Raw genomic sequence first — 57,671 nt, 5'->3', positions numbered from 1 at the left:
AACCCCGGCCACGACACGGCCGACCCCCGCCGGAAACCCTGCTCAACCCAGCGGAGCACATGCGCTCACAGCGAACAGTTCCCTTCCCGGGATTCCCCGGAGGGACCCGCGCGTTAGGGTCCATGAGTACGAGGGCAGGGGAGTCCCCGGACAACGGCCGGACGGCCCCACGCCCCGGCAGAACACGTGAGACGGCCCGGCGCCGTCGTAATACGAGCAGGTGGATACGACGTGACGAATCTGATGCCTTCCGCCGCCGGCGAGCCTTCCATCGGCGGTGGCCTCGGCGACCAGGTCTACAACCGGCTGCTCAACGAGCGGATCATCTTCCTCGGCCAGCCGGTCGACGACGACATCGCGAACAAGATCACCGCGCAGCTGCTGCTCCTCGCCGCCGCTGACCCGGACAAGGACATCAACCTCTACATCAACAGCCCGGGCGGTTCGATCACGGCCGGCATGGCGATCTACGACACCATGCAGTTCATCAAGAACGACGTGATGACCATCGCCATGGGCCTCGCCGCTTCCATGGGCCAGTTCCTGCTCAGCGCGGGTACGCCCGGCAAGCGCTTCGCCCTGCCGAACGCCGAGATCCTGATCCACCAGCCCTCCGCGGGCCTCGCGGGTTCGGCGTCGGACATCAAGATCCACGCCGAGCGGCTGCTGCACACCAAGAAGCGTATGGCCGAGCTCACGGCGCAGCACACGGGCCAGACCATGGAGCAGATCACCCGGGACTCGGACCGCGACCGCTGGTTCGACCCCGAGGAGGCCAAGGCGTACGGCCTCATCGACGATGTCATCGCCACGGCCGCAGGCATCCCGGGCGGCGGCGGCACCGCGGCGTAAGCGCCCCGACGCCCTCCAGCCCCCGCCTAAGCCCCTTTCAGGAGACACCGTGAACGACTTCCCCGGCAGCGGCCTCTACGACCGTACGAGGGCCGCCCAGGCCGCCCAGGCGGAGTACACCGGCCCCACCGCCGAATCCCGCTACGTCATCCCGCGCTTCGTCGAGCGCACCTCGCAGGGCGTGCGTGAGTACGACCCGTACGCGAAGCTCTTCGAGGAGCGCGTGATCTTCCTCGGCGTACAGATCGACGACGCCTCCGCCAACGACGTCATGGCGCAGCTGCTGTGCCTGGAGTCGATGGACCCCGACCGGGACATCTCGGTCTACATCAACAGCCCCGGTGGCTCGTTCACGGCTCTCACGGCCATTTACGACACGATGCAGTTCGTGAAGCCGGACGTCCAGACGGTCTGCATGGGCCAGGCGGCCTCCGCCGCCGCGATCCTTCTCGCGGCCGGTACGCCGGGCAAGCGCATGGCGCTGCCCAACGCGCGCGTGCTGATCCACCAGCCGTACAGCGAGACCGGCCGCGGGCAGGTCTCCGACCTGGAGATCGCGGCCAACGAGATCCTCCGCATGCGTGCCCAGCTGGAGGACATGCTGGCCAGGCACTCCACCACGCCGATCGAGAAGATCCGCGAGGACATCGAGCGCGACAAGATCCTCACGGCCGAGGACGCGCTGTCGTACGGCCTGATCGACCAGATCATTTCCACCCGGAAAATGAACAACGCCAGCGTCCGCTGACGTACTGGTGGACGCAGAAGCTGTAGCGTCTGCCGCCCCTTGGCACGGCTTGACTCGGAGCACGTCAAAGTGAACCGCGCCAAGGGGGGCCCGAACGAGGGGCCCGGCAAGGTACCGTCGGACATAAGGCAGCACCAGGAGTCGCTGGACCTAGGCGTCTCCCAGGCGAAGGGGAAGCACACCGTGGCACGCATCGGTGACGGCGGCGATCTGCTCAAGTGCTCGTTCTGTGGCAAGAGCCAGAAGCAGGTCAAGAAGCTCATCGCAGGCCCCGGTGTGTACATCTGCGACGAGTGCATCGATCTCTGCAACGAGATCATCGAGGAAGAACTCGCGGAGACGAGCGAGGTCAGGTGGGAGGAACTCCCCAAGCCTCGCGAGATCTACGAGTTCCTCGAGGGGTACGTAGTCGGGCAGGAGTCGGCCAAGAAGGCCCTGTCCGTCGCGGTGTACAACCACTACAAGCGGGTCCAGGCCGGGGAGAACAGCACCGGTCAAGGCCGTGACGACGCCATCGAGTTGGCGAAGTCGAACATCCTCCTGCTGGGCCCCACGGGCTCCGGCAAGACCCTCCTCGCGCAGACACTGGCGCGCATGCTGAACGTCCCGTTCGCCATCGCCGACGCGACGGCGCTGACGGAGGCGGGGTATGTCGGCGAGGACGTCGAGAACATCCTGTTGAAGCTGATCCAGGCGGCGGACTACGACGTCAAGAAGGCCGAAACCGGAATCATCTACATCGACGAGATCGACAAGGTCGCGCGGAAGAGTGAGAACCCGTCGATCACGCGTGACGTGTCCGGCGAGGGTGTCCAGCAGGCCCTGCTGAAGATCCTCGAAGGCACGACGGCCTCCGTCCCGCCGCAGGGCGGACGCAAGCACCCGCACCAGGAGTTCATCCAGATCGACACGACGAACGTCCTGTTCATCGTGGGCGGTGCCTTCGCCGGTCTGGAGAAGCTGGTCGAGTCCCGCGCGGGCGCCAAGGGCATCGGCTTCGGCGCCACGATCCGTTCCAAGAAGGAGCTGGAGGCGAAGGACCGCTTCGAGGACGTCATGCCCGAGGACCTGGTGAAGTTCGGCATGATTCCCGAGTTCATCGGCCGCCTCCCGGTCATCACGTCGGTCCACAACCTCGACCGCGAGGCACTCCTCCAGATCCTGGTGGAGCCGCGCAACGCCCTCGTCAAGCAGTACCAGCGCCTCTTCGAACTCGACGGCGTGGAGCTGGACTTCGAGCGCGAGGCCCTGGAGGCCATCGCCGACCAGGCGATCCTGCGCCAGACCGGCGCCCGCGGCCTGCGCGCCATCATGGAGGAGGTCCTCCAGGCGGTGATGTACGAGGTCCCGTCCCGCAAGGACGTGGCCCGCGTCGTCATCACGGTGGACGTCGTCCTGAAGAACGTGAACCCGACCCTGATCCCGAGGGACGCGCGCGGACGCGGCCCGGGCGAGCAGAAGACGGCGTAACGGCGGGGCAGGACAAGGGAATTACGACAACTGCGGAGGGGCCCCGGTCAACAGACCGGGGCCCCTCCGCAGTTGAGGTTGCCGTTGAGGCGTTCAGGCCTTGACGCGCACGTCCTGGCGGAACTTGGCGGCGAGATCGGCCGCCTCCGCCACAGTGGAGGACTTGCCCGTGGCCATGGCGGCGAGGTCGTACGACAGGACGTAGCTGAGCGTGCTGTGGTCGCCCCAGATGCAGAACGGCATCTTCGTCGTCTTGCCGGACTGGGTGCTCTCGATCTCCTGGCACTTCATGATGCCGTTGTCGAAGCCGGCCGGCGTGACCTCCTGCGGGCTGCCGACGAGTTTGCCGTCGCCGGAGGACGTGCTCTTCGCCGACTCCGTCTTCATCTGGGCGAACATCGCGTCGACGACCTTCTCCGGGTCGTCGATGGTGCCGTACACGCCGGAGAACAACACGCTCTTGGCGGTGAGACTCTCGCCCGAGGTGTACATGGCGCTGACGTCCTTGGGGTTCTGCACCCCCCAGGACTCGGCGTCCTTGATCTCGTCGGCGCTCATCCCGCCGGTCTCGGAGTTCCCGCTCTTCTTGTACGCGCCGTCGAGCACGGTCGCCGGCGTCGTCAGTTTGTGCGCGCCGTCGTCGGCGATGTCGGAGCCACCGCCCGAATTGCCGCCGCTCAGCACGAAGTACGCCCCCACGGCGATCGCGGCCACGACCGCCACCGCACCGAGGACCATCCCCGTCTTCTTCTTGCCGCCGCCCGGCGCCGGCGGCTGCGGAACCCCGTACGGGGCCTGGCCGTACGGCGGCTGCTGGCCGTACGCGTCGGGCTGCTGCGGATAGCCGTAACCGGGCTGCTGCGGGGGAGCCTGCTGCGGATAGCCGTAGCCCGGCTGCGGAGGCGCCTGCTGGGGGTAGCCGTAGCCGGGCTGGGGAGCGGTCGGAGGGCCCTGGGGCGCCTGCGGCGGCTGACCGTAGGGGCCCGGCTGGGCCGGCTGCCCGTACGGTCCGGGCTGCTGCGGCGGTCCGCCGTACGGACCCGGCTGGTTGTGGCTCATTTCTGGGTTCCCCTCCAGATGCTTATGTGTTCCTGACATCCTCGCGCAGGCCGGACGCCCGAGTTGCGCCGGGTGTCCCACCGTTACGAAAGAAACGTGTTTCGGGACACGGTGGTGACGCCTCTAAACTGGCCGGGTGACCGAGAACGCTCAGCAGCAGCCAACAGCGCCCATCACCGAACTGCCGACCCAGTACGCGCCGGCCGAGGTAGAGGGGAAGCTGTACGAGCGCTGGGTGGAACGGGGTTACTTCGCCGCCGACGCGAAGAGCGAGAAGCCGCCGTACACCATCGTCATCCCGCCGCCGAACGTCACGGGCTCCCTCCACCTGGGCCACGCCTTCCAGCACACGCTCATGGACGCCCTCACCCGCCGCAAGCGCATGCAGGGCTACGAGTCGCTCTGGCTCCCCGGCATGGACCACGCCGGCATCGCCACGCAGAACAAGGTCGAGCAGCAGCTTGCCGAGGAGGGCAAGTCGCGGCACGACCTCGGGCGCGAGGAGTTCGTCGAGCGGGTGTGGCAGTGGAAGGAGGAGTACGGCGGCCGGATCCTGGGCCAGATGCGGCGCCTCGGCGACGGCGTCGACTGGTCGCGCGAGCGCTTCACGATGGACGAGGGGCTGTCCAAGGCCGTCCAGACGATCTTCAAGAAGCTCTTCGACGACGGCCTCATCTACCGTGCCGAGCGCATCATCAACTGGTGTCCGCGCTGTCTGACGGCGATCTCCGACATCGAGGTGGACTACCAGGAGGACGCGGGCGAGCTCGTTTCGATCAGGTACGGCGAGGGCGAGGACAGTCTGGTCGTCGCCACCACGCGCGCCGAGACGATGCTCGGTGACACCGCCGTCGCCGTCCACCCCGACGACGAGCGTTACCGGCACCTCGTCGGCAGGCAGATCAAGCTGCCGCTGACGGACCGTTCCATTCCGGTCGTCGCCGACGCGCATGTCGACCCGGAGTTCGGCACCGGTGCCGTCAAGGTGACCCCGGCCCACGACCCGAACGACTTCGCCATCGGGCAGCGCCACAACCTGCCCAACATGACGATCATGGACGAGCACGGGGTCATCACCGTCCACGGTCCCTTCCTCGGCCTGGACCGCTTCGAGGCCCGCTCCGCCGTCGTCGGCGCCCTGCGCGGACAGGGCCGGATCGTCGCCGAGAAGCGCCCGTACACGCACTCCGTCGGGCACTGCTCGCGCTGCTCCACCACCGTCGAGCCGCGCCTGTCCCTCCAGTGGTGGGTCAAGGTCGAGACGCTGGCCAAGGCCGCCGGTGACGCGGTCCGCGACGGCCGGGTCTCGATCCACCCCGAGGAGATGTCCAAGCGCTACTTCGACTGGGTCGACAACCTCAACGACTGGTGCATCTCGCGCCAGTTGTGGTGGGGCCACCGCATCCCGGTCTGGTACGGCCCGGACGGTGAGGTCGTCTGCGTCGGACCCGACGACGAGACGCCGGCCGGCGAGGGCTGGACCCAGGACACCGACGTCCTCGACACCTGGTTCTCCTCCGGCCTGTGGCCCTTCTCCACCCTCGGCTGGCCCGAACAGACCCCGGACCTGGAGAAGTTCTACTCGACGGACGTCCTGCTGACCGGCCACGACATCATCTTCTTCTGGGTCGCCCGGATGATGATGTTCGGCCTGTACGCCATGGACGGCGAGGCCCCGTTCAAGACCATCGCGCTGACCGGCCTGGTCCGCGACGAGCGCGGCAAGAAGATGTCGAAGTCCTTCGGCAACGTCGTCGACCCGCTGGACTGGATGGACAAGTACGGCTCCGACGCCGTCCGCTTCACCCTGGCCAAGGGCGCCAACCCCGGCACCGACGTCCCGATCGGCGAGGACTGGGTCCAGGCGTCCAGCAAGTTCGCCAACAAGATCTGGAACGCCACGCGCTTCGCGCTGATGAACGGCGCCACCATCGAGGGCGAGCTCCCGGCCGCCGAGCAGCTGACCGCGACCGACCGCTGGATCCTCTCCCGCCTGAACAAGACGGTCGCGCAGGTCGACGCGTACTACGACGACTTCCAGTTCGCGAAGCTCAGCGACGCGCTCTACCACTTCGCGTGGGACGAGGTCTTCGACTGGTACGTGGAGCTGTCGAAGACGACCTTCTTCGCGGGCGGCGACCAGGCGAAGGTCTCCGGCCGGGTCCTCGGCGAGGTCATCGACGTCATGCTGCGGCTGCTCCACCCGGTCGTCCCCTTCGTCACCGAGACGCTGTGGACCACGCTGACCGGCCGCGAGTCCCTCGTCATCGCCGAGTGGCCGAAGGACAGTGGCTTCCGTGACGAGGCGGCCGAGGCCGAGATCCGCACGGTCCAGGCCGTCGTCACCGAGGTCCGCCGCTTCCGTAAGGAGCAGGGCCTGCAGGACGGCCAGAAGGTCCCCGCCCGCCTCACCCTCGACGGCACCGCGCTGGCCGCGCACGAGGCGGCCATCCGCCAGCTGCTGCGCCTCCAGCCGGAGGAGGAGGGCTTCAGCGCCACCGCGACCCTCCCGGTCGCCGGCGCCACGGTCGCCCTCGACCTCTCCGGCACGATCGACGTCGCGGCGGAGCGCAAGCGCCTGGCCAAGGATCTCGCCGCAGCCGAGAAGGAGAAGGCCCAGGCGACGGCCAAGCTCGGCAACGAGGCGTTCCTGGCGAAGGCCCCGGACAACGTCGTGGACAAGATCCGGGGCCGCCTCACCAAGGCGGACGAGGACATCGCCCGTATCCAGGCCCAGCTGGACGGGATGCCGTCGGCGTAGCTGACGGTCGTACGGCGGTGAGGGCCCCCGGAGCTTGAAGGCGCCGGGGGGCCTCACCTACCTAGGGGCGCGGGGAACTGCGCGACCAGCCACATCGCACCCGCACCCGGCCCACAAACGCATCCACCCACTCCGCGGGCTGGGCACGACGCTGTCAGTGGCCGTCCGTAGACTGGCCCCCGTGAGCGACACCGACCCCTTCGACGAGATCATCGACGCCGAGACCGACCGCGACCCCGACCTCGCGGTCATCGAGGCCGGCAGCCGCACCCTCCGCGCCGCAGGCGGAGCCGCGGTCGCGGACGTGCCCGGCCGGCCCCGGGACCCCGAGGTCGACAAGGCGCTGCGCGCGGTGGAGGCGGACCTCGCCACGCGCTGGGGTGAGACCAAGCTGGAGCCGTCCGTCAGCCGTATCGCCGCGCTGATGGACGTGCTGGGGGAGCCGCAGCGCGCGTACCCCTCGATCCACATCACCGGCACCAACGGCAAGACCTCCACCGCCCGCATGATCGAGACCCTCCTCGGCGCCTTCGACCTGCGCACCGGGCGGTACACCTCGCCGCACGTCCAGTCGATCACCGAGCGGATCACTCTCGACGGTGCGCCGATCTCCGCCGAGCGGTTCGTGGAGACGTACGACGACATCAAGGCGTACGTCGAGATGGTCGACGCCCAGCAGGAGTTCCGGCTCTCCTTCTTCGAGGTGCTGACCGGCATGGCGTACGCCGCCTTCGCCGACGCCCCCGTCGATGTGGCCGTCGTCGAGGTCGGGATGGGGGGCAGCTGGGACGCCACCAACGTCATCGACGCCGATGTGGCCGTCGTGACGCCCATCGATCTCGATCACACCGACCGGCTGGGCGGGACGCCCGGTGAGATCGCCGTCGAGAAGGGCGGCGTCATCAAGCAGGACGCGACCGTCATCCTCGCCCAGCAGCCGGTCGACGCGGCCCAGGTGCTGCTGAAGAAGGCCGTCGAGGTGGATGCCACGGTGGCCAGGGAAGGGCTGGAGTTCGGGGTCGTCGGCCGACAGGTCGCCGTCGGCGGTCAGATGCTGACGCTGCGCGGGCTCGGCGGGGAGTACGAGGAGATCTTCCTCCCACTGCACGGCGCCTACCAGGCCCACAACGCGGCCGTCGCCCTCGCCGCCGTCGAGGCGTTCTTCGGCGTCGGCACCCAGCGGCCCGAGCCGCTCGACATCGACACCGTGCGCAAGGCGTTCGCCGCGGTGACGTCCCCGGGGCGGCTGGAGGTCGTCCGGCGCTCTCCCACCGTCGTGCTCGACGCCGCGCACAATCCGGCGGGCGCGCGGGCCACGGCCGAGGCCGTGGGCGAGGCCTTCGACTTCAGCCGGCTCATCGGCGTGGTCGGGGCGAGCGGGGACAAGAACGTGCGCGGGGTGCTCGAAGCGTTCGAGCCGATCTTCGCCGAGGTCGTGATCACGCAGAACTCCAGCCATCGCGCGATGGACGCCGACGAACTGGCCGCCATCGCCGTCGAGATCTTCGGCGACGACCGGGTCCAGGTCGAGCCGCGTCTCGACGACGCCCTGGAGGCCGCCATCACCCTCGCCGAGGAGGACGGGGAGTTCACGGGCGGCGGTGTCCTCGTCACCGGCTCCGTCATCACCGTCGGCGAGGCCCGACTGCTCCTGGGGAGGGGCTGACCTTCCATGCGTACGCTCTGTGCTTCGACCCTGATCGGCGAGGTGTTCCTGATCGGCTTCGCCGGTCTCGTCGCCATGAAGGATCCCGACCTGTCCATGTCGACCGTGTGGACGGTCAGCGGCATCGCCATGCTGCTGTGCGTGCTGCTCTGCGGTGTGATCACCCGGCCCGGCGGGGTGCAGCTCGGCTGGGCCCTGCAGATCGCGCTCATCGCGTCCGGCTTCATCGTGCCGACGATGTTCTTCATGGGCGCGATGTTCGCCGCGCTGTGGTGGGCGTCCGTGCACTACGGGCGGAAGATCGACGAGGCGAAGGCGCGTTTCGCCGCGCAGACCCAGTCGACCGGTACCAGTCCTGACGCTGCGTGACACGCGCTCGGACCGGCCCTGTAGCCTCTGACCACCGCACACACGTGACCCGAATGGAGCCACCCTCGTGACTCAGCGCACCCTCGTCCTCCTCAAGCCCGACGCCGTCCGTCGCGGCCTGACCGGCGAGATCATCGGCCGGATCGAGCGCAAGGCCGGCTGGCGGATCACCGCGCTGGAGCTGCGGACGCTGGACCAGGACACGCTGGAGCAGCACTACGGCGAGCACAAGGGCAAGGTCTTCTACGAGCCGCTCGTCGAGTTCATGGCTTCCGGCCCCGTCGTCGCGCTCGTCGTCGAGGGCGACCGGGTCATCGAGGGTGTGCGGGCGCTCGCCGGACCCACCGACCCCATCGCCGCGGCCCCCGGTTCCATCCGCGGTGACTACGGCGTGATCGTGCGCGAGAACCTCATCCACGCCTCCGACTCCGAGGAGTCGGCCGAACGCGAGCTGAAGATCTTCTTCCCCGGCCGCGGCTGACCCGTCCGGGGCATCGGCGTACGGCCGGTGAACTTCTTGGGCAGTTTCTGTTCGCGCGTTTCCTGAGGAACCGTCACCTCACTCGGATGCCTGACCTGGGACGGCCGTCGAAAACCGGCCGTCCTCCGGCATATGCGTGCCGATCGGGGGAACGCCTACCCCCGAACGCCCGTCTCCAGAAGCGAGGCGGCACATCGCGTGCTGACAATGGCGAAGACCCTCGCGTGGTGTTCGTGCAGGCGCGACTACGATGTAAGCCTGGCAAGCCTGTACGCCACCGCACCCACTTCGCCGCCCCGAAACAGAGCCATCACGCGCTTCACTTGGGAAGGCCAGACGAATCCTGATGGGGAACTCAATGTCGTTCATCGGCCGCGACATGGCAATCGACCTCGGGACGGCCAACACGCTGGTGTACGTCAGGGGTCGCGGGATCGTCCTCAACGAGCCGTCCGTCGTCGCGATCAACACCAACACCGGTGGCATTCTCGCGGTCGGATCGGAAGCGAAGAAGATGATCGGTCGGACGCCCGGCAACATCGTTGCCGTGCGCCCGCTCAAGGACGGTGTCATCGCCGACTTCGAGATCACCGAGCGGATGCTCCGCTACTTCATTCTGAAGATTCACAAGCGGCGGTATCTCGCCCGTCCCCGTGTCGTCGTCTGTGTGCCCTCGGGCATCACGGGTGTCGAGCGCCGCGCCGTCATCGAGGCCTCGTCCCAGGCCGGTGCGCGTCAGGTGCACATCATCGAGGAGCCCATGGCCGCGGCCATCGGCTCCGGCCTGCCGGTCCACGAGGCCACGGGCAACATGGTGGTGGACATCGGCGGCGGCACCACGGAGGTCGCGGTCATCTCCCTCGGCGGCATCGTCACCGCCCAGTCCATCCGCGTCGCGGGTGACGAACTGGACAGCTCGATCATCCAGCACATCAAGAAGGAGTACTCGCTCCTGCTGGGTGAGCGGACTGCCGAACAGATCAAGATCACGATCGGTTCGGCGTACGACCTCGACAACGACGAACACACCGAAATCCGTGGCCGGGACCTTGTCTCCGGGCTGCCCAAGACCGTCGTGATCTCCGCGGCCGAAGTGCGCAAGGCCATCGAAGAACCGGTCAACGCGATCGTCGACGCCGTGAAGACCACCCTCGACAAGTGCCCGCCCGAGCTGTCCGGCGACATCATGGACCGCGGAATCGTTCTGACCGGTGGCGGGGCCCTGCTCCGCGGACTCGACGAACGGCTGCGCCGTGAGACCGGTATGCCCATCCACATCGCCGAGGACCCGCTGGACAGCGTGGCGCTCGGCTCCGGGAAGTGCGTGGAGGAGTTCGAGGCGCTCCAGCAGGTGCTGGACGCGCAGCCGCGCAGATGACGTAACTCTTCGATTCCGCCGTACGAGATGATCTCCTCTCGTACGGCGGATCGTTGGTATAGAGGCATAAGCTCCCCCGAACAACTCTTCTGCCCAACTTTCTGCCCCAACCCCTTTGCCCCAAAAAAACTCTATTGAGGAAGGCACGCCGCCGCACGTGAGGGACACACGAGAGAGCCGGCTGCTCCTGGTGCTGCTGATCGCCATCGCGTTCGCGCTGATCACGGTGGACATCCGCGGCGGTGAGGACTCACCGGTCGACGGTGCCCGGCAGGCCGCGGCAGCCGTCTTCGGGCCGGTCGAGGACGGGGTGGCCACCGTGGTCGACCCCGTCGGCGACGCGGTCTCGGCCGTACGCGACTCCGGTGACCGGCACGACCGGCTCGCCACGCTGGAGAAGGAGAACGCGGCGCTCAAGGCCCGTCTCGGCAGCGACGACCGCAACCGCAGCCGCCTCGGCCAGCTCGACAAGATGCTCAAGTCGGCCGGCGCCGGGCAGTACGGCATCAAGGGCGCCGAGGTCATCGCCATAGGAGCGGCCCAGGGCTTCTCCTGGACGGTCACCATCGACATCGGCGCGGGCGACGGCGTCAAGCGCGACATGACCGTGCTGAACGGCGACGGACTCGTCGGCCGCGTCACCACCGTCGGCCCCGGCACCTCGACCGTGCTGCTCGCCAACGACCCGGACTTCACCGTCGGCACGCGGATGGAGGGCAGCGACGAACTCGGCTTCGCCTCCGGGCAGGGCGACCGGCCGCTGCGCGTCCAGCTCCTCAACGGCAAGGCCAAGGTGCAGAAGGGCGACCGGCTCGTCACCTTCGGCTCGCAGGCCGACAAGCCGTTCGTGCCCGGCGTGCCCGTCGGGTTCGTGTCCCGGGTCGACCCCTCGGGCGGCGACCTGACCCGCACGATCTACGTCACGCCGTTCGTCGGCTTCACCAAGCTCGACATCGTCGGTGTCGTCGTCGAGGCCCCGCGCACCGACCCGCGCGACACCGTCCTCCCGGCCAGGCCGAGGCCGATCCCCACGCCGACGGTCACCGTGACGGTGACACCGTCCGCGTCAGAGGCCGACGGCCAGTTCCAGCAAGAGCAGTAGGAGCTGAACTCTCCCATGCGTTTCAACCGGATGCTCCTCTCCGCCACCCTGGTGGTCGTCGCCATGGTGATCCAGGTGAGCGTCCTCGCCCGCCTCCATCTCCCGGGCGCCGTCCCCGACCTGCTGCTGCTGACCGTCCTCGGCCTCGCCCTGGTGTACGGCCATGTCGGCGGCGCCCTCGTCGGTTTCGGCGCCGGACTCCTCGCCGATCTCGCCCCGCCCGCCGACCACGCGGCCGGCCGCTACGCCCTGGTGCTGTGCCTCATCGGCTATCTGGCCGGTCTCGTCAAACCCGAGAACGGCCGGCTCAAGTCGGCCACCGGCCCGATGGTCGTCGTGGTCGCCGCCGCCGTCGGCACGACCCTGCTGTACGCCGGTGTCGGCGCCCTCGTCGGCGACACCGCCGCCCGCCATGTCGGCCTCGGCAGCCTGCTGTTCACGGCCGCGCTGTACGACCTGCTGCTCGCGCCGTTCGTGGTCCCCGGCATCATGTTCCTGGCCCGCAGAGCGGAGAACGACCCGCTCGCCGAGGCCAACTCCTCGGCCAAGAAGGCCGACATCGCCTCGGGCTGGCTCTCCTCCGGCACCGGCCTGCGTATCGGCAGCCAGCGTGGCGGCCTGAAGATGAAGGCGGTCCGCTCGAAGGCGGCTCGCGCCGGCCGCATCAAGGGGGTCAAGCGCCTGTGACCGCCCGCCGGCCGAACTCCGACACCGACGCCCCTGCCCACACTCACAGCTCGACCGTGTACTCGTATGCCTCGTACGTCCGTGTCCCGCACGCGAACTGAGAGGCGGAGGCAGCACCAGTGACCAACATTCCCGAGACCGGCCGGACGCCACGCGTCCAGATCCGCCTCGTCGTCATCCAGATCCTCGTCCTCTCCCTCCTCGGCACCCTCGGGGCCCGTCTGTGGTACCTCCAGATCCGGGAGGGGGACGCCTACGCCAAGGAGGCGTCCGGCAACCATGTGCAGCAGGTCGTGCAGCCCGCCGTACGCGGGTCGATCCTCGACGCGCGCGGGGTGCCGATCGCGGACAACGAGACGCGCCTCGTCGTCTCCGCCTCCCGCACCGAGCTGCTGAAGATGAGGGACGACGGTGACGCCGTCCTCACCAAGCTCGCCGGGGTCCTGGGCATGAAGCCCAAGGACGTCAAGGACAAGGTCCGGCTGTGCGACGCCAAGACGCCGCAGCCCTGCTGGAACGGCTCGCCGTACCAGCCGATCCCCATCACCGACGAGGCCACCGCCCGCCAGGCCCTCCAGATCCGCGAGCGCTCCGAGGACTTCCCCGGCATCACCGCCGAGCCCGAGGCCGTGCGCCGTTACGCGGGCCCCGGCGGGTCCAACACCGCCCAGGTCCTCGGCTACCTCTCCCCGGTCACCGACGAGGAGATCACCAAGGCGCAGGACACCGACTCGCCCTACCTCCGCTCCGACCAGGTCGGCCGCTCCGGTCTCGAACGGGAGTATGACAGGGAGCTGCGCGGCAAGGCCGGCGTCACCCGCTACGAGGTCGACAACCTCGGCCGCGTCATCGGCACCGCCGAGGCGGACCCCGCCCAGTCCGGCTCCAACCTCGTCACCAGCATCGACGCCCGGGTCCAGCGGGTCGCCGAGTACGAGCTGAACGACGCGATGAAGAAGGCCCGCGACGAGTACGACGACAACACCAGCGAGAACTACAAGGCCGACGCGGGCGCGGTCGTCGTCATGGAGTCCAGGACGGGCCGGGTCGTCGCCATGGCGTCGAACCCGACGTACGACCCGAACGCCTGGGTCGGCGGCATCTCCGCCAAGGACTACACCAAGCTGACCGGGAAGAACTCCAACTACCCGCTGCTCAACCGGGCGATCCAGGGCCAGGCGGCCCCCGGCTCGATCTTCAAGGTCATCTCCACCTCGGCCGCCGTCAACGCGGGCTACGACTTCGACGGGCGTTACGACTGCTCCAGCTCGTACTCGATCGGCGGCCAGGTCTTCCAGAACTACGAGTCCAAGGGGTACGGCCCGATCAACCTCGGCCGCGCCATCGAGGTCTCCTGCGACACCGTCTTCTACCGTCTCGCCCACCAGGAATGGGCCAAGGACGGCGGCCTGAAGTCGAACAAGAACGCGAAGAACTGGTTCTACACCACCGCCCACCAGTACGGCCTCGGCGCCGTGACCGGCATCGACCTGCCGAACGAGGTCGCCGGCCGCGTCCCGGACCGCAAGTGGAAGCAGGACTACTGGAAGGCCAACAAGGCCTCCTGGTGCAAGTACGGCAAGAAGGGAGGCTCGTACGCCCAGCAGATCGCGTACGAGAACTGCCTCGAAGGCAACCTGATGCGCGCCGGTGACTCCGTCAACTACTCGATCGGTCAGGGCGACATCCTCGTCACGCCGATACAGATGGCGACGATCTACTCCGCGATCTCCAACGGCGGCACCCTGTACGACCCGACCGTCGGCAAGGCGATCGTCAGCGCCGACGGCAAGTCCGTGCAGGCGATCGCGCCCAAGGCGCACGGCAAGCTGCCGATCAGCAAGGCGACCCTGAAGGACATAGACGGTGCCCTGGAAGGCGTCGTCACCCGCGGGTCGGCGGCCTGGCGGTTCGGCGGCTGGCCGCAGGACAAGATCCCGATGCACGCCAAGACGGGTACGGCCGAGGTCTACGGCAAGCAGACCACCTCGTGGTTCGCGACGTACACCAAGGACTACACGATCGTCATGACGATCTCCCAGGGTGGTACGGGTTCCGGAGCCTCCGGCCCGGCCGTCCGCAAGATATACGAGGCTCTGTACGGCGTCTCCCCGGACGGCACGATCGACAACAGGAAGGCGCTGCTGCCCACCCCGCAGAAGAGCCTGCCGAAGATCGAGTCGGACGGCTCGATCGACGCCCCGAAGATCAAGCCGTACGCGCCGCCGAAGGAGGCCACCGAGGAGACACTCGCCCTCGCGGGCGGCGGGCTCCCACCGGCCACGGTCGCCTCCGAACGGACGGGCGCCAACCGAGCCCGTCGCAGGCGCGGTAGCAGCCGGAGTACGGGCGGGCCGCAGAGCAGGCGGAGGGCGATCTCATGACCGGCGCGAACACCTTCTCCGTCTCCGGCTACGGCCCCGAACGCTCGTCCCTGTCCCGTCTGCTGGCCCGCGACTCGCTGGCCCGCAGGCTGGACTGGCCGATACTGCTGTCCGCGCTCGCGCTGTCCTTCATGGGCGCGATCCTGGTCTACTCGGCGACCCGCAACCGCACCGAGATCAACCAGGGCGACCAGTACTACTTCCTGATCCGGCACCTCATGAACACCGGCATCGGGTTCTGCCTGATGATCGGCACGGTCTGGCTCGGCCATCGCACCCTGCGCACCGCCGTGCCGATCCTGTACGGCCTCTCGGTCTTCCTGATCCTCATGGTGCTGACCCCGCTCGGCGCGACCGTCAACGGCGCCCACGCGTGGATCGTGCTCGGCGGCGGCTTCTCGCTCCAGCCCTCGGAGTTCGTGAAGATCACGATCATCCTGGGCATGGCGATGCTGCTGGCCGCCCGGGTCGACGCGGGCGACAAGGCCTACCCCGACCACCGCACGGTGCTCCAGGCGCTGGGCCTGGCCGCCGTACCGATGATGATCGTCATGCTGATGCCCGACCTCGGGTCGGTCATGGTCATGGTCATCATCGTGCTCGGGGTGCTGCTGGCCTCCGGCGCCTCCAACCGCTGGGTCTTCGGCCTGCTCGGCACGGGCGCCCTCGGCGCGGTCCTGATCTGGCAGCTCGGGGTCCTGGACGAGTACCAGATCAATCGCTTCGCCGCCTTCGCCAACCCCGAACTCGACCCGTCCGGCGTCGGCTACAACACCAACCAGGCGCGGATCGCGATCGGTTCCGGCGGCCTCACGGGCACCGGCCTGTTCCACGGTTCCCAGACCACGGGCCAGTTCGTACCTGAGCAGCAGACCGACTTCGTGTTCACGGTCGCGGGGGAGGAGCTCGGCTTCGTCGGCGCGGGTCTGATCATCCTGCTCCTGGGCGTGGTCCTGTGGCGCGCCTGCCGTATCGCCCGCGAGACGACCGAGCTGTACGGCACGATCGTCGCCGCCGGGATCATCGCGTGGTTCGCGTTCCAGTCGTTCGAGAACATCGGGATGACCCTGGGGATCATGCCGGTCGCCGGTCTGCCCCTGCCTTTCGTGTCGTACGGAGGATCGTCGATGTTCGCCGTGTGGGTGGCCGTGGGGCTGTTGCAGTCGATCAGGGTGCAACGGCCGATGTCGGCGTAGCTCTCCGCGGGAGGTGCGGTGTGTCGGCTGCGGGCCGGCCGCGCCCACGCGGCGGAGCCGCATTTCGACAGGTGCCTCGCTCCCCGGAAGTGACCGGCGGGTGTCGTGCAGGGGAACGGTGAAGGTGTCCTGGATGGCCAATAAACACCCTTTGGGTACTGCCATCGAGGCGGAATCGTGACTAGATTCGATTCATGGCGGACACAAAGCGGGAAATCGAGCGGAAGTACGAATCCGACGACAGCGGGCTGCCCGACCTGACCGGCGTCGCCGTCGTCGCGGACGTCCTCGACAAGGGCACCGCCGAACTGGACGCGACCTACTACGACACCTCGGACCTGCGGCTGGCCGCCGCGTCGATCACGCTGCGCCGCCGCACCGGCGGCCATGACGCCGGCTGGCACCTGAAACTCCCGGTCGCCCCAGGGGTGCGGGACGAGATCCAGGTACCGCTCTCCGACACCGTCCCCGACGAACTGGCGGGCCTGGTGCGCGCCCGGATCCGCGAGGGCCAGCTCGTGCCCGTGGTGCGGCTGCGCTCCACACGGGACCTGCGCGACCTCGTCGACTCAGACGGCCGGCAACTCGCCGAGGTCGGCGTGGACACCGTACGGGCGGAACGGCTGTTCGGCGGCGAGGGCACCGCCCAGTGGACCGAGATCGAGGTGGAGCTCGCCGACGGCGGAAATCCGGCCCTCCTGGACAAGGTGGAGAAGCGCCTGCGCAAGGCGGGCGTGCGGCCGTCGAAGTCCACGTCGAAGCTGGCCCGGGCGCTGGCGGAGACCAAGGGCGGACACCCGCGCCCGAAGGACGAACCCGCCGAGCCCGTCACCGCCGGCGACCACGTCCTGGCCTACGTCCGCGCCCAGCGGGACGCCATCGTCGACCTCGACCCGGCCGTACGCCAGGACACCGAGGAGTCCGTGCACGACATGCGGGTCGCCACCCGCCGTCTGCGCAGCACGTTCACGTCCTTCCGCACGGTCCTCGACCGGAAGGTCACCGACCCGATCGGCGACGAGCTGAAGTGGCTCGCAGGCGAGCTCGGCGTGGGCCGCGACCACGAGGTGCTGGCGGAACACCTGGGCACGGTCCTCGACGAACTGCCCCCCACCCTCCTCCACGGCCCCGTCCGGGACCGGCTGGGCGCCTGGTCCAAGGCCGAGTACGGAGGAGCCCGCCGCCGACTGCTCGGCGTGCTGGACTCCCCGCGCTATCTGACGCTCCTCGACACCCTGGACGCCGTGGTCGCCGAGCCTCCGGTGCTCAAGGCGGCGGCGAAGAAGCCGGACAAGGTACTCGCCGAGGCCGTACGCAAGGACTTCGCGAAGGTGTCCGCGCTGATCGAGGAGGCCATGGGGCAGCCGCCGGGCACCGACCGCGACCTCGGGCTGCACGAGGCACGCAAGAAGGCCAAGCGCACCCGCTACGCCGCCGAGGCGGCGACCCCGGCTCTCGGCGGCCCGGCCAGGACGCTCACCAAGTCCATGAAGTCCCTCCAGAGCCTGCTCGGCGACCACCAGGACAGCGTCATGGTCCGCACGACGCTGGGCGAGCTGTCCGCCGTGGCGCACGCGGCCGGGGAGGACACCTTCACGTACGGGCTGCTGTACGGGCGAGAGGAGCGCCGGGCCGCGCGGGTGGAGGAGACGCTGCCGGAGACGTGGAGGACGATTCGGGGTTCGACGGAGATCTAGCACCTGGCCGAGTACCTGGCTCGGCACCGGTTTTCACGCGGGCGGGGGAGCCCTCCGGGCGGGTTACGCTTGGTGGTCATCCCCGTCAGCTCACGAAGGTAACGCCGCGATGCCTGTCGAGTCGGTTTTCCCGCAGCTCGAAGCTCTGCTCCCGCACGTGCAGAAGCCGATCCAGTACGTCGGCGGTGAGCTGAACTCCACGGTCAAGCCCTGGGACAGCTGCGACGTCCGCTGGGCGCTCATGTACCCGGACGCGTACGAGGTCGGGCTGCCCAACCAGGGCGTCATGATCCTCTACGAGGTACTGAACGAGCGCGAGGGTGTCCTCGCCGAGCGTACGTACAGCGTCTGGCCGGACCTGGAGGCGCTGATGCGGGAGCACGGCGTCCCGCAGTTCACCGTGGACGGTCACCGGCCCGTGAAGGGCTTCGACGTGTTCGGGCTGTCCTTCTCCACCGAGCTGGGCTACACGAACATGCTGACGGCGCTGGACCTGGCGGGTATCCCGCTGGAGTCCAAGGACCGGACGCTCGACGACCCGATCGTGCTGGCCGGCGGCCACGCGGCCTTCAACCCCGAGCCGATCGCGGACTTCATCGACGCGGCGATTATCGGCGACGGCGAGCAGGCCGTCCTCGACATGACGGAGATCATCCGCGCCTGGAAGGCGGAGGGCCGGCCCGGCGGTCGCGAGGAGGTCCTGCTCCGCCTCGCGAAGACGGGCAGCGTCTACATCCCCGGCTTCTACGACGTGGAGTACCTGGCGGACGGCCGGATCGCCCGTGTCGTACCCAACAGGTCCGGTGTCCCGTGGCGGGTGTCCAAGCACACGGTCATGGACCTCGACGAGTGGCCCTACCCCAAGCAGCCGCTGGTCCCGCTCGCGGAGACGGTCCACGAGCGCATGTCGGTCGAGATCTTCCGCGGCTGCACGCGCGGCTGCCGCTTCTGCCAGGCCGGCATGATCACGCGCCCGGTGCGCGAGCGGTCGATCACGGGCATCGGCGAGATGGTGGAGAAGGGCCTGAAGGCGACGGGCTTCGAGGAGGTCGGCCTCCTGTCCCTGTCCTCGGCGGACCACTCGGAGATCGGCGACATCGCGAAGGGGCTCGCGGACCGCTACACGGAGGACAAGATCGGGCTGTCGCTCCCGTCGACCCGCGTGGACGCCTTCAACGTGGACCTCGCCAACGAGCTGACGCGCAACGGCCGTCGCTCGGGTCTGACCTTCGCCCCCGAGGGCGGCTCGGAACGCATGCGCAAGGTCATCAACAAGATGGTGTCCGAGGAGGACCTCATCCGGACCGTCTCCACCGCGTACGGCAACGGCTGGCGCCAGGTGAAGCTGTACTTCATGTGCGGTCTGCCGACGGAGACCGACGAGGACGTCCTCCAGATCGCCGACATGGCGATGAACGTGATCGCCGAGGGCCGCAGGGTCTCCGGCCAGAACGACATCCGCTGCACGGTCTCGATCGGCGGCTTCGTGCCCAAGCCGCACACCCCGTTCCAGTGGGCCCCGCAGCTCTCCGCCGAGGACACGGACGCCCGCCTGACGAAGCTCCGGGACAAGATCCGCGGCGACAAGAAGTACGGCCGCTCGATCGGCTTCCGCTACCACGACGGCAAGCCCGGCATCGTCGAGGGCCTGCTGTCACGCGGCGACCGGCGGATCGGCGCGGTGATCCGCGCGGTGTACGAGGACGGCGGTCGCTTCGACGGCTGGCGCGAGTACTTCTCGTACGACCGCTGGATGGCCTGCGCGGAGAAGACGCTGCCCGACTTCGGCGTCGACGTCGACTGGTACACGACGCGTGAACGCACCTACGAGGAGGTCCTCCCGTGGGACCACCTTGACTCGGGCCTCGACAAGGACTGGCTGTGGGAGGACTGGCAGGACTCCCTCGACGAGACAGAGGTCGAGGACTGCCGGTGGACGCCGTGCTTCGACTGTGGGGTGTGTCCGCAGATGGACACTTCTATCCAAATCGGGCCTACGGGGGCGAAGTTGCTGCCGCTGACCGTGAAGTAGTGAGGTGAACGCCGCAAAGGGGCGTCCGAAGGGTCGGTGACCCCTTGGGCGCCCCTTTGCGTGTGGTCGTCAGGGGACGATGGTTCCGCCGTTGGTCTGGCTCGGAGCCGGGCGTCTGTTCGTCTCGACCCAGGGGTTGCCGGCGTTGGTGCCGCAGTCCAGGATTCCCGGGTTGGGGCCGTTGGCGTCGAACTGGCAGGTGAGTTCGTAGACCCGGCCCGTGGTGGTGATCAGGTCGAACTGGATACCCCCTGACGCCTGGTGTTCGCCGACGGAGGCGCCGCAGGGTACGCCCGCCGCGCCGCCCGCGGGGTAGCCGGTGTGGGTGCTGAGGTCGGTCCACAGCATGGGGTTGGCGTCGCTGCCCGTGAGGTCGCGGATGCCCGCGTAGAAGCGTCCGTCGGTCGACAGTGCGGCGCGGTACTCGACGTTGCCCTGGGGGCGGTAGGCGTCGATATCGGAGCAGGGGCCCGGGGTGCCCGTCGCGCCCGTCGCGCCTGTGTTGCCCATGGGGCCTGTGTTGCCCATGGGGCCGGTGGGGCCCGTTGGTCCGGTCGCGCCCGTCGCGCCGGTTGCTCCGGTGGGGCCGGTCGAGCCCTTCGGGCCGGTCGGACCGGTCGGACCGGTCGGGCCCTGGCACTTGTCCTTGCCGCCCTGGGTGGTCGAGGCGGTGCGGTGCTTGGAAGACTGCTTCTTGCACTTGTCCTTGTCGCCGCCGCTGTAGTGGCTCGCTCGGGCGGTGTGGTCGCCCACACCGCGCGCCGCGGCCGTCGCCGGGCCGGCCACGCTCGCGGCCAGGACCAGTGCGAGTGAGGCCACCATTCCGGCCTTCTTGAACCTGTCCCGTGCCAGTGGCCCGAGAAGCGAACGCGTCCTGTGGTCAGGACTCATCGGTGTGCTCCTTGCGTCGACTTGCCTTCTTGCCTCGACCGGTTCGGGGTGTCCCGAACACGAGGGCGAGCTTTACCTGAGTGCGATGCGCGGAGCGGCAATACGGGCGGAGAGTCGTGCGTTTATCCACGTATAGGACTAATCGGTGCGTTCGGATGGGTTACCCGTGCGACGCGTTCCGCGTGCGCGAATCGGGATGTATCCGGCACATGTCACATTGGCGCCGTGAAAAAGCAGACTCTCTGCCTCTGCATGATCGTCAAGAACGAAGCGCAGGTGATCGAACGGTGCCTGAGCTCCGTACGGCACCTCATCGACCACTGGATCATCTGTGACACCGGCTCCACGGACGGCACACAGGACCTGATCCGCACAACGCTCGACGGCATCCCGGGTGAACTCCACGAGGAACCGTGGGTCGACTTCGGGCACAACCGGACCGGCAACATCCAGCGCGCCCGTGGCAAGGCCGACTATCTCCTCACCCTCGACGCCGACCACGTCATGCGCCAGGACGCGCCGCTGCCCCTCCTGACGGCGACGTCCTACATGCTGCGGTACGACACCCCCGGCACCCAGCACCCGCTTCAAGAACCTCATGCGGGGCGACCGCACGTGGCGCTACGAAGGTGTCACCCACGAGTACCCGTGCACGGACGAGTCGGACGGGCCCGACGTCCAGGAGAACCTGGACGCTCTCGTCATCGAGGACCATGCCGACGGCGGCTGCCGGAGCGACAGGTTCGAGCGCGACGCGCGGCTGCTGCGCGGCGCGACGACTGGCCGGGCGCGATGGACGCGTTCTCCCGGGCCTGGGACGCCCGGCCCTCGCGCCTCGAAGCGTGCTACGAGCTGGCCTCACGCCTGCGCGTGAAGGGCCGCTACCGCACCGCGCACGCCCTCCTCGGGGGCGTCGTCGGCACCCCGGAACCGGACGACCTGCTGTTCACCAGGTCGTGGGTGTACCGGTGGGGTCTGCTCTTCGAGTACTCCATCACCGCCTACTGGGTGGGCGACTACGCTGCCTCGATCGAGGCGTGCGACAGGTTGCTGGCCATGCCGGACCTGCCCGAGCCGATCCGCCGCCAGACCGTCCTCAACCGCGAGTTCGCGGTCGGTCAGACCGCCCCCGCGGTCCCCGGACCGTCCGGCGGCCGTCACGGGCGGGAGCAGACCACCGTGGCGAGTGCGAACGAGGTGTAGAAGCGCGTCGCCCTAGGCCGCGTAGGCGAGAGGGGCGTATGTGCCTCCCCGGGGAAAGCCACCCGTGTTCGGCGCCGGCCAACGGGACGGCAGGACATAAGTCATAGGTTTACGGCCGATGTCCCTCGTCCTGATCACTTTTCGGGTACACCGCATCCGGACAGGGGGTTGGTGCGTCTACGTCGGTATGGATCTGGAGAAACCGGCCGCCGAGGCACGGCAGCCCGAGCGGCCCGAGCGGCAGCCCGAGGGGTGTCTCGTCGTTGCGATTCGCCTCCCCGTGCGCATCGTCGTGCTCGTGCTGGTCGTGCCGGTACGGATGGTGTGGGACGCGCTCGTCGCCGGCGGGCGTCTCCTCAACGACGCCGTGCTGCGGCCCCTCGGGCGGGCACTGGCCTGGGTCGCGTGGGCCGTCCTCGTCTGGCCGTTCGTCGGGCTGTGGCGGTACGTCGTCGTGCCCCTCGCCAAGGCGCTCGGGTGGCTCGGGAACGTGCTCGTGGTCGTACCTCTGGTGTGGCTCTTCCGGTATGTGCTGACGCCCCTCGGCCACGGGGTCGCCTGGGTTTTCCGGGGGATCGGTGCCGGGCTCGGATGGCTTTACGCGCGTGTGCTGACGCCTCTCGGCCACGGGGTGCTGTGGGTGTACCTGGGGATCGGCGCCGGGCTCGGGTGGCTCTACGCGCGCGTGCTCACGCCTGGGGGGCACGGGGTCCTGTGGGTGCTCAGAGGGCTCGGGGCGGTGATCGCCGCCGTCGGGCTCGGTGTGTACGGCGCCGCCGCCTGGCTCGTGCGGTATCTGGTCGTCGTACCCGCGCGGTGGCTCTACGCGTGGGTTCTGACGCCGGTCGGGAGGGCGATCGCCTGGTGTGCCCGGGGGGTCGCGTGGCTGGTGAGCATGGGGGTCACCGGGATCGGGTTCGTTCTCTACTGGGTGCTGCGCCTGCTCCTCGTGCTGCCCGCGCTCGCGCTGTGGCGCTGGGTCCTGACGCCCGTGGGACGCGTTCTCGTGGTGATCGGGCGCGAGGTCGGTACCGCGCTCGGGCATGCCTGGCGGATCGCCGGGCACGTCTCGCTCGCCGTCGGACGGTTCCTGGGGACCCTCCTGCGGTGGATCTTCGTGGAGCCCGTGCGCTGGGTGTACCTGACCGTGCTGACGCCCGTCGGGCATGTCGTGCGGGACGCCGTTCTGCGGCCCGCCGCCGAGGCCGCGCGCAGTGTGGGCCGTTTCACCCGGCAGGCGCTGGCCGCCGCGCGCGACTCGGCACGGCAGGCGCGCGCCGACTTCCGCCGGATGCTCTTCGGGAAGTCGGGCGAGGAGCGTCAGCAGGCGGTCCCGGTGCCCCGGCGGGAACCAGGAAGCGCCGACGGACGTACTCTTGGTAGGAGTACGACCGCACTCACGAAGGACTAGGACACTGGGCAAGCGACAGCCCGAAGGCCCGCCGCCCGCACTCGCGGTGCAGCGCATCCGACTGCGCTACACCAAGCGTGGCCGCCTCCGGTTCACCAGCCACCGTGACTTCCAGCGCGCTTTCGAGCGTGCGCTGCGCCGAGCCGAGGTGCCGATGGCCTACTCGGCGGGGTTCACGCCGCATCCGAAGGTGTCGTACGCCAATGCCGCACCCACCGGCACGGGCAGTGAGGCGGAGTATCTGGAGATCGCGCTCACCGAAGCGCGCGATCCCGACAAGCTGCGTGAGCTGCTCGACGAGTCGTTGCCCGCCGGGCTCGACATCGTCGACGCGGTCGAGGCCCGGACCTCCGGGCTCGCCGACCGGCTCACGGCTTCCGTATGGGAGCTGCGACTGGAGGGTGTGGCGCCCGAGGACGCGCGCCGCGCCGTCGACATCTTCAACGCCGCCGAGACCGTCGAGGTCCAGCGCCTCGCCAAGAACGGCATGAGAACCTTCGACGCGCGAGGTGCGGTCGAGGGTCTCGAAGCATGTGAAGCAGGCGTTGGGGCGAGTGTCGAAACTCGTTTTGAGACGCACGGTCCACAGCCCGCCGCGAGCGTCGGCTCCACTGGAGCGGCTGGCCCCGCGCCCCTTGCTGGGCCTACGGACCAGCCCTGTGCGATACTGCGGCTGGTTGTTCGGCACGTGACGCCTGCTGTTCGACCCGACGACGTCCTGTCCGGTCTCCGCGCCGTGGCCGACCTGGCGCCGCCGGTCCCCGCTGCGGTGACCAGGCTGGCGCAGGGGCTGTTCGATGAAGAGACAGGCACGGTGACCGACCCGCTCGCGCCCGACCGCGAGGCAGCGGTGGCCCTCTCCATGGCCACTCCGACTGCCGCCGCGTCGCAGGCGCCGGCGTAAGGAAGGTCCCGCGAAGGGACGCACGTCGTAGCGTCGCCCTGGTACTCGGGAGCCACCTGGGTCGGGCAGCGCACCCACCACAAGACTTTCGCCAGGCCGTACGCAACATGGCGTACGGAACCGGCGAGACAGGACACAGAGAGCTCCCGTGCGGCGCCCGCGCCCCGGACGGCGGCACCGCGCACTGCGCGAGCCGCGGACGTCACCGGCACCCAAGCCGGACCAGGTGCGCGGCGCCCGGGAGCCTGACGGGAGAACCGCCCGCATGCTCGAACCGACCGAATCCGCTTCGGAGCCCACTGAGGGTTCCGCACACGACACCCCCAGCGACACCCTGCCGCCGCGCCGTCGGCGCCGCGCGGCGTCCCGCCCCGCGGGACCGCCTGTCGCCGGGGCCGAGGCCGCGTCCGTGGCCGAGACCACGACGCCGGCCCTGCCGGCCGCAGCGGCCGACAAGCCTGCTGGGGCCGACAAGGCCGCAGAGACCGACCAGCACGCCGGGAACGCCGAGGAAGAGGCCGCGCCCGCTCCTCGTACGCGCCGTCGGGCCACCCGGCGCGCGTCCGCGCCCGCCGGTGCGCCCGCCAAGGCTGCCGAGACCGCCGTATCCGCCCCGTCTGCCGAGGAGAGCGGCGAGCAGGGCGAGAAGAGCGACGAGGAGAGCGTGGCCGTCGAGGCCCCCGCCGTCGTGGAGGAGGCCGCGCCTGCTCCACGTGCCCGTCGCCGGGCCACCCGCCGGGTCTCCACGCCCGCCGCCGAGACCGAGACCGAGGCTGCGAACACGGAGGCTCCGGTCCCCGCCGCTGTCGCGGAGGTCGCCGAGGCCGAGGTGGAAGCCGAGCCCCCAATCGAGTCCGTCGAGGACGCCGCGCCGCGTCGCGGGCGTCGTCGGGTCGCCCGTAAGGCGGCTGTCGGGTTCTCCGCGCCCGCGCCCGCCGTCAAGAACGGTGAGAGCGAGGGTGGACGGCGTCCCGCGCGTCCGGCGGTCGCTGTGTTCCAGGCGCCCGTCTTCACCGAGCCGATGTTCCAGACGGCCGAGCGGGCCGCCGCCGCGGCTGCCGCAGAGGCGGCCGAGGACATCGAGGAACTCGAAGCTCCGGAGGACGAGGTCGAGGCCGCTCCGGTCGCCGAGACCGTCGTCGAGGAGCACGCGCCGCGCCGCCGGCGCCGTCGCCGGGGTGGCGACGAGGAGCCCGTGGCCGCCGCGCCCGTCGTGGTCGAGGAGCCGGAGGAGACGGAGGGCGTCGACGACGCCTACGAGTCCGCCGAGTCCACCGACGACGCCGACCCCGACGACGACGGCGAGGAGGGCCCCGGTTCGCGCCGCCGTCGCCGCCGCGGTGGCCGTCGAAGGCGCCGGGGCGAGTCCGCCGACTCCGACTCCGGTGACGACGACTACGCCGGCGAGGAGACCGCGCGGGCCGACGAGGACGCCGCGGACACCGTCGACCAGGTGGACGAGGACGCGGAGGAGGACGAGCGCGACGAGCAGGGCGGGTCCGGCTCCGCCAGCAGCCGTCGCCGTCGTCGTCGTCGGCGTCGCGCCGGTGACTCGTCCGGCGAGAGCGAGCCCGTGATCGTCGACGGCGACCCCGAGCGCACGATCGTCAAGGTCCGTGAGCCGCGTGCCAAGCGGGACGAGCACCCGAGTGACGAGGTGCAGTCCATCAAGGGCTCCACGCGCCTTGAGGCCAAGAAGCAGCGCCGCCGGGAAGGCCGTGAGCAGGGACGCCGACGCGTTCCGATCATCACCGAGGCCGAGTTCCTGGCCCGCCGCGAGGCCGTCGAACGCGTGATGGTCGTACGCCAGTACGGCGACCGCACCCAGATCGGCGTCCTTGAGGACAACGTGCTCGTCGAGCACTACGTCAACAAGGAGCAGTCGACCTCGTACGTCGGCAACGTGTACCTGGGCAAGGTGCAGAACGTGCTGCCTTCCATGGAGGCCGCGTTCATCGACATCGGCAAGGGGCGCAACGCCGTCCTGTACGCCGGTGAGGTCAACTTCGAGGCGCTGGGCATGGCCCACGGGCCGCGGCGCATCGAGAGCGCGCTGAAGTCCGGGCAGCCGGTGCTCGTGCAGGTCACGAAGGACCCGATCGGCCACAAGGGTGCCCGTCTGACGAGCCAGGTCTCGCTTCCCGGCCGCTACCTGGTCTACGTCCCCGAGGGGTCGATGACCGGCATCAGCCGCAAGCTGCCCGACACCGAGCGCGCGCGCCTGAAGACCATCCTCAAGAAGATCGTCCCCGAGGACGCGGGCGTCATCGTGCGCACCGCCGCCGAGGGCGCGAGCGAGGACGAGCTGCGTCGCGACGTCGAGCGGCTCCAGGCGCAGTGGGAGGACATCCAGAAGCTGTCGAAGAGCGGCAACGCGCCGACTCTGCTGTACGGCGAGCCGGACATGACCGTCCGCGTCGTGCGCGACATCTTCAACGAGGACTTCACCAAGGTCATCGTCAGCGGTGACGAGGCCTGGCAGACCATCCAGGGGTACGTGTCCCACGTGGCCCCGGACCTGACCGACCGGCTGTCGAAGTGGACCTCCGAGGTCGACGTCTTCGCGACGTACCGCATCGACGAGCAGCTCGCCAAGGCGCTCGACCGCAAGGTGTGGCTGCCCAGCGGCGGTTCGCTGGTGATCGACAAGACCGAGGCGATGATCGTCGTCGACGTCAACACCGGCAAGTTCACCGGCCAGGGCGGCAACCTGGAGGAGACGGTCACAAGGAACAACCTGGAGGCGGCCGAGGAGATCGTGCGCCAGCTGCGGCTGCGCGACCTGGGCGGCATCGTCGTCATCGACTTCATCGACATGGTCCTGGAGTCGAACCGGGATCTCGTGCTGCGGCGTCTGCTGGAGTGCCTGGGCCGCGACCGTACGAAGCACCAGGTGGCGGAGGTCACCTCGCTGGGCTTGGTCCAGATGACCCGGAAGCGGGTCGGACAGGGCCTCCTGGAGTCCTTCTCCGAGACCTGTGTCCACTGCAACGGCCGTGGTGTCATCGTGCACATGGAGCAGCCGACCTCCAGCGGAGGCGGCGGCAAGCGCAAGAAGCGCGGTCGTGGCGGTGCCGACCAGGAGCACACCCACGAGCACGACGTGCTGGTGGACGAGGCCGAGGACGAGGCCGAAGTCGAGGAGACGGAGACGGAGGCCGAGCTCGCCGCCGAGGTCGCGGCGCCCGTGGCGCTGTCGGCGACCGTCTTCGAGCCCGACGAGGAGCTCTACAACAGCGCCGCCGAGGCGGAGGCCGCGGCTGGCAGGGGTGGCCGTTCGAGGCGGCGCGCGAGCCGACGGGCCTCGGCTCCGGCGGGGGCGCCCAGGTCCGAGTCCCGCGGGACTCACGGGCGTGGTGCTGACACCCGTACGGCCGAGTCCGTCGTCGCCGAGGCCCCGGTAGTCGCGGAGGCGGCTCCGGTCGAGGTTCCGGAGGCCGTGGCTCACGCCGAGCCCATGGCTGTCGAGGATCCGGTCGTCGAGACGCCGGTCGCGGAGACGCCGGTCGCTGTGCAGGACGATGCGGCTCCCAAGGGGCGTACGCGTCGGCGGGCCACCCGCAAGGTGTCGGCTCCGGCCGGTTCGCCGAAGGCTGCCGACGAGGCTGTGGCCGAGACCGTGGTGACGGTCGTCGCCGAGCCGGTTGTGGAGCCGGTCGCGGAACCAGTCGTGGCTCCGGCTCCGGTCGAAGCTCCCGTGGCGACCGACAGCGCGGCTCCGGCCCGGCCGCGGCGACGTGCCGTGCGCAAGGCCACCGCGCCCACCTCGTCCGAGGAGGCGGCCGTCATGGTCGTCCCGACGGCCACCGAGCCTTCGGCGCCTGCCGAAGCGGCCGAGACCGAGGCCGAGGCAGAGGACGCGGTTCCCGCCAGGAAGACGGCGCGCAAGACCGCCGCCAAGAAGGCGACCACGGCCAAGAAGGCCGTCGCGAAGAAGACCGCCGCGGTCAAGAAGACGGCTGCCAAGAAGACGACGACGGCCGCGAAGAAGGTCACGTCGAAGAAGACGGCGTCGAAGAAGACGTCGGCTGCGGCCGAGCAGTCGGCGCAGACGTCCGTCTCGGCGGCCACGGAGGGCTGATCCCCTCCCCGGTTGTCCGAACCGGTAGTGCGGTGGTGCGGCGGTCCGTCCGGGTTTCTCCCGGCGGACCGCCGTCTTCGTCGTGAGCGTTTACGAGCTTCGTGAGCGGGGGACAGGGGCTCGGTTTGACCCGTTCAGGTCGGGCCCGTAATCTTGAGCGTCGGCATGTCCATAGTTTTTTTCCGTGACGTGCCACATCCCCGTAAACCTCATCCTCCTGAGCGCCGGTCATTCGGCGCGGCGGGAGAGGCCACTCGCTTCTGCCGGGCGGCTGGACTGCGGGGGTGTCGTTCCCGAGCGAGAGAGTGAGATCTGCGTGTACGCCATCGTGCGCAGCGGTGGTCGCCAGCACAAGGTTGCTGTCGGCGACATCGTTGAGGTTGACAAGATTTCCACTGCCAAGGTTGGCGACACGGTCGAGCTCTCGACCCTGCTCGTTGTCGACGGCGACGCCGTGACCAGCGACCCGTGGGTCCTGGCCGGCATCAAGGTCCAGGCCGAGATCGTGGATCACCACAAGGGCGTCAAGATCGACATCCTTCGCTACAAGAACAAGACCGGCTACCGCCGTCGTCAGGGCCACCGCCAGCAGTACACGGCGATCAAGGTCACTGAGATCCCCGCGGCTGCGAAGTAAGGGACTGAGGAGAGATGGCACACAAGAAGGGCGCATCGTCCACCCGGAACGGTCGCGACTCAAATGCTCAGCGGCTCGGCGTGAAGCGCTTCGGCGGTCAGGTCGTCAACGCCGGTGAGATCCTGGTCCGCCAGCGTGGCACCCACTTCCACCCCGGCGCGAGCGTCGGCCGTGGCAAGGACGACACGCTGTTCGCGCTGGCCGCCGGTGCGGTGGAGTTCGGTACCCACCGTGGGCGCAAGGTCGTGAACATCGTTCCGGTCGCCTGATCGGTTCTTTCGAGAGGCGGACCTCACTTCCCGAACGGGAAGCGGGTCCGCCTTTCGTGTGTTTTACCTAAACAGAGTTTTCGTACGTAACTGGAGGCACATCCCATGACCACCTTCGTGGACCGCGTCGAGCTGCATGTCGCCGCGGGTAGCGGAGGTCACGGCTGTGCCTCCGTCCACCGTGAGAAGTTCAAGCCGCTGGGCGGGCCCGACGGCGGCAACGGCGGGCGCGGCGGTGACGTGATCCTCACTGTCGACCAGTCCGTCACCACGCTGCTCGACTACCACCACTCCCCGCACCGCAAGGCCACCAGCGGCAAGCCCGGCGAGGGCGGCAACCGGTCCGGCAAGGACGGGCAGGACCTGGTTCTGCCGGTGCCGGACGGGACGGTCGTGCTCGACAAGGAGGGCAACGTGCTCGCCGACATGGTCGGGCACGGGACCTCGTACGTCGCCGCGGAGGGCGGGCGCGGTGGGCTCGGCAACGCCGCGCTGTCCTCGGCCCGGCGCAAGGCGCCCGGGTTCGCGCTGCTCGGGGTGCCCGGAGGGCTGCAGGACATCGTCCTGGAGCTGAAGACGGTCGCCGACGTGGCGCTGGTGGGGTACCCGAGCGCCGGTAAGTCGTCGCTGATCTCGGTGCTCAGCGCTGCCAAGCCGAAGATCGCCGACTATCCGTTCACGACGCTTGTGCCCAACCTGGGCGTGGTGACCGCCGGCGCGACCGTGTACACCATCGCCGATGTGCCCGGGCTCATTCCCGGTGCCAGCCAGGGCAAGGGGCTCGGCCTGGAGTTCCTGCGGCACGTGGAGCGGTGCAGCGTGCTCGTGCATGTGCTGGACACGGCGACGCTGGAGTCCGAGCGTGACCCCGTCTCCGACCTCGACATGATCGAGGAGGAGCTGAAGCAGTACGGCGGGCTGGGGAACCGGCCGCGGATCGTCGTCCTCAACAAGGTCGACGTGCCGGACGGTCTGGACCTCGCCGAGATGGTGCGGCCCGAACTGGAGGCTCGCGGGTACCAGGTGTTCGAGGTGTCCGCCGTCGCCCATATCGGGCTGAAGGAGCTGTCGTTCGCGCTCGCCGACGTGGTCGGGAAGGCGCGGGCCGCCAAGCCCAAGGAGGAGACGACCCGGATCGTCATCCGGCCGAAGGCCGTCGACGACGCGGGCTTCACCGTCGTCCAGGAGGAGGACGGGCTGTTCCGGGTCCGGGGCGAGAAGCCCGAACGCTGGGTGCGTCAGACCGACTTCAACAACGACGAGGCGGTTGGTTACCTCGCCGACCGGCTCAACCGGCTCGGTGTCGAGGACAAGTTGATGAAGGCCGGGGCCCGGGCGGGCGACGGCGTCGCCATCGGTCCCGAGGACAACGCCGTGGTGTTCGACTGGGAGCCCACGGTCATGGCGGGGGCGGAGATGCTGGGACGGCGTGGGGAGGACCACCGTCTTGACGTGCCGCGGCCGGCCGCGCAGCGGCGGCGCGATCAGCAGGCGGAACGGGACGAGGCGCAGAAGGAGTTCGACGACTTCGAGCCGTTCTAGGGGGTGCGGTGGGGGTGGCGGTGGGGTTGTTTCGCCCCCGCCGCCCCTACCCGTCCCATCCTGTTCCTGGGGGGCGGCGCCCCCCAGACCCCCCTGTCGGCCCTGAAGGGGCCTCGTCCTCAAACGCCGGACGGGCTGGAGGTGCGGGCCGGCGTTGAAAGGTGCCGCCTGGGCTGTAACACCATGCCTGGGCAGTAACGACCCCACCTGCGGCGCCGCACGTACCGTTTCCTATGTTCCCCCTCTGATTCATTCCTCAGGGGTCTCCTGTTCGTCGTGCCATGGGAGCTTCCGTAGGTCCAAGAGGCCTCCCAGGCAACGGAGTTCGACGATGAGTGGAGTCGTTTCGCCCGGCCGGCGCCGGTTTCTGACCGCCGGTGCCGCCACTGTCGGAGCCGCCGCGTCCGGGCAACTGCTGCTGGCGGGGACCGCCCGGGCCGCGCAAACCCCTTTGCCCGCCGGGGTGTTCAGCCTCGGGGTCGCCTCCGGGGACCCCCTGCCCGACGGTGTCGTGCTGTGGACCCGGCTCGCCCCCGATCCGCTCCACGGCGGTGGGATGCCCGACCGGGCCGTGGTCGTGGAGTGGCAGATATCCGAGGACTCCCGGTTCCGGCGGAAGGTCAAGCGCGGATACGCCTGGGCCCGGCCCGAGTTCGGGCACAGCGTGCACGCCGACATACGGGGCCTGCTCCCCGACCGGCACTACTGGTACCGGTTCCGGACCAGCGGGCAGCTCTCGGCGGTGGGGCGTACCCGTACCGCTCCCCGTCCGCTCGTCTCCGGCAGCCATCTGCGGCTCGCGCTCGCCTCCTGCCAGAACTGGCAGCACGGCTACTTCACTCCGTACGCCGACATGCTCGCCCAGGACCCGGACGTCGTCGTCTTCGTCGGCGACTACATCTACGAGTCCACGCCCGCGACCACCGGCGTACGCAAGCACGAGGGGACCGGCGAGCCGTACAGCCTCGTCGAGTACCGCAACCGGTACGCCCAGTACCGCAGTGACCCGCACCTCAAGGCGATGCACGCCGCCGCGCCCTTCGTCGTCTCCTTCGACGACCACGAGATCGACAACGACTTCGCCGGGGACATCCCGCAGGATCCCGCCAAGCAGACGCCCGAGGCGTTCGCGGCGCGGCTCACCGCCGGCTACCAGGCCTACTACGAGCACATGCCCGTACGCGCCACCGCCGTGCCCAACGGTCCCCACATACGGATGCACCGGCGGCTCGACTTCGGGCGGCTCGTGCGGCTCAACGTGCTCGACACCCGGCAGTACCGCAGCGACCAGGCCACCAGCCAGGCCGGTGCCCAGGACCCGGCGATGAGCATGCTCGGCGCCGCGCAGAAGCAGTGGCTGCTCAGCAGCCTGCACGGGTCGCAGGCGCGCTGGAACCTCATCGCCTCGCAGATCATGATGGCCGAGACCGACCTCAAGATCGGTGACGGCAAGCTCTGGTACTACGACGCCTGGGACGGCTACCAGGTCGAACGCAACGCTCTGCTCGCCGAGTTCGCGAAGGTGCGCAACCCCGTCGTTCTCTCCGGGGACCGTCACCTCACCATGATCAGCGACCTCAAGCGGGACTTCGCCGATCCCGGCTCTGAGGTCGTCGGTTCCGAGTTCGTCGGTACGTCCATTTCCAGCAACGGGGACCAGGACCCCGTCGCCTTCCACAAGCAGTGGGACCCGCTCAGGGCCGACAACCCGCACTGGAAGGTCATCGACCACCACCGCGGTTACCACCTCTTCGACATCAGGCGCGCGGGAATCGACGCCCAGGTCCGGATCGCCGACACCGTGACCAAGCCCACCTCCGCCTCCCGGACCCTCGCCAAGCTCCACGTCGAGTCCGGGAAGCCGGGAGTGCGGCAGGTCTGAGCGGTGCTCCCGAAAGGGCTGCGGCGACCGTAAGAAGAATCACTTGAATAATTTCCGGTGAATGACAGGTAGCGCGCGCATATGCGACAGAGGGCGCTCACCTTGCACTGCGGTAACGGCAGGTGGGACGATTTCAGGGTTCTCCGTTGCCCCGAGGTAGGTCGCCTGTGTCCCAGCGTAAAGACAAGCCCCGCACCACCGCCGTCGTCCTCGCGGGCGGCACCGGTCAGCGGGTGGGTCTGTCGATTCCGAAGCAGTTGCTGAAGATCGCGGGCAAGGCGGTCATCGAGCACACCCTCAGCACCTTCGAGCAGGCGGATTCGATCGACGACGTCATCGTGCTGATGGCACCCGGCTATGTGCCGGACGTCGAGAAGATCGTCGCCAAGGCCGGTTTCAAGAAGGTCACCCGGATCATCGAGGGCGGTGCCACGCGCAACGACACCACCGAGCGGGCCATCGAGGCCCTTGAGGAGGGGCTGGCCGAGGGCGAGGACCGCAACGTCCTGTTCCACGACGCCGTACGGCCGCTGCTGTCCCAGCGGGTCATCGACGACTGCGTGATCGCCCTGGAGCGTTACCAGGCCGTCGACGTCGCCATTCCCTCCGCCGACACGATCATCGTGACGCGTACGCACGGCGAGGACGGTGAGTTCATCACCGAGATTCCCGACCGGTCGAGGCTGCGGCGCGGTCAGACGCCCCAGGCGTTCAAGCTGTCGACCATCCGGCGGGCCTACGAGGTCGCGGCAGGCGACCCGAACTTCCAGGCCACGGACGACTGTTCGGTCGTCCTCCGGTATCTGCCGGACGTGCCGATCCACGTCGTCGCGGGCGACGAGTACAACATGAAGGTCACCCAGCCCGTCGACGTCTTCATCGCCGACAAGCTCTTCCAGCTCGCCTCCGCCGCCACGCCGGAACAGATGAGCGAGGAGGCCTATCGCGAGCTGCTCACCGGTAGGACGCTCGTCGTCTTCGGTGGGTCCTACGGCATCGGCAAGGACATCGCCGGGCTGGCCGAGGGGTACGGCGCCAAGGTGTACGCCCTCGGGCGCTCGACCACCGGCACGCACGTCGAGAACCCGGAGGAGGTCGACGACGCGCTGTCGAAGGCGTACTCCGAGACCGGGCGCATCGACTACGTCATCAACACGGCCGGCGTCCTGCGCATCGGCAAGCTCGCCGAGACCGACAACGCGACCATCGAGGAAGCGCTGAAGGTCAACTACCTGGCCCCCGTGCAGATCGCCCGCTCGGCCTACAAGTACCTCGCCGAGACCAAGGGCCAGCTGCTCCTGTACACCTCCAGCAGCTACACGCGCGGCCGGGCCGAGTACAGCCTCTACTCCTCCACCAAGGCCGCGATGGTGAACCTCACCCAGGCCCTGTCGGACGAATGGGCGGGCGACGGCGTCCGCGTCAACTGCGTCAACCCGGAGCGCACGGCCACGCCGATGCGTACGAAGGCCTTCGGCCAGGAGCCCGCGGGTTCGCTGCTCTCCTCCGAGGCGGTGGCCCGTACCTCGCTGGACGTGCTGCTGTCCGAGCTGACCGGGCATGTCATCGACGTCCGCCAGCAGGACCCGACGGCAGTGGCCGGCCGGGCCTCCGGCTTCGAACAGGCGCTCGCCAGCGTGCTCGACCGGCAGAACGACGACCTGGCATAAAAGCCCACACGGAATCCACGAAATCCACCGGCAGACACCCAGACAATTCCCGAGTAATTCCCCGATCACTCCCGGGCACTTCCCAGATACAGGTTCTCCTTGATTTCCACTGCTATTCGCGTCGCCCGGGTGGGCAGCCCGGCCGAGCTGGCCGCGGCGGTCCTCATGATGCTGGGCTTCCCCTGTCTCATGCTGGCCGCGCTCCTCCCGAGCGTGCCCGCCTTCGCCGCAGCCGCCGCAGTGACCTACCTGGCGGACCACTATCTGCACCGCCGGGGCAGCTATCTGGTCAACCGCCTCAGCAAGGTGCGGGCGGGCGTCTCCATCCGGTTCCTGGTCCGGGAACTGCTGGTGCTGTTGCTGCTGGCACGCCTCGACCTCTCCCGGAGCGTGATCTTCTACGCGGCGATCGCCTGCTTCATCGCCTTCTACGGCTTCCAGGCCCCCCACGGCGCCCTGATCACCCTGATCCGCAACCGCCGCCGGATGCCGGTCGCCACCCGCAACGTCGACCTGGCCTCACGCATCGCCATCCCCGACGCCCCGCCGCGCTTCCTGCTGGACCGCTCCACCGAGAAGATGCTCCACCTCGACCTGGCCGCGCTGACCGGCATCCTCATCACCACCGGGACCGGTTCGACGGCGTACGGCATGGTCGGCGTCGGCCTCACCCTCGGCCTGGCCTTCGTGTACGTCATCGCCCTCGCGCCCTATGTCCGGGGACGCCGCATCCCGCCGGACGCGGAGACGGTGCTCGCGGCGACGGACGCGTGGCTGCGCGAGTACCGGCCGCAGACGCTGCTGTACTTCTCCGGCTCCAAGGACTCGGCGTACCAGGTCAACATGTGGCTGGAGACGATGGAGCAGTTGGACACCCGTCCGCTGATCGTCCTCCGCGAACGCGTCATACTGCAGAACCTCGCACCCACGACCGTCCCCGTCATCTGTGTGCCCGGCGGCATCCATCTGATGAACCTGGACCTGCGCACGGTCCGGGTCGCGCTCTACGCGGCGAACGTCGGCAAGAACATCCACCTGCTGCGCGTACCGACCATGAAGCATGTCTTCATCGGGCACGGTGACAGCGACAAGATCGCCAGCGTGAACCCGTTCAGCAAGGCCTACGACGAGGTGTGGGTCGCCGGGCGGGCCGGGCGCGACCGGTACGCGATCGCCGACGTGGGCGTCCGGGACGAGGACATCGTCGAGGTCGGGCGGCCCCAACTGGCGCCCATCCGCGGGTCGCAGGGCATGCCCGGGGGCCGTATCCCGACCGTTCTGTACGCCCCCACGTGGGAGGGCTGGGACGACGACCCCGGCAACACCTCCATCCTGCTCGCCGGTGAGAACATCGTGCGCGAGCTGGTGTCGGCCGACCCGCCCGTCCGTGTGCTCTACAAACCGCACCCCTTCACCGGCACCCGCAGCGACGAGGCCAGGGCCGCGCACGAGCGGATCACCGCGCTGGTGGACAAGGCCGCGGTCGAACGGGCCGCCGACCCGCGCTTCCTGGGCGACCTCGAAGAGCAGACGCGGGCCAAGGCCGACCTCGCGCGTATCGAGGCTCGCCTCGCCGAACTGGCCGGGTCCGCCGGCGAGAAGGGCGACGAGGCGGAGGCGACCCGCGACGGGGTCGTCGACGTGGAGCGGCACGAGGAGATCGAGAAGCTGCGCGCCGAGTGGAACGACGCGTACTGGCGTTCGTTCGGCGCCGGGGAGCACCGGGTCGTCACGGGCGCCGAGCCACGGCTGTACGACTGCTTCAACGTGTCCGCCGCGATGGTCTCCGACATCTCCAGCGTGGTCTCCGACTTCATCGCGAGCGGCAAGCCGTACGCCGTGACGGACTCGGCGGCACTGGGTGCTGAGGAGTTCAAGCGGCAGAACACCGCGGTCCGTGCCGCCGTGATCCTCACCAACAGCGCCGAGGAACTGGGGCAGTTGCTGGACGCGGTGCGCGACCCGGCGGCCGATCCGCTGGCCGGTGAGCGCGCGGAGCTCAAGCGGTATCTGCTCGGGCCCGACGAGCCGCCGTCCATCGAGCAGTTCAACACCGCCACGGCGGACCTCGCGGTGAAGGCCGAGGCACGCAACGCGGGGCAGAAGCGGCAGGCGGCGGCAGCGCGGACCTGAGGGTGTGCGGGGGTGTGCGCTGGTCCGCCCACTGGACCAGCGCACACGCCTCACCCCTGTTCGCGTAAATTGCCCGTCAGTGCGGCCGGACGATCCGAGCCGGACGACCCGAGGGGACGGAACGCAGGTGGCAGGGGCAAGGCAGGCCGTCGCAGAGGCTCACAGGATTGTCGTCAAGGTGGGTTCCTCGTCGCTGACCACGGCGGCCGGCGGCCTCGACGCCGACCGGGTGGACGCGCTCGTCGACGTCCTCGCCAAGAGCCGCAGCGGTGGTGAGAAGGAGATCGTTCTCGTCTCCTCCGGTGCCATCGCCGCAGGTCTCGCCCCCCTCGGCCTGCGCAGGCGCCCCAAGGACCTGGCCCGCCAGCAGGCCGCCGCCAGCGTCGGGCAGGGTCTCCTCGTCGCCCGCTACACCGCCTCCTGCGCCCGCCACGGCATCCGGGTCGGCCAGGTGCTCCTGACCTCCGACGACACCAGCCGCCGCGCCCACCACCGCAACGCCTCCCGCACCCTCGACAAGCTCCTCGCGATGGGCGCCCTCCCGGTCGTCAACGAGAACGACACCGTCGCCACGGACGAGATCCGCTTCGGCGACAACGACCGCCTCGCCGCCCTCGTCGCCCACCTCGTCCGCGCCGACCTCCTCGTCCTGCTGTCCGACATCGACGGCGTGTACGACGGCGACCCCAGCAGGCCCGGTACGGCACGGATCGCCGAGGTGCGCGGTCCGGCCGACCTCGCCCACGTCGACATCGGCAGCGCGGGCAAGGCCGGCGTCGGTACCGGCGGCATGGTCACCAAGGTCGAGGCCGCCCGGATCGCCGCCGCCGCCGGTATCCCGGTGGTCCTGACCAGCGCTGTCCACGCCGCCGACGCCCTCGCGGGCCGGGACACGGGCACCTACTTCCACGCCACCGGCAGGCGCTCGGCCGACCGGCTGCTCTGGCTCCAGCACGCCTCCACCCCGCAGGGCTCGCTCACCCTCGACGACGGCGCCGTGCGCGCCATCGTCCAGGGGCGCAAGTCGCTGCTGCCGGCCGGGATCGCCGCGGTCGAGGGCGAGTTCGTCGCGGGCGACCCGGTCGAGCTGCGCGACGGCGCGGGCCACGCCGTCGCCCGGGGGCTCGTCAACTTCGACGCCAAGGAGATCCCCCAGCTGATCGGCCGCTCGACACGCGAACTGGCCCGCGAACTGGGCCCCGCGTACGAGCGCGAAGTCGTGCACCGGGACGACCTCGTCGTCCTGAACCCCTAGGGCCTGCGGCTCGTCACCCGTGGCCCCTCTCGTCGACTTGAGTCCCGCAAAGGCCGAAAACGGGGGGAACGCCCCGCAAATCCGCCCGCCGTGAGGTGGACGTTCCGCAAAAGTGCCCCATGAGGCGTGCGTACCTGCTTCTCTCTGTTTCAGGGAGATTCCGGCACGACCATCGGGTAAAGGAGGCCGCCGTGAGACGAGTGCGCCCTGGGGCGGCGGCGTCCCGCGGTGGAACCGCCTCCCGCAAGGTGGGCGAGGAGCGAGCCCTGACCAGCGTCGCGGCAGGCGCCCGCTTCGAGGAGGCGTACGAGGAGCCGAAGGATCTGCCGCGCCTGTGGCATGTCACGCTCAGCGTCTCCGGTGCCGAGGCCCCGCTGAAGGAGGTCCGGCGCGCTCTTGAGCAGCTCGCCCACGACCATCCCTTTCTGCTGACCAGCAGATACGCCAACGACCACGCGGAGATCCGCTACTGGGAGGAGGCCCGCGATCTGCACGACGCCGCGGCCGTCGCCCTGCGCCTGTGGGGCGAGCACCGCCAGACCGCGAAGCTGCCGCCCTGGGAGATCGTCGGCCTGGAGGTCATCGACCGTGAGACCTACCACTACCGCATCGCCGAGGGCTTCGGCCCGCAGCCGGCGACCCCGGTGGGCGTGCACCCGTTCTAGGCCCGCCGCCACTGGGCTGCCCCGCTGAGGCGGCCCGTTTCACGGGGTCCCGGGGCCTGTCTCGGGGTTTGGGATAGCCGGTGGACGGTTCCGTCCGGCGCACTACGCTTCCCACATGACCACGCTTTCGCCGTACGACTCGATGTCCCCGGTCACCCGGGCCGCCTACCGCGCCAAGGCCGCCGCCGCCGACCTCGCCCCCCTTCCGCGGGCCGAGAAGGACGACGCGCTGCTCGCCATCGCGGACGCGCTGGAGGTCCGTACGAGCGAGATCGTCGAGGCCAACGCCAAGGACGTCGCCCGCGCGCGCGAGGCCGGTACCAGCGAGACGGTCATCGACCGGCTGACGCTCACTCCGGAGCGGGTGCGCGCGATCGCCTCCGACGTCCGGGACGTGGTGGCGCTGCCCGACCCGGTCGGCGAGGTCGTCCGCGGCTCCACCCTGCCCAACGGCATCGACCTGCGCCAGGTCCGCGTCCCGCTGGGCGTCGTCGGCATCATCTACGAGGCCCGCCCGAACGTGACGGTCGACGCCGCCGCGCTCTGCCTGAAGTCCGGCAACGCGGTCCTGCTCCGCGGCTCGTCCTCCGCGTTCGAGTCGAACACCGCCCTGGTACGGGTCCTGCGCGACGCCGTCGGCGGGGCCGGCCTGCCCGCCGACGCCATCCAGCTCGTACCCGGCGAGGGCCGCGACTCCGTACGGGAACTGATGCGCGCCCGCGGCCTGGTCGACGTCCTGATCCCGCGTGGCGGTGCCTCCCTGATCCGGACCGTCGTCCAGGAGTCGACCGTCCCCGTCATCGAGACCGGCACGGGCAACTGCCATGTGTACGTGGACGCGCAGGCCGATCTCGGCATGGCGATCGAGATCCTGCTCAACTCCAAGGCCCAGCGCCCCAGCGTCTGCAACTCCGCCGAGACGCTCCTCGTCCACCAGGACATCGCCCCCGAGTTCCTGCCGCTCGCCCTGGACGCGCTGGCCGAGGCCGGGGTCACCGTGCACGCCGACGAGCGCGTACTGGCGTACGCGAAGGACTCGAAGGCCACCGTGGTCGAGGCGACCCCGGAGGACTGGGAGACCGAGTACCTGTCGTACGACATCGCCGCCGCCGTCGTCGACTCGCTGGACCGGGCCGTCGAGCACATCCGGCTGTGGACCTCCGGGCACACCGAGGCGATCGTGACGACCTCGCAGCAGGCCGCCCGCCGCTTCACCCAGCTGGTCGATTCGACGACGGTCGCCGTCAACGCCTCTACGCGCTTCACCGACGGCGGTCAGTTCGGTTTCGGCGCGGAGATCGGCATCTCGACGCAGAAGCTGCACGCGCGCGGGCCGATGGGGCTGCCGGAGCTGACCAGCACGAAGTACATCGTCACGGGCGACGGGCATATCCGCCGCTGAGAGGCATGATCGCGATTCCGTCCGCCGGGGCGCCCCGGCGGACGGCGGACGTACGCCCGGCGCTGTGCCCCCGGTGGTCCGGGGCGGGCGACGGCGGCCGGCGAGCGTAAACGCATCTCATCCGGTAGCTGAATTTCCCTACGGTCTGCCCAAAATGACACCCCCGGTCTACTCTGGATCTGTGCCGGAGGACGTGGGGGGCACGCCGTTCTTCCCTGACGGCTGGGAGCCCGACGACGACCACGACCGCGGGGTGTCGGACGAAGAGTTCGCCTCCGTGGTCTTCGACGAGGCCTTCGTGCAGGCGGCCGTGGCGCACGAGCCGACCGCCGTCGAACGCCTCCTAGCCGCAGCGCAGGCGAGAGCGGAGGCCTCCGAGGCCGAGGCGCGCCGGGCGCGCCCCAGAGGTCCCAGAGGGGACGACGAGCGCCACGAAGACGGCTTCGGCCCCGACGACCCCGCCTATTTCGGCCACGATGCGGATCTCGACGACCTGGACGACGCACAGTTCCTGGAGAGCCGCTACGGCGCTCCCGGCACGCACGGCAAACAGGTCTCCCGCTGGCACCGCCCGGTCGCCTGGATGCTCGCCCTCGTGATGGGGATCGGCATGGTCGCGCTGGCTTTCACGGCGGTCTACCGGGGGGCGTCCTCCAGCCGTCAGGAGGTGGTGCCGCCGCCCGCCTCGACCGGTCTTGAGCAGGGCAGCGGGCTGGGCCACGCGGCGAGCCCTTCGGCCTCGGCCGACTACTCCCACCCGGCCGTCTCGGCGATCCCGCGGACGCCCTGACGCGAACCCGCCCCTGCCCTGTTCCCTGCTGGTGAGAACCTGTCAGAACTTGTCGTGCGGCTGCGCGTTTACCGAGGCTTCCGCCGACCTACTCTGAATGTATGGGCGGACCAGGAGACCCACCTGAGGGGACACCCGAGGCTGTCCCTGGTGGCGGCGAGGACGAGTACCGATCCGTCGTCTTCGACGAGTCGTTCGTCCGCGCTGCCCGGCTCCAGGAGTTCTCCGCCCAGGAGCGCCTGGACGACCACGCGCCCGCCGTACGCCGTCGTCAGCCCCTGCACCGAGGGCTGTCCCGGCAGGCGCTGATCCTCGTCCTGCTGATCGCTCTCGCCCTCGGCACCGCGATCTACATGGGGGTACGGAACCCCTACGAGAGCCCGGTCGCCAAGCTGTCCCCAGAGCCGCTGCGGATGACCGTCATCCCGCTCGCGCCGCAGGGAGCCGTGCCCGGCGCGAACGATCCCGAACAACTGTTCGCGAACAGTCCGGCGGCCCAGTTCTCCATAGGTGCCGAGGGCATCGCGCTGCCCGCCACGCGGAGCACCGCACACTTCTCGGACGGCCAGGTCGTCAGCGCCCTGACCACCGCCAAGGACTACATAGTCGAGTCCTCGCTCTATCCGGAGGTGCTCACCGGCAGCGAGGTCCGGGCCGTGCGGGTGATGCTCGATCCGGACCAACTCGACCAGTTCGACGCGAGCTTCGACCGCCCGACCGGCGACGGCAGGCACGCGCCCACCGGATGGCTGGTGCGCTTCGACCCCTCCCGCGTCCAGCTGGCCGACGACAGGATCCGGGTTCGGGGCACGCTGCGGGCCACCGAGACCGACTCGGCGACCCTGGAGGTCGTCGCGGACCACACCTTCGTGTACGCGCTGCGGCCGGCCGGCGCCGGTGAGCGGGCGAAGGCGTCCCTGTTCACCGTCCGCCGCGAGCTGCACTTCAGCTTCGACCGTGACGACCTGCGGATGCACCAGGCCCGGCTGGTCGTCTCCTACGTCCAGGCCGGACCGCTGTCCTGTGCGGAGGACTCCGTCGGTTACCTGCGGCCGCTGCTGGCCGGCCAGACCGCGAAGGCGGGTGGCCCCGCCGGTACGGATCCGTTCGCCACGGGTGGCGCTACGGCGCTGTGCGGGTCGCTGGCGGCGGGGGCGCAGCCGAAGGTCTAGCGCTCCGCGGGAAGTGCGGTACTGAATCTGCGGGCCGGTGGGGTCTTGTCGCGCCCTCGCGCCGGAGCCGCAGATCGACACAGCCCCCGCGCCCCTCAGGGGCGCGGGGGCTGGTCCTTGGGCGGTGTGGAGTCGTCGCCGGGCGTGCCGCCGGGCGCGGAGCCGCCGAATCCGCCGAATCCGCGCCGGACCCGGCCGCCGAGGTCGCCCGCCCCGCCCGCGATGTCGGAGACCAGCTTCATCAGCGGGTCCTTGGAGTCCTTGACGTTGCTCGCGTAGCTCGCCGCCGACTCGCGGAAGGAGCCGGAGACCGAGGTGTCCTTGTCCTCGGTGCGGCGCGGGTAGTGGCCGTCCATGATCCGCTGGTAGTCGCGGGACTCCGCCCACTTCTTCAGCTCGGCGGCGCGCACGGTGGTGAAGGGGTGGGTGCGCGGCAGGACGTTGAGGATCTTCAGCACGGAGTCGCGCAGGTCGCCGCCCGCCTCGTACTCCTCGGCCTGGGCGAGGAACGCGTCCACGTTCATCTCGTGCAGGTGGTTGCCGCCGGCGATCTTCATCAGGCCGCGCATCGAGGCCTTGAGGTCCTGGCCGACGAGCAGTCCCGCGCGGTCGGCGGACAGCTCCGACTTGCGGAACCACTCACGCAGGGCGGTGACGATCGCCATGATCGCGATGTTGCCCAGCGGGATCCAGGCGACGCGGAGGGCCAGGTTGGTCAGGAAGAGCAGGATGGTCCGGTAGACGGAGTGGCCCGAGAGCGCGTGTCCGACCTCGTGCCCGACGACGGCCCGCATCTCCTCCTCGTCGAGCAGCTCGACGAGGCCGGTGGTGACGACGATGATCGGCTCGTCCAGACCGATGCACATCGCGTTGGGCTGCGGGTCCTGGTTGACGTACATCGGCGGGACCTTCTCCAGGTCCAGGATGTGGCAGGCGTCGCGCAGCATGGCGTTGAGGTGGGCGAACTGCTGGTCCGAGACGCGCACGGAGTCGGACAGGAACAGCAGCCGCAGGCTGCGCTCGGGAAGCAGTCCGCTGAGCGCCTTGAAGACGGTGTCGAACCCGGTGAGCCTGCGCAGGGCGACCAGGGCGGAGCGGTCGGCCGGGTGCTCGTACGCCCGGGAGGAGATCCCCGGGAAGCGGGTGCGCTGTCTGCTGGGCACGTTCTCCTGGCCCTCGGGCTCCTGCCCGTTGCTCTCACGGCTGTCGTCGGACATGTGTTCCCCCCATGCGTCTGATTGCCTCATGTGCCCCCCGAGCGGGGCCCAGCCTAGGCGGAGATACCGTGGCGGGGCAGCACACCGTAAGGAGCGATCCGATGGACCACACCCCCGTAACCGACTGGATCACCGAGGCCGCGAGCGCCGCCGAGAAGCAGGGATCCGGCGATCTGCTCCGGATCGTGCTGATCGTGATGTTCTTCGGCTGCATCCTGACCGCGTGGCTCCTGCTGCGGGGGTACAGGCAGAAGGACGACTGAGACGGGCCGGAAGTTCCCGCCCCGGACCTGTCGGCGGAGTCGGCGTGACCCCCGTCGACGGGCACGCTTACGATGAGCCGACGTCTTTATCCCGCCCTCACCGGATAGGTCCTGCCGAAGATGAGCTTCCACAGCACCGCAGCCCAGTTGGTCACCCTCGCAGCCGAGGGCGAGGAGCACACCGGCAACCACGAGAGCCTCAGCGCCTACGTCACAGGTGGCGGCGCCTTCCTCATCCTGATGCTCCTGCTGTGGATCACCACCCGCTTCAACCGAGACCGCTGATTCCGGTCCAGGAGGGGCCGGAGGCTGCGGCCGGTGCCCTCAGGCCGGGCCGGTAGGGTCTGCCGCATGGGAGAGCAGGACATGCCTACCGGTCCGGCGAACAACGCCGGCGACCGTCCGGCGCGCGACACGGAGAACCCGCCGGGGCTCCGGCGTGTGCCCGGCAACGGTCCGTCGAACCCGGGCAAGCGCCGCCTCGGCGTCATGGGCGGCACATTCGATCCGATCCACCACGGGCACCTCGTGGCGGCCAGCGAGGTCGCCGCGCAGTTCCACCTCGACGAGGTGGTGTTCGTACCGACCGGACAGCCGTGGCAGAAGACCGACCGCAAGGTGTCGCCGGCCGAGGACCGCTACCTGATGACGGTCATCGCGACCGCCGAGAACCCCCAGTTCTCGGTCAGCCGCATCGACCTCGACCGCGGTGGCCCGACGTACACCACGGACACCCTGCGCGACCTGCGCGCGCTCAACCCCGACACGGACCTGTTCTTCATCACGGGCGCCGACGCGCTCGGCCAGATCCTCACCTGGCGCGACGCCGACGAACTGTTCTCCTTCGCGCACTTCATCGGGGTCACCCGGCCCGGCCACACCCTGACCGACCCGGGACTCCCGGAGGGCGGTGTCTCGCTCGTCGAGGTTCCCGCCCTGGCCATCTCGTCCACAGACTGCCGTGCGAGGGTGGCCAAGGGCGACCCGGTCTGGTATCTGGTGCCGGACGGTGTGGTGCGCTACATCGACAAGCGCGAGCTGTACCGCGGCGAGTGAGCCGAGAGGGGCACCGGTGAACGACCCATACGACTCCGGGTACGACGGCGACCAGCAGTACGAGCTCGTCGGCTACGACGACTACGGCCGGCCTGTTTACCAGCCGGCGGCGCCGCCGCAGCAGTACCAGCAACAGCAACAGGTACAGCCGCCGGGGCAACAGTCCTACGACCCTTACGCACAGCAGTCCCCGCAGACACAGACGCAGGGGTACGAGGGGTACGGCTACGACCCGTACGCGACCGGGCAGCAACAGCCCGTCCCGTCGTACGACCCGTACGGAGCCGGGAACCCGGCCACCGGGTACGACCCCTACGGGCAGGCGGCGAGCAGTGGGCAGCAGCCCCGGGTCGCCGAGCAGGCGGCGCCCTCGGTACCGACGGCACGGACCGCGCAGGCCGAACAGACCGCCTACGTCCCGCAGCAGGGCGGTCCCGTCGAGGGCGACGTTCCGCAGGACCGGGAGAGCCCGCAGGACGGGGGCGAACGCGACTACAGCACCCAGCAGTTCGCCTTCGTCGAGGAACCCACCGGTGACTCCGAGGACGTCATCGACTGGCTGAACTTCACCGAGAACCGCACCGAGCGCCGCGAGGAGGCCAAGCGCCGCGCCCGTGGCCGCGCCGTCGCCCTGGTCGTCGTCCTCGCCCTGGTGGCGGTGGGCGGGGTCGGCTATCTCTGGTACGCGGGGAAGCTGCCCGGGACGTCGTCCGCGGACAGCACGACCGGCGGCGCGACCGCCGCGGGGGCCCAGAAGCGCGACGTCGTCGTCGTCCACCTGCACAACACCAAGAAGGGCGGCACCTCCACGGTGCTGCTCGTCGACAACGCCACCGCCAAGCAGGGCACCACCGTCCTGCTGCCCAACTCCCTCGCCCTGACCGGCGACGACGGCACCACGACCACGCTCGCCAAGTCCGTCGCCGACGACGGCTCCTCCGGGACCCGCGACGCGCTCGACACCGTCCTCGGCACCGACATCGAGGGCACCTGGCGGCTCGACACCCCCTACCTGCAGAACCTCGTCGAGCTGGTCGGCAACATCGACATCGACACCAACGCCGACGTACCCGATCCGGACGCCAAAAAGAAGGGCACGGCGCCCCTGGTGAAGAAGGGCGAGGACCAGACCCTCAGCGGCAAGATGGCCGTCGCCTACGCCACCTACCTCGCCTCCGGCGAGGCCCAGGACGCCCAGCTCGAGCGTTTCGGGCAGGTCATGCAGGGCGTGCTGCGCAAGCTGTCCTCCGACACCCAGGCCGCGACGGTCACCGTGCAGACGCTGGCGCAGATCCTCGACCCCTCGCTGACCGACAAGGACCTCGGCAGCTTCCTCGCCAGGCTCGCCGACCTCGCCAAGGGCGGCGACTACAGGACCGCGTTGCTGCCCGTGCAGGGCGACGGCACCCTGAGCGCCCAGGCCAGCTCCTCGGTCGTCAAGACCGTGCTCGGCGGCACCGCCAAGAACCCCGACAAGGGCGCCGCGGTCCGTGTCTCCGTCCAGAACGCCAGTGGCGACAAGGGCGACACCGAGAAGGCCCGCATCGTCCTCCTCAACGGCGGCTTCACCTTCCTGGAGGCCGGAACGGCCGAAACCGCCCGCGCCACGTCCCAGGTCACCTACGCCGACGCGGCCGACAAGGACAACGCCACCGAGGCCGCCAAGACGCTGGGTCTGCCCACGAGCTCGGTGAAGAAGGGCACGGTCTCCTCGAACGCCAACGTGTCCGTGATCCTCGGCCAGGACTACGAGCCGGCGTCCTGAAGGCACGACGGAGCGCACACCCCGGGCCCGGAGCGGGTGCCCCGGGGTGTGATCCGGTAATGACGTGGGGTGGTGTCGGTGGTCCGTGAGACCCTTGGGTAACCCGCACGGGTTCCCGACCGCCGACCGAAAGCCTTGTAGTGACCGCCACTGACCGTTCCATCGAGCTCATCTCCGCCGCCGCTCAGGCGGCTGCCGACAAGCTCGCGCACGACATCATCGCCTACGACGTCAGCGACGTGCTGTCGATCACGGACGCCTTCCTGCTGGCCTCCGCACCCAACGACCGCCAGGTCAAGTCGATCGTCGACGAGATCGAGGAGCGGCTCAGCAAGGAGCTCGGCACCAAGCCGGTCCGCCGCGAGGGCGACCGCGAGGCCCGCTGGGTGCTCCTGGACTACGTCGACATCGTCGTCCACGTCCAGCACAGCGAGGAGCGCGTCTTCTACGCCCTGGAGCGGCTCTGGAAGGACTGCCCCGAGCTGGAGCTGCCCGCCGACGCCAAGGCCACCCGCGGCAAGGCCGCCGAGCACGCCAAGCTTCGGGCCGAGGAGGACACCGCCGACTTCGAAGGCCTGCGGTGACCGCCCCCGCGCCCGCCGGGGCCCGCCGCAAGCCGGGCCCGGGCCGTCGCCTCATCCTGTGGCGCCACGGCCAGACGGCGTGGAACGTGGAGCGGCGCTTCCAGGGCACCACGGACGTGGAGCTCACCGAGACCGGCGTCGGCCAGGCCCGCCGCGCCGCCCGGCTGCTCGCCTCCCTGAAGCCCGACGCGATCGTCGCCTCGGACCTCCAGCGCGCGGCGCACACCGCACGCGAACTCGCCGAGCTCACCGGCCTCACGGTGACGCACGACGAGGGCCTGCGCGAGACGTACGCGGGCGTCTGGCAGGGGCTGACGCACGACGAGATCATCGCCCGCCACGGCGACGAGTACGCCGCGTGGAAGCGCGGTGAGCCGATCCGCCGCGGCGGCGGCGAACTGGAGACCGAAGTCGCCGACCGCGCCGCCCCGGTGGTGCTGCGGCACGCCGAGAAGATCCCCGAGGACGGCACCCTCGTGGTGGTCAGCCACGGCGGCACCATCCGGACCACCATCGGGCGCCTGCTCGGCCTGGAGTCCCGCCACTGGGAGAGCCTCGGCGGTCTCTCCAACTGCTGCTGGTCCGTCCTCGGTGAGGGCGCCCGTGGCTGGCGTCTCCTGGAGCACAACGCCGGCACACTGCCCGAACCGGTCCTCGGTGACGACGACTGACCACCCCTCCCCGCACCCCGTGAGGGACCGGGACCCGGATTTCACTTTCCGGCTGGTCACAGGCTAAAGTTCTTCTTGTTCGCCCCGCGGTTCCGGGCGGAACGCGAGGGGCTATAGCTCAGTTGGTAGAGCGCCTGCATGGCATGCAGGAGGTCAGGAGTTCAATTCTCCTTAGCTCCACAGATCAAGACATCGTGTGACGAGAGTCCCGCTCCCCTCGGGGGAGCGGGACTCTCGCCGTTCGCCCGCCAACTCCGGCAGACTCTTCCTGGACCGGCTTGAGTCACTTGGGGCCTCGGAGGCGTATACCTCTGCGGAAGCTCTTCTTGTATGCATGTTTGCGCTGGCCGCGACGGCTGCGGTGGGTGCCGTGTCCGGACTGGTACGAAGGCGTCGCTGACCGTATTGGTCCGTCCGTGGCAGAATCAAACGGCCGGAAGGGGGCGCGGCCCGACGGGAGGGAGTTGCGATGCCTGCGAGCATCCTCAGGGAGGTCGGTCACCCCCCTGAAGCGGCAGTCATACGAGGCAGGAGAACCCGTCTCAGCTGTCCTTCCTGCGGTTCCGGCCATGTCGCCCAGGTGCTCGGTGACAACGGTGGCGTTTCCTACGTGTGTACGGCCTGCGGCCACAGCTGGAGCTGATCGATGGGTGCACACAGGAGGAAATGCGACTGGTGCGGCAGTGGTACGCCCATCGTCCGTGACATGGAGCCCGTGAACCACGACTACCAGTACTGGTGCGAGGAATGCGCGCGGGCGCTGATCATAAAAGGCGACCCGATCGAGACCTACCGTGAGCTGGAGGGCGAGCCGATCTACGGCCGACTCCTTGAGGAGCACTGCACTCTCAAGCGGTTCTACTCGTTCGTCACGGCCTGACCCCGGTACCCCCGCCGGGCCGGACGGAAACGATTTGGTGCTGCACCGGGGGACCGGTAATGTTGGCGTCGCCCGCCAGGGAAACCCGGCGGAACGCGAGGGGCTATAGCTCAGTTGGTAGAGCGCCTGCATGGCATGCAGGAGGTCAGGAGTTCAATTCTCCTTAGCTCCACAGAAATCGAAGGCGGGTCATCCGAACAGGATGGCCCGCCTTCGGCGTTGTGCATGGGAACACGTACAGGACACGTACGGGGAACGCGGACGGCGGGCCATCCGATCGATCGGGGTGGCCCGCCGTGGTTGCTTGTCGCGTGTCTCAGCGACCGCTGCCCAGAGCGCGTCGGCCCCGGCCGCCGCGCTGGGACAGGACCGGCAGGCGGTCGGGGGCCGAGGTCCTGGTGTCCTCTTCCAGGCGCAGGGCGAGCGCCGGGCAGCGGCGCACCGCGCGCAGCGCCTTCGCCTCCGCGTAGCGGGGCACCTTGGCCTGTGCGACGGTCGGGAAGCCGTCGGCGCCGAGCTCGAAGACCTCCGGGAGGATGTCGGCGCACAGGCCGTGACCGCGGCAGAGGGTCCAGTCGACGTAGATCTTCTGGCGGCTGGGGCCGCTCTCCTCCTCCGACTGACCGCCCGGGAGGCCCGAGGGCAGCTGACCGCCCTCGAAGAGCGGCAGAACGCCTTCCACGGGCCTTCCGCAGCCGTTTCCGAGGACATGGGCGGCGAGGTCGTCCGTGAACGCCTTGATGGTCGATTCCAGGAACATCGCCGAGCCGTCCGGGTGCGAGCACGCACCGCGCCGTTTCACGGACTTGGCGACCTGCTTGACGGCCTCCAGGGCGGCCGGGCCACCGCCGTTGAGGATGTCCGCCATACCGCGCGCCGCGGCGGGCAGACCGAGGTAGCAGGGGCCGCACTGGCCGGCGCTCTCCTCGGCCAGCCACTGGGCCACGCGCAGCGACTCGCCCAGCGGGCAGGTGTCCTGGCTGATCGGCAGGATCGCGCCGGCGCCGAGCGCGCCGCCCACCGCGTCCAGGGAGTTGCGCGAGACGATCGCCTCGTTGACCGTTGCCGAGTCGATCCACTTGCCGTGGTAGCCGCCGGTCAGCACACCCTGCGGAACCGGCGGGGCGCCGGCGAGCTGGAGGACGTACCGCAGGGGCACACCTGTCGGCACCTCGATCACCATGGGGCGGGCGACCGCGCCGGAGACCGTGAGCATGACGGTGCCCGGCTCGTCGTACAGGCCGGTGTTGCAGTAACGCTCGGCCCCGATGCGGGCGGCGATCGCCAGCTGGGCGTAGGTCTCGGCGTTGGACAGCAGGGTGGGTGCGCCGCCGACGCCGCTCTGCGAGGCGCTGATCTTGCGGCCGGGCGGGATCGCCGGGCCGCCGTCGATGGAGCGGATCAGCGAGGCGGCGGCGCCGGTGACCATCCGGATCGGATTGCGCTGCACACGCGCGCGGAGGGCCGATCGGCGGCCGTTGTTGAGGCCGCGCTCGGCGAGCGCGGCCTCCATGGAACGCTGGGTGGATTCACGTGTCACCCCGATGACGAGGGTGCGGGCGCCCATGGCCTCCGCGCACAGCAGGGCGCCGTCCAGGATCAGGTGCGGGGCACGGTTGACCAGCACTGTGTCCTTGCGGCAGGCCGGCTCGTCCTCGCTCGCGTTGACGACGACGACCGGCCGCACACCGCGGCGGATCGCCGTCTCGGCGACCGACCGCAGTTTCTTGTGGAAAGGGAAGCCCGCGCCGCCGCGGCCCTTCAGGGAAATACGTTCGGAGAGCTGCGCGAGCTGCTCGCCGCCCATCGGTTCGAGCGGCCCGTGCACCTTGAGGTGCATGGGCAGATCCAGTCGTTCGACAAGGTCGAAACCCGACGTGAGCTGGGGAAGTCCGACCACGCGGACTTCGGGGACGTCGGGCAGAGCCTCGTTCACTTAAAGCCTCCGGAAGGCGCGTTCCAAGGTTCGCCCGAACCCGGTGCGTCGAAGTCGAAGGAAGCACCGGGGTTTGTATCAGTGGCGGGACCGCTGTTGTACGTGTCGTTCGCGTTGTACGTGCCATAGGCGGCATTCGACTCACCGGTGTTGTACACATCACTCGTGCCATACGCCGCAGTGCCCGGATTGCCATAGGCCGGGATGTTGTATCCGGTGTCGGCCATGGGGTCGTACGCCGACACGGGGGCCTCGCCCACGGGCGGCGGGGACGGGATCGGCCAACTGCCCGACGTGCTGCCGTCCATCCGCGGCATCGCCTCGGTGGCCTGGATGTCCATGCGCGCGGTCTGGTCCATGTACGAGTCCTGCGGGGGCGTGACGGCGCGGTAGGCCGCCGCGAACCCGTCCTGCGCGGGTTCGGGAGTCATGGCGCGGCTGGCCGGAGTGTCGTAGAGCGGCGAAGCGGAGGGCGCGCTGCGCGGCGAGGGCACCCCCGAGTCCCCGCGCGCGGGCCTGCCGGCGGACTGGTTCTCGTAGCCCGGCAGGGCGGACTCCCCGAGCCGTGCCCGGCTCGCGTCCAGGCCCTCGCGGCCGGGCCGCTCCTGGGACCCCAGGATCGCCATGATCTGGGCGGCCACCTTGCGCTTGAACGGGCGGGGCGCCGAGCGCAGTGCCAGGGCCGCGATGACCGCGACCAGGGACAGGCTGTACAGGATCGTGAAGACCGGCTTCGCCTCGCGTCCCGCGTACAGGCCGTGGACCAGGGCGAAGCACCAGGCCGGGTAGGCCAGCATGTGCATCGCGCGCCAGCGTGCCGCGACCGGTGCCGGGGAGGCGAACTGGCTGCGCAGCGCGCCGGTGACGGCCGTGAAGATCATGAGCAGGCCGGCCATGGAGCCCATGCCGATGAGACCGGCGGTGCCGGTGAGGCCGAGGCTAAAGGGGATCAGCGCGGTGATCAGTGTGGCGTGGTCGAGCGCCAGCTTGACCGAGACGTGCATCAGCAGGAAGGCGACCGAGGAGACGGCGGTCGTCCGGTGCACGGCCTGTGCGAGCAACCGCTGACGGGTGTTCAGGAAGACCCGGTCGGTCGCGACCAGACCCCAGATCACCGAGCAGGTGAGAGCGACCAGTGACAGCACGCCGGCGCCGAAGTTGAGGAAGTCCTGGACCGAGTCACCTCCGACCAGCACGACCACGGGTATGAGCAGCAGCATGGCAGCGGTCGCCATGCCGTAGGCCGAACGGCCCGTCCTGGGAAGCGAACTGTTACTACGAGGGTTCATGGGGGCAACTCCGAGCGGTTCGGGAAGGCGGTCCCGCGTCGAACTCTAAGTCGAGACATACCGAGGAGTACGAGGTTTGAGTTATTGCGCTGTTACCAAAGGGCTGTGAGGTCGTTGTGATGTCCCATAGAGGTTGTTACGCGAAGTAATTTTTGAACCTGGTTCAGGTTTTGCTGTGTGGTGATTCACGTTTCCGCCCGGAGGCCCGGGGCGGTGTGTGGGGGTCCTGTGGGGACTCGGGGAACACTTCATGCGCGTGGCACCCGGTGCCACGCGCCAGGGAACTCCGTCGCGGCGCGCTCGACGGCTGCGGTACCCTGACGCCATGCGTGCCGTACGCCTTCTGCTTAGCGAGCCGCGCTGATCAGTCCCGACCGCTGACGAATCGTGGTCGGCATCGGCGCGGCGTCCCCTCCTGTGCGAGGGGATTTTTCATTTCCAGCCGCTGGCAGAGACGATCGATGGAGCTTTGAGGACCATGAGCGAGACGAACCCCGCTGCCGCCGAGGTCGCAGCGCCGCACCGCTACACGGCTGCCATGGCGGCCGACATCGAGGCACGCTGGCAGGACTTCTGGGACGCCGAGGGCACGTACGCCGCCCCCAACCCGAGCGGCGATCTGGCGGGCGACGCCGAGCTGGTCGCCAAGCCCAAGAAGTTCATCATGGACATGTTCCCGTACCCCTCCGGTGCGGGTCTGCACGTCGGCCATCCGCTGGGCTACATCGCGACCGACGTGTCCGCCCGATTCCAGCGCATGACCGGCCACAACGTCCTGCACACCCTGGGTTTCGACGCCTTCGGCCTGCCCGCCGAGCAGTACGCGGTGCAGACCGGCACGCATCCCCGGGTGTCCACCGAGGCCAACATCGAGAACATGAAGGTCCAGCTGCGCCGGCTGGGCCTGGGCCACGACAAGCGCCGGTCCTTCGCGACGATCGACCCGGACTACTACAAGTGGACCCAGTGGATCTTCCTGCAGATCTTCAACTCCTGGTACGACGAGGAGGCGGACAAGGCCCGCCCGATCGCCGCCCTGATCGCCCAGTTCGAGAGCGGCGAGCGCGCCGTACCGGGTGACCACGCGCGCGCGTGGAACCAGCTGACCGCCGCCGAGCGCGCCGACGTCCTGGGCGAGTACCGCCTGGCGTACGCCTCCGAGGCGCCCGTCAACTGGTGTCCGGGACTGGGCACCGTACTGGCGAACGAGGAGGTCACCGCGGACGGCCGGTCCGAGCGCGGCAACTTCCCCGTCTTCAAGGCCAAGCTGCGCCAGTGGAACATGCGCATCACCGCCTACGCCGACCGGCTGCTGAACGACCTGGACGCGCTGGACTGGCCCGAGGCCATCAAGCTGCAGCAGCGCAACTGGATCGGCCGCTCCGAGGGTGCCCGCGTCGACTTCCCCGTGGACGGTGACGCGATCACGGTCTTCACCACCCGCCCGGACACCCTGTTCGGCGCGAGCTACATGGTCCTGGCGCCCGAGCACCCGCTGGTCGAGAAGCTGATCCCGGCCGCCTGGCCCGAGGGCACCCACGACGTCTGGACGGGCGGCCACGCCACACCCGGCGAGGCTGTCGCCGCCTACCGTGCCCAGGCCGCCTCGAAGTCGGACGTCGAGCGGCAGGCCGAGGCCAAGGACAAGACCGGTGTCTTCACCGGCTCGTACGCGACCAACCCGGCCAACGGTGAGCGGATCCCCGTCTTCGTCGCCGACTACGTCCTGATGGGCTACGGCACCGGCGCGATCATGGCCGTACCGGCGGGCGACCAGCGCGACTTCGAGTTCGCGCGCGCCTTCGAGCTGCCGATCCACTGCATCGTGGAGCCGACCGACGGGCGCGGCACCGACACCTCGACGTGGGACAACGCCTTCGGGGCGTACGACGCGAAGATCATCAACTCGGCCAACGACGACATCTCGCTGGACGGGCTGGCCGTCGCCGACGCCAAGGCGCGCATCACCGAGTGGCTGGAGCACAAGGGCATCGGCCGCGGCACCGTCAACTTCCGGCTGCGCGACTGGCTGTTCAGCCGCCAGCGCTACTGGGGCGAGCCCTTCCCCATCGTCTACGACGAGGACGGCGTCGCCCACTCGCTGCCCGAGTCGATGCTGCCCCTGGAGCTGCCCGAGGTCGAGGACTACTCGCCGCGCACCTTCGACGCGGACGACGCGGACACCTCCCCGGAGACCCCGCTGTCGCGCAACGCGGACTGGGTCAACGTCACCCTGGACCTGGGTGACGGACGTGGCCCCCAGAAGTACCGCCGCGAGACCAACACCATGCCCAACTGGGCCGGTTCCTGCTGGTACGAGCTGCGTTATCTGGACCCGCACAACAGCGAGAAGCTGGTCGACCCGGCCATCGAGCAGTACTGGATGGGCCCCCGCGAGGGGCAGCCCCACGGCGGCGTCGACCTGTACGTGGGCGGCGCCGAGCACGCTGTACTGCACCTGCTGTACGCACGCTTCTGGTCCAAGGTCCTGTTCGACCTAGGGCACGTCTCCTCGGTCGAGCCGTTCCACCGGCTGTTCAACCAGGGCATGATCCAGGCCTTCGTGTACCGGGACAGCCGCGGCATCGCCGTCCCGGCCGCCGAGGTGGAGGAGCGCGACGGCGCCTACTTCCATCAGGGCGAGAAGGTCTCCCGGCTGCTGGGCAAGATGGGCAAGTCCCTGAAGAACGCGGTCACTCCGGACGAGATCTGCGCCGAGTACGGGGCGGACACGCTGCGCCTGTACGAGATGGCGATGGGTCCCCTGGACGTGTCGCGGCCGTGGGACACGCGCGCGGTGGTGGGCCAGTACCGGCTGCTGCAGCGGCTGTGGCGCAACGTCGTCGACGAGAACAGCGGCGAGGTCACCGTTGTCGACACCGAGGCCGACGAGGCGACACTGCGTGCCCTGCACAAAGCGATCGACGGTGTCCGTCAGGACCTGGAGGGCCTGCGGTTCAACACCGCTATCGCCAAGGTCACCGAGCTGAACAACCATCTGACCAAGGTGGGCGGTCCGGTCGCGCGCACGGTCGCCGAGGCTCTGGTGCTGCTGGTCGCGCCGCTGGCCCCGCACATCGCCGAGGAACTGTGGCGCAGGCTGGGCCACCCCGACTCGGTCGTCCACCAGGACTTCCCGGTCGCCGACCCCGCGTACGTCGTGGACGAGAGCGTGACCTGCGTCGTGCAGATCAAGGGCAAGGTCAAGGCCCGCCTGGAGGTCTCGCCGTCGATCTCCGACGACGAGCTGGAGAAGGTGGCACTGGGTGACGACAAGGTCGTGGAGGCGCTGGCCGGCGCGGGGATCCGCAAGGTGATCGTGCGGGCGCCGAAGCTGGTCAACATCGTCACGGCGTAGGTGCGGGCGTCGGTGGAGGCGTTGCCGCAAAGGCTGATACGGGCGATCGCGCAGGTGTAGGCGCGGGCGGTCCGTCGGGCCGCTCGGGGTAGTCCCCTACGGGCAGGTTCGGGGTTCTTTCGGAACTCCGGGCCTGCCCTTTGCGTTTACCGTTGAAGAGCGGCGCGAAGGCCGCTACCGGTATGAGGAGGAGCGCCGTGGAAGCCGCTGTCGCCGTTGTCGCTCTGCTCTTCCTGCTGTTCGTCGTGCTGGGCGTGTACGCGACCGTGAAGGTGGTCGGCGCGGCCAAGAGGGGTGTGGACCGGACGATCTCGCAGGCCCGCCGCACTGTCGAGGACACCACACTGCGCGCCAAGACCTACGCGCAGCTCGGCCCGGCCGGCGAGCTGGCCCAGCTCAGGCTCAGGCTGCGTACGTCGATGCGTGCCACGCAGGACGCGCTGCACGCGGGCGTGGGCGAGGACGAGTCCCTCAAGGAGTCCCTGGGCCTCTTCGAGCGGCTCAGCGCGCACGGCCACGAGTTGGACGCCGAACTCAAGAGGCTGGAGTCCGAGCCCGACCGGGCGACACTCGTCGCACGACTGCCCGCCCTGCGCGAACGCACCGAGCAGATCACGCACGCCGCCGACTCGCTGCGCTGGGCGGCCCGGGACCGGGCGACCCGTTTCGCGGACGACGACCTGGACGCCCTGAGGAGCCAGATAGACGTCGAGGCGGGCGCCCTGCGGCACTGGACGACCGAGGAGCCCTCGCCTGCCGCGACACCCACGCCGACCGACACCCCCGCCCCCGCTCCGCCGCCGTGGCCCGAGGCACCGGCCGCCGACGGCGCCGCGGCGCAGCAGACCTGGCCGGACAACCCCGACGCGCGCCGGGCCGCCGAACAGACGCGGCCGGCCATCACCCCGCCGGTCCAGCAGCCCGTCTACCCCTGGCAGAAGAAACCCCGTCCCGAGAGCACGACTTGATCCGGTGGGCCGGCTCCGGCCCCGTCGCAGGTGACAGGGGCGGACTGCCGCCCACGAGCTACGGCAGGTAACCTCCAGCTCATGTCCCGCCATGTCGCTATCGTCACCGATTCAACGGCCTACCTGCCGCCGCTGACGATGGAGCGCCACGGCATCATCGCGGTGCCGTTGACCGTGGTCCTCGGCGACCGGGCATTCGAGGAGGGCACCGAGATCTCGGCCCGGTCCCTGGCCCAGGCACTCCAGAAACGCCGGTCCGTCACCACCTCGCGCCCCAGCCCCCAGCTCTTCGCGGAGACCTACCGCAAGGTCGCCGAGTCCGGCGCCACCGGCATCGTCTCGCTGCACCTCTCCGCCGAGTTCTCGGGCACGTACGACGCCGCGGTCCTGGCGGCCCGTGAGGCGCCGGTGCCCGTGCGGGTGGTGGACACCGGCATGGTGGCGATGGCCCTCGGGTTCTGCGCGCTGGCCGCGGCCGAGGCGGCGGAAGCGGGCGGCACGGTGGACGAGGCCGTCACCGCCGCGGAGAAGCGGGCCGCGGGTACGTCCGCCTACTTCTACGTCGACACCCTCGACTATCTGCGCCGTGGCGGCCGGATCGGCGCCGCGCAGGCCCTGTTCGGCTCCGCCCTCGCCGTGAAGCCGCTGCTGCAGCTGGACGGCGGCCGTATCGAGCTGCGGGAGAAGGTACGGACGGCGTCCAAGGCCATCGCCCGCCTGGAGGAGATCGTCGCCGAACAGGCGGGCGGGGCGCAGGTCGACATCGCCGTTCACCATCTGGCCGCCCCCGACCGGGCAGCGGCCCTCGCGGACCGGTTGCGGGACCGGGTGCCGGGGCTGGCCGAGCTGCACGTGAGCGAGATCGGAGCAGTGATCGGGGCGCATACGGGACCGGGGCTGCTGGGAGTGGTCGTTTCGCCTCGGTGAGGGGCCTGCGGGGGTTTTGGAGGGCTCCGGGGACGGGATTCCGTCGGTGCGTGGAATCCGTGCGGGTGACGGAGTTATCCACAACCGGCTGGTAATCCACCGGAATTGAGCAAGATCATCGCGAGTGTGGTGGATTGCTCCATCCTCGGCACATGGCACTTCGATCACGTTCACGCGCAACCACTCCGACCAGCGGCCCGGGACGCGGCCCGATGTCCGACGGCCGCGTCCGCCACGGCCATCGCCGGCCCCGCAGCCGTGCCCGACAGCATCAGGCGTCGGCCGACGAGATCCGCCGACGGGCGGAGGTGCTCTTCGGCGAACAGGCGCTGGAACGAAGGGAATCGGGGAACGGACCGCCGGGTGGTGAGCGGGATGCGGGGGCGGCGGACGGCGGGGAGAGGGCGCGGTTCCCCGGGCCGCCGGGGCGTGGGGTTTCCGGTGCGGGCGTGGACATCGACGGGGGTACCACCGCGACTGCCGTTGCGGACAGCGGCATCGGGTCCGACGCCGGAGCCGTGGGCGGTCGGGCTGCCGGGGCCTGGCAGGAACGGGCCGGGCTCGCGATGCGGGAGCGGATGCCCCTGTGGTTGCAGGTGCGGTGCGGTCTGGAGCGGCGGAGCGTGATGGCGCTCACGGTGGTGCTGGTCGCTGCCGCGGTGCTGGCCGTGCAGCACTTCTGGACCGGGCGTGAGCAGCCCGTTCGGGCACCGGAGGTGGTGCGGGCGGCGGCTCCGTTCGGGGCCGCGCGGGCGGACGGTGCGGCCAATCCCCGGAGCGTCGCGGGAACGGCCGGGGCCCAGATCGTGGTGGACGTCAGTGGCAAGGTACGGGCGCCGGGAGTGCATCGACTGCCGACCGGATCCAGGGTCGCCGACGCCCTGCGGGCCGCGGGCGGGGTGCGTCCCGGTACGAAGACCGACGGGCTCAACCGCGCGCGGTTCCTCGTGGACGGCGAACAGGTGGTG

General features: G+C 69.6%; 45 protein-coding genes, 2 tRNA genes and 1 pseudogene (1 of these 48 only partly in view). 43 read left to right on the top strand and 5 right to left on the bottom strand.

The annotated features are described in order from the left end of the window. The first annotated feature begins 243 nt into the window (after positions 1-243). The 3 genes from IEY89_RS20645 (at position 244) to clpX (ending at position 3,070) form a co-directional block, all read left to right on the top strand. On the top strand, positions 244-852 hold the full coding sequence (locus tag IEY89_RS20645) for an ATP-dependent Clp protease proteolytic subunit (RefSeq protein ID WP_189149023.1): 609 nt from the start codon (positions 244-246) through the stop codon (positions 850-852). Between the two features lie 49 nt (positions 853-901). Then, a complete protein-coding gene (locus tag IEY89_RS20640) occupies positions 902-1,600 on the top strand; it encodes an ATP-dependent Clp protease proteolytic subunit (protein WP_189148925.1) in 699 nt (232 codons plus the stop codon). A 183-nt stretch (positions 1,601-1,783) separates the two neighbouring features. After that, complete coding sequence (gene clpX, locus IEY89_RS20635) at positions 1,784-3,070, top strand: ATP-dependent Clp protease ATP-binding subunit ClpX (protein ID WP_189149022.1); 1,287 nt, start codon at positions 1,784-1,786, stop codon at positions 3,068-3,070. Positions 3,071-3,163: 93 nt separating this feature from the next. Here the strand turns inward: clpX and IEY89_RS20630 are convergent, their stop codons facing one another. Next, the gene (locus IEY89_RS20630) at positions 3,164-4,129 is read right to left on the bottom strand and encodes a hypothetical protein (RefSeq protein ID WP_189148924.1); all 966 of its coding nucleotides are present in this window, start codon (positions 4,127-4,129) and stop codon (positions 3,164-3,166) included. Between the two features lie 136 nt (positions 4,130-4,265). On the opposite strand from IEY89_RS20630, the gene IEY89_RS20625 reads away from it, so the two are divergent. The 11 genes from IEY89_RS20625 to IEY89_RS20575 all read left to right on the top strand — a co-directional run bounded on the left by IEY89_RS20625 (position 4,266) and on the right by IEY89_RS20575 (position 19,882). Beyond that, positions 4,266-6,890, top strand: coding sequence for a valine--tRNA ligase (locus IEY89_RS20625; RefSeq protein ID WP_189148923.1), 2,625 nt, complete (start codon positions 4,266-4,268; stop codon positions 6,888-6,890). A gap of 181 nt (positions 6,891-7,071) precedes the next feature. After that, positions 7,072-8,556, top strand: coding sequence for a bifunctional tetrahydrofolate synthase/dihydrofolate synthase (gene folC, locus IEY89_RS20620; protein ID WP_189148922.1), 1,485 nt, complete (start codon positions 7,072-7,074; stop codon positions 8,554-8,556). 6 nt (positions 8,557-8,562) lie between these two features. Further along, on the top strand, positions 8,563-8,925 hold the full coding sequence (locus IEY89_RS20615) for a DUF4233 domain-containing protein (RefSeq protein WP_189148921.1): 363 nt from the start codon (positions 8,563-8,565) through the stop codon (positions 8,923-8,925). A gap of 67 nt (positions 8,926-8,992) precedes the next feature. Further along, positions 8,993-9,406 (top strand): nucleoside-diphosphate kinase, encoded by a 414-nt coding sequence (ndk, locus tag IEY89_RS20610; RefSeq protein ID WP_164406615.1) that lies wholly within the window; start codon positions 8,993-8,995, stop codon positions 9,404-9,406. Positions 9,407-9,764: 358 nt separating this feature from the next. Continuing rightward, positions 9,765-10,784: a rod shape-determining protein gene (locus IEY89_RS20605; protein ID WP_189148920.1), complete on the top strand. Its 1,020-nt coding sequence runs from the start codon at positions 9,765-9,767 to the stop codon at positions 10,782-10,784. Positions 10,785-10,941: 157 nt separating this feature from the next. Next, a complete protein-coding gene (gene mreC, locus IEY89_RS20600) occupies positions 10,942-11,886 on the top strand; it encodes a rod shape-determining protein MreC (protein WP_189148919.1) in 945 nt (314 codons plus the stop codon). A gap of 15 nt (positions 11,887-11,901) precedes the next feature. Continuing rightward, positions 11,902-12,573 (top strand): rod shape-determining protein MreD, encoded by a 672-nt coding sequence (mreD, locus tag IEY89_RS20595; RefSeq protein WP_189148918.1) that lies wholly within the window; start codon positions 11,902-11,904, stop codon positions 12,571-12,573. A 119-nt stretch (positions 12,574-12,692) separates the two neighbouring features. Then, positions 12,693-14,957 (top strand): penicillin-binding protein 2, encoded by a 2,265-nt coding sequence (gene mrdA / locus IEY89_RS20590; RefSeq protein WP_189148917.1) that lies wholly within the window; start codon positions 12,693-12,695, stop codon positions 14,955-14,957. After that, entirely contained in the window at positions 14,954-16,153 is a 1,200-nt protein-coding gene (rodA, locus tag IEY89_RS20585; RefSeq protein ID WP_189148916.1) for a rod shape-determining protein RodA, read from the top strand. The genes mrdA and rodA overlap by 4 nt, the downstream gene beginning before the upstream one ends. A gap of 194 nt (positions 16,154-16,347) precedes the next feature. Beyond that, on the top strand, positions 16,348-17,850 hold the full coding sequence (locus tag IEY89_RS20580) for a CYTH and CHAD domain-containing protein (RefSeq protein ID WP_189148915.1): 1,503 nt from the start codon (positions 16,348-16,350) through the stop codon (positions 17,848-17,850). A gap of 109 nt (positions 17,851-17,959) precedes the next feature. After that, positions 17,960-19,882, top strand: coding sequence for a TIGR03960 family B12-binding radical SAM protein (locus IEY89_RS20575; protein WP_189148914.1), 1,923 nt, complete (start codon positions 17,960-17,962; stop codon positions 19,880-19,882). 69 nt (positions 19,883-19,951) lie between these two features. Here IEY89_RS20575 and IEY89_RS20570 read toward each other — a convergent pair whose 3' ends face one another. Next, positions 19,952-20,773, bottom strand: coding sequence for a hypothetical protein (locus tag IEY89_RS20570; RefSeq protein ID WP_189148913.1), 822 nt, complete (start codon positions 20,771-20,773; stop codon positions 19,952-19,954). Positions 20,774-20,998: 225 nt separating this feature from the next. Here IEY89_RS20570 and IEY89_RS20565 point away from each other — a divergent pair, with 225 nt between their 5' ends. The 15 genes from IEY89_RS20565 to IEY89_RS20495 all read left to right on the top strand — a co-directional run bounded on the left by IEY89_RS20565 (position 20,999) and on the right by IEY89_RS20495 (position 41,789). Beyond that, entirely contained in the window at positions 20,999-21,976 is a 978-nt protein-coding gene (locus IEY89_RS20565; protein ID WP_229695330.1) for a glycosyltransferase, read from the top strand. 187 nt (positions 21,977-22,163) lie between these two features. Further along, entirely contained in the window at positions 22,164-23,387 is a 1,224-nt protein-coding gene (locus IEY89_RS20560; RefSeq protein WP_189148912.1) for a hypothetical protein, read from the top strand. A 46-nt stretch (positions 23,388-23,433) separates the two neighbouring features. Next, complete coding sequence (locus IEY89_RS20555; RefSeq protein ID WP_189148911.1) at positions 23,434-24,291, top strand: TIGR03936 family radical SAM-associated protein; 858 nt, start codon at positions 23,434-23,436, stop codon at positions 24,289-24,291. A gap of 265 nt (positions 24,292-24,556) precedes the next feature. Next, positions 24,557-28,372, top strand: a complete 3,816-nt coding sequence (locus IEY89_RS20550) for an Rne/Rng family ribonuclease (RefSeq protein WP_189148910.1) — start codon at positions 24,557-24,559, stop codon at positions 28,370-28,372. A gap of 316 nt (positions 28,373-28,688) precedes the next feature. Then, positions 28,689-29,009 (top strand): 50S ribosomal protein L21, encoded by a 321-nt coding sequence (gene rplU / locus IEY89_RS20545; RefSeq protein WP_006374708.1) that lies wholly within the window; start codon positions 28,689-28,691, stop codon positions 29,007-29,009. A gap of 14 nt (positions 29,010-29,023) precedes the next feature. Next, positions 29,024-29,278 (top strand): 50S ribosomal protein L27, encoded by a 255-nt coding sequence (rpmA, locus tag IEY89_RS20540; protein WP_006374707.1) that lies wholly within the window; start codon positions 29,024-29,026, stop codon positions 29,276-29,278. 105 nt (positions 29,279-29,383) lie between these two features. Further along, positions 29,384-30,820 carry a GTPase ObgE gene (gene obgE, locus IEY89_RS20535; protein ID WP_189148909.1) on the top strand — a complete coding sequence of 479 codons (1,437 nt, stop codon included), beginning with the start codon at positions 29,384-29,386 and terminating at the stop codon, positions 30,818-30,820. 331 nt (positions 30,821-31,151) lie between these two features. Further along, positions 31,152-32,702, top strand: coding sequence for an alkaline phosphatase D family protein (locus tag IEY89_RS20530; protein ID WP_189148908.1), 1,551 nt, complete (start codon positions 31,152-31,154; stop codon positions 32,700-32,702). A 167-nt stretch (positions 32,703-32,869) separates the two neighbouring features. Next, positions 32,870-34,372, top strand: coding sequence for a bifunctional cytidylyltransferase/SDR family oxidoreductase (locus tag IEY89_RS20525; RefSeq protein ID WP_189148907.1), 1,503 nt, complete (start codon positions 32,870-32,872; stop codon positions 34,370-34,372). Between the two features lie 99 nt (positions 34,373-34,471). Next, on the top strand, positions 34,472-36,505 hold the full coding sequence (locus IEY89_RS20520; protein ID WP_229695329.1) for a hypothetical protein: 2,034 nt from the start codon (positions 34,472-34,474) through the stop codon (positions 36,503-36,505). Between the two features lie 127 nt (positions 36,506-36,632). After that, the gene (gene proB / locus IEY89_RS20515) at positions 36,633-37,760 is read left to right on the top strand and encodes a glutamate 5-kinase (protein ID WP_189148906.1); all 1,128 of its coding nucleotides are present in this window, start codon (positions 36,633-36,635) and stop codon (positions 37,758-37,760) included. A gap of 200 nt (positions 37,761-37,960) precedes the next feature. Then, complete coding sequence (locus IEY89_RS20510; RefSeq protein WP_189149020.1) at positions 37,961-38,425, top strand: DUF8830 family protein; 465 nt, start codon at positions 37,961-37,963, stop codon at positions 38,423-38,425. A gap of 115 nt (positions 38,426-38,540) precedes the next feature. Beyond that, positions 38,541-39,827, top strand: coding sequence for a glutamate-5-semialdehyde dehydrogenase (locus IEY89_RS20505; protein WP_189148905.1), 1,287 nt, complete (start codon positions 38,541-38,543; stop codon positions 39,825-39,827). Positions 39,828-40,008: 181 nt separating this feature from the next. Then, the gene (locus tag IEY89_RS20500; RefSeq protein WP_444545543.1) at positions 40,009-40,617 is read left to right on the top strand and encodes an SCO2584 family spore wall biosynthesis protein; all 609 of its coding nucleotides are present in this window, start codon (positions 40,009-40,011) and stop codon (positions 40,615-40,617) included. A 101-nt stretch (positions 40,618-40,718) separates the two neighbouring features. After that, positions 40,719-41,789 (top strand): SCO2583 family membrane protein, encoded by a 1,071-nt coding sequence (locus tag IEY89_RS20495; RefSeq protein ID WP_189148903.1) that lies wholly within the window; start codon positions 40,719-40,721, stop codon positions 41,787-41,789. A gap of 95 nt (positions 41,790-41,884) precedes the next feature. Here IEY89_RS20495 and IEY89_RS20490 read toward each other — a convergent pair whose 3' ends face one another. Next, positions 41,885-43,006: a M48 family metallopeptidase gene (locus tag IEY89_RS20490; protein WP_189148902.1), complete on the bottom strand. Its 1,122-nt coding sequence runs from the start codon at positions 43,004-43,006 to the stop codon at positions 41,885-41,887. A 101-nt stretch (positions 43,007-43,107) separates the two neighbouring features. On the opposite strand from IEY89_RS20490, the gene IEY89_RS20485 reads away from it, so the two are divergent. The 10 genes and pseudogenes from IEY89_RS20485 to IEY89_RS20445 all read left to right on the top strand — a co-directional run bounded on the left by IEY89_RS20485 (position 43,108) and on the right by IEY89_RS20445 (position 48,397). Further along, complete coding sequence (locus IEY89_RS20485) at positions 43,108-43,269, top strand: hypothetical protein (protein ID WP_189148901.1); 162 nt, start codon at positions 43,108-43,110, stop codon at positions 43,267-43,269. Positions 43,270-43,389: 120 nt separating this feature from the next. Next, positions 43,390-43,554, top strand: a complete 165-nt coding sequence (locus tag IEY89_RS20480; protein WP_189148900.1) for a hypothetical protein — start codon at positions 43,390-43,392, stop codon at positions 43,552-43,554. Between the two features lie 66 nt (positions 43,555-43,620). After that, entirely contained in the window at positions 43,621-44,325 is a 705-nt protein-coding gene (gene nadD, locus IEY89_RS20475; RefSeq protein WP_189148899.1) for a nicotinate-nucleotide adenylyltransferase, read from the top strand. A 16-nt stretch (positions 44,326-44,341) separates the two neighbouring features. Then, the gene (locus IEY89_RS20470) at positions 44,342-46,090 is read left to right on the top strand and encodes an LCP family protein (protein ID WP_189148898.1); all 1,749 of its coding nucleotides are present in this window, start codon (positions 44,342-44,344) and stop codon (positions 46,088-46,090) included. A 140-nt stretch (positions 46,091-46,230) separates the two neighbouring features. Next, positions 46,231-46,674, top strand: a complete 444-nt coding sequence (gene rsfS / locus IEY89_RS20465) for a ribosome silencing factor (protein WP_189148897.1) — start codon at positions 46,231-46,233, stop codon at positions 46,672-46,674. After that, positions 46,671-47,345, top strand: a complete 675-nt coding sequence (locus tag IEY89_RS20460; RefSeq protein WP_189148896.1) for a histidine phosphatase family protein — start codon at positions 46,671-46,673, stop codon at positions 47,343-47,345. Before rsfS ends, IEY89_RS20460 begins: the two co-directional genes overlap by 4 nt. A 107-nt stretch (positions 47,346-47,452) precedes the next feature. Then, positions 47,453-47,525 (top strand) — tRNA-Ala (locus tag IEY89_RS20455). A gap of 76 nt (positions 47,526-47,601) precedes the next feature. Further along, positions 47,602-47,745: pseudogene (locus tag IEY89_RS40760) on the top strand (MFS transporter); the annotation flags it as partial. Between the two features lie 246 nt (positions 47,746-47,991). Then, positions 47,992-48,225, top strand: a complete 234-nt coding sequence (locus IEY89_RS20450; protein ID WP_044472114.1) for a hypothetical protein — start codon at positions 47,992-47,994, stop codon at positions 48,223-48,225. A gap of 99 nt (positions 48,226-48,324) precedes the next feature. Then, positions 48,325-48,397 (top strand) — tRNA-Ala (locus IEY89_RS20445). A 144-nt stretch (positions 48,398-48,541) separates the two neighbouring features. Here the strand turns inward: IEY89_RS20445 and IEY89_RS20440 are convergent. Together IEY89_RS20440 and IEY89_RS20435 are read right to left on the bottom strand one after the other, a co-directional pair. Then, positions 48,542-50,161 carry an NADH-quinone oxidoreductase subunit NuoF family protein gene (locus tag IEY89_RS20440; RefSeq protein ID WP_189148895.1) on the bottom strand — a complete coding sequence of 540 codons (1,620 nt, stop codon included), beginning with the start codon at positions 50,159-50,161 and terminating at the stop codon, positions 48,542-48,544. Further along, positions 50,158-51,450 (bottom strand): ferric reductase-like transmembrane domain-containing protein, encoded by a 1,293-nt coding sequence (locus IEY89_RS20435; protein ID WP_189148894.1) that lies wholly within the window; start codon positions 51,448-51,450, stop codon positions 50,158-50,160. The genes IEY89_RS20440 and IEY89_RS20435 overlap by 4 nt, the downstream gene beginning before the upstream one ends. A 478-nt stretch (positions 51,451-51,928) precedes the next feature. Between IEY89_RS20435 and leuS the strand changes: the two genes are divergently transcribed. The 4 genes from leuS to IEY89_RS20415 all read left to right on the top strand — a co-directional run. Further along, the gene (gene leuS, locus IEY89_RS20430) at positions 51,929-54,808 is read left to right on the top strand and encodes a leucine--tRNA ligase (protein WP_189148893.1); all 2,880 of its coding nucleotides are present in this window, start codon (positions 51,929-51,931) and stop codon (positions 54,806-54,808) included. Positions 54,809-55,005: 197 nt separating this feature from the next. Continuing rightward, positions 55,006-55,776: a hypothetical protein gene (locus tag IEY89_RS20425; protein ID WP_189148892.1), complete on the top strand. Its 771-nt coding sequence runs from the start codon at positions 55,006-55,008 to the stop codon at positions 55,774-55,776. Positions 55,777-55,857: 81 nt separating this feature from the next. Next, positions 55,858-56,703, top strand: a complete 846-nt coding sequence (locus IEY89_RS20420) for a DegV family protein (RefSeq protein WP_189148891.1) — start codon at positions 55,858-55,860, stop codon at positions 56,701-56,703. A 152-nt stretch (positions 56,704-56,855) separates the two neighbouring features. Next, positions 56,856-57,671: the 5' portion of a ComEA family DNA-binding protein gene (locus tag IEY89_RS20415; protein WP_189148890.1), read on the top strand. 297 nt of this gene lie beyond the right edge of the window; only the first 816 of its 1,113 coding nucleotides appear in the window; its start codon is at positions 56,856-56,858; its stop codon lies off the right edge, out of view.

The sequence above is a fragment of the Streptomyces lacrimifluminis genome, from assembly GCF_014646095.1.
GTDB lineage: Bacteria > Actinomycetota > Actinomycetes > Streptomycetales > Streptomycetaceae > Streptomyces > Streptomyces lacrimifluminis.
This window is presented reverse-complemented; position numbering and strand designations above follow the sequence as displayed.

What these genes read in the sequence shown, in the direction of transcription:
- IEY89_RS20645 (WP_189149023.1), top strand. Translation starts at nt 244, where the DNA reads ATGCCTTCCGCCGCCGGCGAGCCTTCCATCGGCGGTGGCCTCGGCGAC.
- IEY89_RS20630 (WP_189148924.1), bottom strand. Translation starts at nt 4,129, where the DNA reads ATGAGCCACAACCAGCCGGGTCCGTACGGCGGACCGCCGCAGCAGCCC.
- IEY89_RS20615 (WP_189148921.1), top strand. Translation starts at nt 8,563, where the DNA reads ATGCGTACGCTCTGTGCTTCGACCCTGATCGGCGAGGTGTTCCTGATC.
- IEY89_RS20605 (WP_189148920.1), top strand. Translation starts at nt 9,765, where the DNA reads ATGTCGTTCATCGGCCGCGACATGGCAATCGACCTCGGGACGGCCAAC.
- mreD (WP_189148918.1), top strand. Translation starts at nt 11,902, where the DNA reads ATGCGTTTCAACCGGATGCTCCTCTCCGCCACCCTGGTGGTCGTCGCC.
- rodA (WP_189148916.1), top strand. Translation starts at nt 14,954, where the DNA reads ATGACCGGCGCGAACACCTTCTCCGTCTCCGGCTACGGCCCCGAACGC.
- IEY89_RS20580 (WP_189148915.1), top strand. Translation starts at nt 16,348, where the DNA reads ATGGCGGACACAAAGCGGGAAATCGAGCGGAAGTACGAATCCGACGAC.
- IEY89_RS20575 (WP_189148914.1), top strand. Translation starts at nt 17,960, where the DNA reads ATGCCTGTCGAGTCGGTTTTCCCGCAGCTCGAAGCTCTGCTCCCGCAC.
- IEY89_RS20570 (WP_189148913.1), bottom strand. Translation starts at nt 20,773, where the DNA reads ATGAGTCCTGACCACAGGACGCGTTCGCTTCTCGGGCCACTGGCACGG.
- IEY89_RS20560 (WP_189148912.1), top strand. Translation starts at nt 22,164, where the DNA reads ATGGATCTGGAGAAACCGGCCGCCGAGGCACGGCAGCCCGAGCGGCCC.
- IEY89_RS20550 (WP_189148910.1), top strand. Translation starts at nt 24,557, where the DNA reads ATGCTCGAACCGACCGAATCCGCTTCGGAGCCCACTGAGGGTTCCGCA.
- rpmA (WP_006374707.1), top strand. Translation starts at nt 29,024, where the DNA reads ATGGCACACAAGAAGGGCGCATCGTCCACCCGGAACGGTCGCGACTCA.
- obgE (WP_189148909.1), top strand. Translation starts at nt 29,384, where the DNA reads ATGACCACCTTCGTGGACCGCGTCGAGCTGCATGTCGCCGCGGGTAGC.
- IEY89_RS20530 (WP_189148908.1), top strand. Translation starts at nt 31,152, where the DNA reads ATGAGTGGAGTCGTTTCGCCCGGCCGGCGCCGGTTTCTGACCGCCGGT.
- IEY89_RS20505 (WP_189148905.1), top strand. Translation starts at nt 38,541, where the DNA reads ATGACCACGCTTTCGCCGTACGACTCGATGTCCCCGGTCACCCGGGCC.
- IEY89_RS20495 (WP_189148903.1), top strand. Translation starts at nt 40,719, where the DNA reads ATGGGCGGACCAGGAGACCCACCTGAGGGGACACCCGAGGCTGTCCCT.
- IEY89_RS20490 (WP_189148902.1), bottom strand. Translation starts at nt 43,006, where the DNA reads ATGTCCGACGACAGCCGTGAGAGCAACGGGCAGGAGCCCGAGGGCCAG.
- IEY89_RS20485 (WP_189148901.1), top strand. Translation starts at nt 43,108, where the DNA reads ATGGACCACACCCCCGTAACCGACTGGATCACCGAGGCCGCGAGCGCC.
- IEY89_RS20480 (WP_189148900.1), top strand. Translation starts at nt 43,390, where the DNA reads ATGAGCTTCCACAGCACCGCAGCCCAGTTGGTCACCCTCGCAGCCGAG.
- nadD (WP_189148899.1), top strand. Translation starts at nt 43,621, where the DNA reads ATGGGAGAGCAGGACATGCCTACCGGTCCGGCGAACAACGCCGGCGAC.
- IEY89_RS20450 (WP_044472114.1), top strand. Translation starts at nt 47,992, where the DNA reads ATGGGTGCACACAGGAGGAAATGCGACTGGTGCGGCAGTGGTACGCCC.
- IEY89_RS20435 (WP_189148894.1), bottom strand. Translation starts at nt 51,450, where the DNA reads ATGAACCCTCGTAGTAACAGTTCGCTTCCCAGGACGGGCCGTTCGGCC.
- leuS (WP_189148893.1), top strand. Translation starts at nt 51,929, where the DNA reads ATGAGCGAGACGAACCCCGCTGCCGCCGAGGTCGCAGCGCCGCACCGC.
- IEY89_RS20420 (WP_189148891.1), top strand. Translation starts at nt 55,858, where the DNA reads ATGTCCCGCCATGTCGCTATCGTCACCGATTCAACGGCCTACCTGCCG.